Origin of the sequence: Mesorhizobium sp. 2RAF21, assembly GCF_052115345.1 — a bacterium.
Classification (GTDB): domain Bacteria; phylum Pseudomonadota; class Alphaproteobacteria; order Rhizobiales; family Rhizobiaceae; genus Mesorhizobium; species Mesorhizobium terrae.
Genome location: NZ_JBFRGM010000033.1, coordinates 1 through 48,484 on the forward strand (window position 1 = coordinate 1; position 48,484 = coordinate 48,484).

44 protein-coding genes and 1 tRNA gene are annotated in these 48,484 nt (G+C 64.0%); 29 read left to right on the forward strand and 16 right to left on the reverse strand.

Annotated elements, in window-relative coordinates:
* Positions 1–356: 356 nt before the first annotated feature.
* The 6 genes from gndA to AB4136_RS31485 form a co-directional block, all read right to left on the reverse strand.
* A complete protein-coding gene (gndA, locus tag AB4136_RS31460) occupies positions 357–1,766 on the reverse strand; it encodes an NADP-dependent phosphogluconate dehydrogenase (RefSeq protein WP_036255317.1) in 1,410 nt (469 codons plus the stop codon).
* Between the two features lie 245 nt (positions 1,767–2,011).
* The gene (locus AB4136_RS31465) at positions 2,012–3,634 is read right to left on the reverse strand and encodes a copper resistance CopC/CopD family protein (RefSeq protein ID WP_081766966.1); all 1,623 of its coding nucleotides are present in this window, start codon (positions 3,632–3,634) and stop codon (positions 2,012–2,014) included.
* A 56-nt stretch (positions 3,635–3,690) separates the two neighbouring features.
* The gene (locus AB4136_RS31470; protein WP_024926359.1) at positions 3,691–4,212 is read right to left on the reverse strand and encodes a YcnI family copper-binding membrane protein; all 522 of its coding nucleotides are present in this window, start codon (positions 4,210–4,212) and stop codon (positions 3,691–3,693) included.
* A gap of 37 nt (positions 4,213–4,249) precedes the next feature.
* Positions 4,250–4,807 carry a copper chaperone PCu(A)C gene (locus AB4136_RS31475; protein WP_024926360.1) on the reverse strand — a complete coding sequence of 186 codons (558 nt, stop codon included), beginning with the start codon at positions 4,805–4,807 and terminating at the stop codon, positions 4,250–4,252.
* Positions 4,808–4,911: 104 nt separating this feature from the next.
* Complete coding sequence (locus AB4136_RS31480; RefSeq protein WP_024926361.1) at positions 4,912–5,268, reverse strand: DUF2946 family protein; 357 nt, start codon at positions 5,266–5,268, stop codon at positions 4,912–4,914.
* Positions 5,269–5,404: 136 nt separating this feature from the next.
* The gene (locus AB4136_RS31485; protein ID WP_024926362.1) at positions 5,405–6,304 is read right to left on the reverse strand and encodes a GntR family transcriptional regulator; all 900 of its coding nucleotides are present in this window, start codon (positions 6,302–6,304) and stop codon (positions 5,405–5,407) included.
* A gap of 227 nt (positions 6,305–6,531) precedes the next feature.
* Here AB4136_RS31485 and AB4136_RS31490 point away from each other — a divergent pair, with 227 nt between their 5' ends.
* From AB4136_RS31490 to AB4136_RS31515, 6 genes are all read left to right on the forward strand, one after another.
* Complete coding sequence (locus tag AB4136_RS31490; RefSeq protein WP_024926363.1) at positions 6,532–8,037, forward strand: UxaA family hydrolase; 1,506 nt, start codon at positions 6,532–6,534, stop codon at positions 8,035–8,037.
* A 52-nt stretch (positions 8,038–8,089) separates the two neighbouring features.
* Positions 8,090–9,106: an aldo/keto reductase gene (locus AB4136_RS31495; RefSeq protein WP_024926364.1), complete on the forward strand. Its 1,017-nt coding sequence runs from the start codon at positions 8,090–8,092 to the stop codon at positions 9,104–9,106.
* 91 nt (positions 9,107–9,197) lie between these two features.
* Positions 9,198–9,635, forward strand: coding sequence for an RbsD/FucU domain-containing protein (locus AB4136_RS31500; protein ID WP_137900690.1), 438 nt, complete (start codon positions 9,198–9,200; stop codon positions 9,633–9,635).
* Positions 9,636–9,889: 254 nt separating this feature from the next.
* Positions 9,890–10,885 carry an ABC transporter substrate-binding protein gene (locus tag AB4136_RS31505; RefSeq protein ID WP_024926366.1) on the forward strand — a complete coding sequence of 332 codons (996 nt, stop codon included), beginning with the start codon at positions 9,890–9,892 and terminating at the stop codon, positions 10,883–10,885.
* A gap of 213 nt (positions 10,886–11,098) precedes the next feature.
* Positions 11,099–12,652, forward strand: coding sequence for a sugar ABC transporter ATP-binding protein (locus AB4136_RS31510; protein WP_024926367.1), 1,554 nt, complete (start codon positions 11,099–11,101; stop codon positions 12,650–12,652).
* Entirely contained in the window at positions 12,649–13,617 is a 969-nt protein-coding gene (locus AB4136_RS31515) for an ABC transporter permease (RefSeq protein WP_024926368.1), read from the forward strand. The genes AB4136_RS31510 and AB4136_RS31515 overlap by 4 nt, the downstream gene beginning before the upstream one ends.
* Positions 13,618–13,684: 67 nt before the next feature.
* On the opposite strand, the gene AB4136_RS31520 is transcribed toward AB4136_RS31515, so the two are convergent.
* A complete protein-coding gene (locus AB4136_RS31520; protein WP_024926369.1) occupies positions 13,685–14,980 on the reverse strand; it encodes an amidase in 1,296 nt (431 codons plus the stop codon).
* 254 nt (positions 14,981–15,234) lie between these two features.
* Here AB4136_RS31520 and AB4136_RS31525 point away from each other — a divergent pair, with 254 nt between their 5' ends.
* The 6 genes from AB4136_RS31525 to AB4136_RS31550 all read left to right on the forward strand — a co-directional run bounded on the left by AB4136_RS31525 (position 15,235) and on the right by AB4136_RS31550 (position 20,808).
* Positions 15,235–16,845, forward strand: coding sequence for an ABC transporter substrate-binding protein (locus AB4136_RS31525; RefSeq protein ID WP_024926370.1), 1,611 nt, complete (start codon positions 15,235–15,237; stop codon positions 16,843–16,845).
* Between the two features lie 74 nt (positions 16,846–16,919).
* Positions 16,920–17,906: an ABC transporter permease gene (locus AB4136_RS31530; protein ID WP_024926371.1), complete on the forward strand. Its 987-nt coding sequence runs from the start codon at positions 16,920–16,922 to the stop codon at positions 17,904–17,906.
* Positions 17,903–18,724 carry an ABC transporter permease gene (locus AB4136_RS31535; RefSeq protein ID WP_024926372.1) on the forward strand — a complete coding sequence of 274 codons (822 nt, stop codon included), beginning with the start codon at positions 17,903–17,905 and terminating at the stop codon, positions 18,722–18,724. Before AB4136_RS31530 ends, AB4136_RS31535 begins: the two co-directional genes overlap by 4 nt.
* On the forward strand, positions 18,721–19,518 hold the full coding sequence (locus AB4136_RS31540; RefSeq protein ID WP_024926373.1) for an ABC transporter ATP-binding protein: 798 nt from the start codon (positions 18,721–18,723) through the stop codon (positions 19,516–19,518). The genes AB4136_RS31535 and AB4136_RS31540 overlap by 4 nt, the downstream gene beginning before the upstream one ends.
* Positions 19,511–20,305, forward strand: coding sequence for an ABC transporter ATP-binding protein (locus AB4136_RS31545; RefSeq protein ID WP_024926374.1), 795 nt, complete (start codon positions 19,511–19,513; stop codon positions 20,303–20,305). The genes AB4136_RS31540 and AB4136_RS31545 overlap by 8 nt, the downstream gene beginning before the upstream one ends.
* A complete protein-coding gene (locus AB4136_RS31550; RefSeq protein ID WP_024926375.1) occupies positions 20,302–20,808 on the forward strand; it encodes an L-2-amino-thiazoline-4-carboxylic acid hydrolase in 507 nt (168 codons plus the stop codon). Before AB4136_RS31545 ends, AB4136_RS31550 begins: the two co-directional genes overlap by 4 nt.
* Positions 20,809–20,822: 14 nt before the next feature.
* On the opposite strand, the gene AB4136_RS31555 is transcribed toward AB4136_RS31550, so the two are convergent.
* The 5 genes from AB4136_RS31555 to AB4136_RS31575 all read right to left on the reverse strand — a co-directional run bounded on the left by AB4136_RS31555 (position 20,823) and on the right by AB4136_RS31575 (position 27,404).
* On the reverse strand, positions 20,823–22,460 hold the full coding sequence (locus AB4136_RS31555) for an acyl-CoA synthetase (RefSeq protein WP_024926376.1): 1,638 nt from the start codon (positions 22,458–22,460) through the stop codon (positions 20,823–20,825).
* A gap of 90 nt (positions 22,461–22,550) precedes the next feature.
* A complete protein-coding gene (locus AB4136_RS31560; RefSeq protein WP_065997006.1) occupies positions 22,551–23,126 on the reverse strand; it encodes a 2'-5' RNA ligase family protein in 576 nt (191 codons plus the stop codon).
* 98 nt (positions 23,127–23,224) lie between these two features.
* Positions 23,225–24,712: an aldehyde dehydrogenase gene (locus AB4136_RS31565; RefSeq protein WP_171020934.1), complete on the reverse strand. Its 1,488-nt coding sequence runs from the start codon at positions 24,710–24,712 to the stop codon at positions 23,225–23,227.
* Positions 24,712–25,902 carry a cytochrome P450 gene (locus tag AB4136_RS31570; RefSeq protein ID WP_137900691.1) on the reverse strand — a complete coding sequence of 397 codons (1,191 nt, stop codon included), beginning with the start codon at positions 25,900–25,902 and terminating at the stop codon, positions 24,712–24,714. The genes AB4136_RS31565 and AB4136_RS31570 overlap by 1 nt, the downstream gene beginning before the upstream one ends.
* Positions 25,903–25,955: 53 nt before the next feature.
* Positions 25,956–27,404, reverse strand: a complete 1,449-nt coding sequence (locus AB4136_RS31575; RefSeq protein ID WP_024926380.1) for an APC family permease — start codon at positions 27,402–27,404, stop codon at positions 25,956–25,958.
* A gap of 178 nt (positions 27,405–27,582) precedes the next feature.
* Here AB4136_RS31575 and AB4136_RS31580 point away from each other — a divergent pair, with 178 nt between their 5' ends.
* From AB4136_RS31580 to AB4136_RS31595, 4 genes are read left to right on the forward strand one after another with little or no spacing between them, the layout of a single operon-like run.
* Complete coding sequence (locus AB4136_RS31580) at positions 27,583–28,347, forward strand: IclR family transcriptional regulator (protein ID WP_024926381.1); 765 nt, start codon at positions 27,583–27,585, stop codon at positions 28,345–28,347.
* A gap of 20 nt (positions 28,348–28,367) precedes the next feature.
* Positions 28,368–29,633 carry a Tm-1-like ATP-binding domain-containing protein gene (locus tag AB4136_RS31585; protein ID WP_024926382.1) on the forward strand — a complete coding sequence of 422 codons (1,266 nt, stop codon included), beginning with the start codon at positions 28,368–28,370 and terminating at the stop codon, positions 29,631–29,633.
* A gap of 5 nt (positions 29,634–29,638) precedes the next feature.
* Entirely contained in the window at positions 29,639–30,292 is a 654-nt protein-coding gene (locus AB4136_RS31590; RefSeq protein WP_171020936.1) for an HAD family hydrolase, read from the forward strand.
* A gap of 15 nt (positions 30,293–30,307) precedes the next feature.
* Entirely contained in the window at positions 30,308–31,669 is a 1,362-nt protein-coding gene (locus AB4136_RS31595; protein ID WP_137900692.1) for an aminotransferase class III-fold pyridoxal phosphate-dependent enzyme, read from the forward strand.
* A gap of 68 nt (positions 31,670–31,737) precedes the next feature.
* Here the strand turns inward: AB4136_RS31595 and AB4136_RS31600 are convergent, their stop codons facing one another.
* Both AB4136_RS31600 and AB4136_RS31605 read right to left on the reverse strand, forming a co-directional pair.
* Entirely contained in the window at positions 31,738–32,502 is a 765-nt protein-coding gene (locus tag AB4136_RS31600) for a hypothetical protein (protein WP_137900693.1), read from the reverse strand.
* Positions 32,503–32,645: 143 nt separating this feature from the next.
* A complete protein-coding gene (locus tag AB4136_RS31605; RefSeq protein WP_137900694.1) occupies positions 32,646–33,515 on the reverse strand; it encodes a helix-turn-helix domain-containing protein in 870 nt (289 codons plus the stop codon).
* A gap of 91 nt (positions 33,516–33,606) precedes the next feature.
* Between AB4136_RS31605 and AB4136_RS31610 the strand changes: the two genes are divergently transcribed.
* Positions 33,607–35,151 carry a 4-hydroxyphenylacetate 3-hydroxylase family protein gene (locus AB4136_RS31610; protein ID WP_137900695.1) on the forward strand — a complete coding sequence of 515 codons (1,545 nt, stop codon included), beginning with the start codon at positions 33,607–33,609 and terminating at the stop codon, positions 35,149–35,151.
* Positions 35,152–35,160: 9 nt separating this feature from the next.
* Positions 35,161–35,670 (forward strand): flavin reductase, encoded by a 510-nt coding sequence (locus AB4136_RS31615; RefSeq protein WP_137900696.1) that lies wholly within the window; start codon positions 35,161–35,163, stop codon positions 35,668–35,670.
* A gap of 181 nt (positions 35,671–35,851) precedes the next feature.
* Here the strand turns inward: AB4136_RS31615 and hpaR are convergent, their stop codons facing one another.
* Positions 35,852–36,256 (reverse strand): homoprotocatechuate degradation operon regulator HpaR, encoded by a 405-nt coding sequence (gene hpaR, locus AB4136_RS31620; protein WP_441932187.1) that lies wholly within the window; start codon positions 36,254–36,256, stop codon positions 35,852–35,854.
* 242 nt (positions 36,257–36,498) lie between these two features.
* Between hpaR and AB4136_RS31625 the strand changes: the two genes are divergently transcribed.
* From AB4136_RS31625 to AB4136_RS31675, 11 genes are all read left to right on the forward strand, one after another.
* Positions 36,499–36,885: a 5-carboxymethyl-2-hydroxymuconate Delta-isomerase gene (locus AB4136_RS31625; protein WP_137900697.1), complete on the forward strand. Its 387-nt coding sequence runs from the start codon at positions 36,499–36,501 to the stop codon at positions 36,883–36,885.
* 13 nt (positions 36,886–36,898) lie between these two features.
* On the forward strand, positions 36,899–38,416 hold the full coding sequence (gene hpaE / locus AB4136_RS31630) for a 5-carboxymethyl-2-hydroxymuconate semialdehyde dehydrogenase (protein WP_137900698.1): 1,518 nt from the start codon (positions 36,899–36,901) through the stop codon (positions 38,414–38,416).
* 50 nt (positions 38,417–38,466) lie between these two features.
* Entirely contained in the window at positions 38,467–39,447 is a 981-nt protein-coding gene (hpaD, locus tag AB4136_RS31635) for a 3,4-dihydroxyphenylacetate 2,3-dioxygenase (protein WP_024926392.1), read from the forward strand.
* A 40-nt stretch (positions 39,448–39,487) separates the two neighbouring features.
* Positions 39,488–40,357, forward strand: a complete 870-nt coding sequence (locus AB4136_RS31640) for a fumarylacetoacetate hydrolase family protein (RefSeq protein ID WP_036255315.1) — start codon at positions 39,488–39,490, stop codon at positions 40,355–40,357.
* Between the two features lie 11 nt (positions 40,358–40,368).
* Positions 40,369–41,169, forward strand: a complete 801-nt coding sequence (hpaH, locus tag AB4136_RS31645) for a 2-oxo-hept-4-ene-1,7-dioate hydratase (protein WP_024926394.1) — start codon at positions 40,369–40,371, stop codon at positions 41,167–41,169.
* 298 nt (positions 41,170–41,467) lie between these two features.
* Positions 41,468–42,568, forward strand: a complete 1,101-nt coding sequence (locus AB4136_RS31650) for a hypothetical protein (protein WP_024926395.1) — start codon at positions 41,468–41,470, stop codon at positions 42,566–42,568.
* 10 nt (positions 42,569–42,578) lie between these two features.
* Entirely contained in the window at positions 42,579–44,489 is a 1,911-nt protein-coding gene (asnB, locus tag AB4136_RS31655; protein ID WP_137900699.1) for an asparagine synthase (glutamine-hydrolyzing), read from the forward strand.
* 29 nt (positions 44,490–44,518) lie between these two features.
* The gene (locus AB4136_RS31660) at positions 44,519–44,773 is read left to right on the forward strand and encodes an acyl carrier protein (RefSeq protein WP_024926397.1); all 255 of its coding nucleotides are present in this window, start codon (positions 44,519–44,521) and stop codon (positions 44,771–44,773) included.
* 14 nt (positions 44,774–44,787) lie between these two features.
* On the forward strand, positions 44,788–46,344 hold the full coding sequence (locus tag AB4136_RS31665) for a class I adenylate-forming enzyme family protein (protein ID WP_024926398.1): 1,557 nt from the start codon (positions 44,788–44,790) through the stop codon (positions 46,342–46,344).
* A complete protein-coding gene (gene nadE, locus AB4136_RS31670) occupies positions 46,341–47,312 on the forward strand; it encodes an NAD(+) synthase (protein ID WP_024926399.1) in 972 nt (323 codons plus the stop codon). Before AB4136_RS31665 ends, nadE begins: the two co-directional genes overlap by 4 nt.
* A gap of 225 nt (positions 47,313–47,537) precedes the next feature.
* Positions 47,538–48,155, forward strand: a complete 618-nt coding sequence (locus tag AB4136_RS31675) for a glutathione S-transferase family protein (RefSeq protein ID WP_024926400.1) — start codon at positions 47,538–47,540, stop codon at positions 48,153–48,155.
* Between the two features lie 217 nt (positions 48,156–48,372).
* On the opposite strand, the gene AB4136_RS31680 is transcribed toward AB4136_RS31675, so the two are convergent.
* Positions 48,373–48,449, reverse strand: a tRNA-Met gene (locus AB4136_RS31680).
* Positions 48,450–48,484 lie beyond the last annotated feature (35 nt).

Genomic DNA, 48,484 nt, shown 5'->3' on the forward strand with positions numbered 1-48,484 from the left:
TTGCACGACAATCGGCGCATCGCCCTCACGGGAACCTGGTGCGCACCGGGTATCAGGGAGGGCGCCGGTGCCGGACTGGCAGCGCTAACGGTGGCGCTGTCTGGTGACGAGCCCTAAGTCCGGGCCCTGGAAAAACCCGGCCGCCGAAAATGGCGGCTTTGAGGCCCGAAGTCTGCCGTCGCGAAGGACGGCGAGGTCGGTCCGGGGCAAGAACACTGGCGGGGCGCCCGGAAGGCGCCACGTACTATTACAGAGAGGCACCGACCCGGCGCCCCGCTTCCCGCCTCCCGCAAGGGGAGTGTTTTTTGACAATGGCCAGACTGCGAAAGCAGGGCGTGGCGGCGACGCGGCGCGCCTCAGCCCCACGGCCCGTGGAAAGCACCCGCCTCGTCGATGCGCTCGAAACCATGCGCGCCGAAGAAATCGCGCTGCGCCTGGATCAGGTTGGACGTGCCCCTGCCCTGGCGGTAGCTGTCGAAATAGGCGAGCGCCGACGACAGCGCCGGCACCGGCGCACCGGCCTCGACAGCGCGGGCCACGACGCGGCGCAAGGCGGGATGCGCCTGCTGCATCATCGTCACGAAGGCCGGCGCCATCAGAAGGTTTGTCGCCGCGTCGCCCGATCCGAAGGCTTCGGCCATGGTGTCCAGCATCTGCGAGCGGATGATGCAGCCCGCCCGCCAGATCTTGGCGATGGTCGGCATCGGCAGGTTCCAGCCGAATTCCTTCGAGGCGCCAGCCATCACCGCGAAACCCTGCGCATAGGCGGCGATCTTGCCGGCGAACAGCGCCAGTTCCAGATCCTTGAGCAGTTCATCGCGCGGTGCCGCGATCCTGGCGACGCCGCCGCCATAGACCTTTTCCGCCGCCAGCCGCTCGTTCTTGATCGACGACAGAACGCGCGCCGCCACCGCTGCCTCGATCGCGGTTGCCGGAATGCCGAGCTGCTGCGCCTCGATGACCGACCATTTGCCGGTGCCCTTCTGGCCGGCGCGGTCGAGGATGATGTCCACAACCGGCTTGCCGGTCTTCGCATCGTCGGCCTTCAGCACCTCGGCGGTGATCTCGATCAGGTAGGAATTGAGCCTGCCCTTGTTCCATTCGGCGAACACCGGCGCGATCTCCTTGGCCGCCATGCCCAGCCCGTCGCGCAGGATGCCGTAGATCTCGGCGATCATCTGCATGTCGGCATATTCAATGCCGTTGTGGATCGTCTTGACGAAATGGCCGGCGCCGTCCGGGCCGAGCCAGGCCGCGCAGGGCTCGCCCTTGAACTTGGCGGAAATGGCGGTGAGCACGCCTTCGACGCGGCGCCAGGATTCTTCCTTGCCGCCGACCATGATCGACGGCCCGTGGCGCGCGCCTTCCTCGCCGCCGGACACGCCCATGCCGATGAAGGTCAGGCCCGAGCCTTCCAGCTCCTTGAAGCGGCGCATGGTGTCGCGGAAATTGGCGTTGCCGGCGTCGATGATGATGTCGTTGGCGGCAAGTTCGCCGCGCAAGGCCGCGATCTGCTCGTCGACAGGGCTGCCGGCCAGCACCATGATGATGATCGGCCGTGGCGGGCGGATGGCGGCGGCGAGATCGGCCAGGCTCTCGCAGGGCACGATACGGCCGGCGAGATCGCCCGCCTTGGCGATGAAATCGTCGGTGCGCGACGGGGTACGGTTGTAGACCGCGATGCGGTGGCCTTTCTCGGCGATGTTGAGGGCGAGGTTGGAGCCCATCGTACCGAGGCCGATCAGGCCGATTTCGGCTTTTTCCATACTGTCCGTTCCTGTCTGCGAATTTCAATCATGCCGTCTTGGGTCAGGTATGATTGGCCTTCCGGGCCGGCTTCGTCAACAAGCCTGCCGTCGTAGTCCGCCGATACTTCAATCGATTAGGGTCACGGACACGTCGGTTAGAGCATCGTGCTTACCGAAAATCGGGAATCGATTTTCGGTAAGCACGATGCGCAGCTTCAAAGTGCTAGAGCGTCCTTTGCGCGTCCGTTCGGACGCGCGGCGCTCTAGGGACGGATATCGATCGGCCCTTCCAGTTTCACCATCTCGAAATCGGAAACCAGGATGTCGATACGCACGGTCCAGCGGCCGGCGAACGGCACGACGAGGCCGTCGACCCGCCAGGTTCCGTCGCCGGGCTTCATCGCGGCGCGCTTGATCGGCTCGATGCCGGCCTCGGGCCGCGACAGCACCAGCGTCACCTCCTTGGCGTCGAGCGGTCCGAAATCGCCGGTCATGACCATGATGCTGATCGAGACGGGGCCGGCATGGCCGGGAGTGACGGTGACGTCGGCCATCGCCTGCAGCGTCATCATATGGGTGGCGACCGGCTCGGCGGCGGCAATCGCCAGCGCGCGCGGCGGCGGCGTGAAGCGCCAGCCGGCGGCAACGCCGAAGATCGCCACCACGATCATGGTCTCGATCACGACCGAGCGGGCGAGCGCCTTGGCGGCACCGCCCTCGCCGGCCATTGCCAGCGCCGTCCACCGCCAGCGGTTCGCGCCAGCCAGAGCGAACAAAACGGCCAGCAGCGCCAGCTTGATCAGCAGGAGCCTGCCATAGGCGGTATCGACCAGCGCCGACGGCGTCCGCACCTGGACCACGGCGAGCACGACGCCCGCCGCCGCCAGCACCGCCACCACCGGCACAATCACGCGGGAAAAGCGCAACAGGAACGGCTTTGCATTGAGACGGTCCCGCCAAAGTGCAACCGCGAGCGGCACCAGCGCGCCGGCCCAGCCCGCAATGCCGACGCCGTGCAGGAAGACCATGGGACGTGTCAGCCATTGCGGTGCCGCGGCACTGGCGTGACCGCTCGCCGCCAGGGCAACGCCGACCGCGATGAGTGCGGCCGCCGAGAACGGCTTGTCGTCGCCGCGCGGCAGGGCGAGCGACAGAAGCCCGAGCCCGAGCGCGATGATACCGATGAGCACCGCCCAGGCGAAGCTGGTGCCGAAAGCGGTGCGCCAGACGATTGTCTGCGCGATCTGTTCGAGCGGAGCGCCGAGCGCGTCGAGCCCCTGCAGGCCGAGCGACAGTGGCGCGGCCGCCAGCCCAACGAGCAGCATCACCGCAACGAAGCGCTCGCCGTTGCGGCTGCCGCCCGCCAGCCAGGAGATGGCGAAGGCGCCGCCGATGCCGAGAAACAGGCCGAGATAGAGTACGACCTTGGCGGCCCAGATGGCTGGGTGCAGCCGGGCATCGACGATATCGGCGACCACGGGCGCCGCGCTGACCGCGCCGACGGAAAACAACAACGAGCCGCCGACCGGATGGCCGTCGGCCGAGATCACCCGCCAGCTCAGCACATGCGTTCCTTGCGCAAGCGTCTGCGGATTGTCGATCTCGATGGTCTGGCCGTTGCCACGGAACGAAGTCAGCCGCACCGGCGTCCCGTCGGAACGCACCAGCGTCAGGACCAGCGGCGAGACCGGCTCGCTGAAACTGAGCGAGAAGCTGGCCGGGCTTTGCGCCAGCATGGCGCCGTCCGCCGGCTCGGCCTTGACCAGCGAGGCATGCGCCAGCGCGGGGCTGACGCCCTGCCCGATCAGCCAGCCAGCCAGCATGGCGACCGCCGCAAGCATGCGGATGATGCTGGCGAAGCCTCGCGGAAAAACCAACCGTGTCATCGTCCCGACCCCATTGGGCTGGAAGCGGCGCGCCGTTGCCAGCGCGCCGCCCGCCGTCACTTTTTCGGCAACAGCTTGATGCCGGGAGCGGGATGCTCAAGCGCGTCCTCGTCCTGACCGACGGCCGGAATCTCGATCCAGCGCGCGGCAGCACCACCCTCGCATTCCTGCACGACCGGGAAACGCAACGTCTCGCCCACCGGCAGGTCGCCCGTCAGCCGCAGCCTCAGCACGAATTCGTCGTAGAATTCGTCCGGCAGGTTGCCGCCGCTCCAGTTGACCTCGAGCACGCCTTCGGAGACCGCTTCGCCCCACAGCGTGTAGGACTTGGTGTATTTGCCTTTCACCGTTTCCAGTTTCCAGCCGGCCTTCGGCATCGGCTTGGCGTCGATCGCCCCTTCGGGGATCTTGATGCGGACGGCCGTGGTCGCCTTGCCGTCGCAGCCATGCGGCACGCGGAAGACCGCCTTATAGGTGGAATCGACCGGTGCTTCCTTGGTCTCCAGCGAGACATGGGCGAAGGCAGCGACCGTGCCGAAGCCGGCGAAAAAACCGGCGAGTGTTATGGTTCTGAACATGGATATTCCTCTCGAAGAATGGCGATCACCCAACCGGTCAGTTGGCGTGCTCTTCCATCTTCATCCCATTGGCGCCCATCGCCTCGACGGCGAATTCGACCGCAACCGGACCGGCCTTTTCGAAGGTCAGCGTGGCAGCGAACTTTTCGCCCTGTTTCGGCTGCTTCTTCAGGCCGATGAACATCAGGTGGTAGCCGCCGGGGGCAAGCTTCAGCGTGCCGTTGGCCGGAATTTCCACGCCGCCATCCACCTTGCGCATGGTCATGACGCCGTCCTTGACCGTCATTTCATGCAGCTCGGACTTTTCGGAAATGTCGGAAGAAATCGAGACCAGCCTGTCCGGCTGGCTGCCGCTGTTGGTTACGGTGAAATAGCCACCGGCCACCTTGGCGCCGGCGGGTGTGGCGCGCGACCACGGATGTTCGATCTCGAGGCTGCCCGCCTTGAACTCATGCGCCGCCGCCATGTGGACACCGGCAAACAGCAGGGCGAAGGCGAAGATGGCGATGCCGAGGCGATCCCCAAAGGAATGCAAGAGCGAGGCCGACTGGCGATGAGACAGGGTGCGCGCGCGGGCGCGGTCGAAAATACGCATGGGAATGCTCCATGAAGGAAACTCGCACCGTTGCCGGATACGAAAAATAACTATTGCAGGGGAAGCGTGGCGGCGGCTGTCATGCCGTGGTGCCACGATAGCGATCAGGCCACGACCGGGGGCGCGCGCGGATTGCCGGGCGACCAATCGCGGTCGAAACCGAAGACGACGGCCGTCGGAAACACGACGGCGCTGGCCACCAGGGCAAGATCGTTGAACAGCGCGACGGTTTCGGGCGGAGCACCGAAGGCCGTCGAGAACATGGTGCAGCCAAGCACGCAGCAGGATTGCTGATGCTGTTGCGGCTGGTCGCCCGGCGGCAGCTGGGCCGTGCCGTCATGCGTACAGATGACATTGCCGAAAGCGTCGAGCTGGGCTGGATTGGGGCCGGCGCCGGCGGCGAAAGCACCGAGCAGCGATTGCAGGACAAGCACCCACGCGACGGCAAAGGCCGTCGGCATGCTCCATCTGCTGCGCCTGGCGATCACGCTGATGCGCCCTCCCTGTCCGATGCTCAAAGACCTATCATGGGCCGGAGATCGGGAAAATCTCCAAATTGCTGCTGCGGCAACAAGCCCGCACCGCGCAACAAGGCCTTCAGCCTCCGCTTTGGCGGCCCTCCGGCGTGGAATCCAGCAAGGTCTGGCGCGCCGATTTCAAATGCTGGCGGCAGGCGGCCGCGACCTTGACCGGATCGCGCGATTTCAGCGCCGCGATATAGGTCAGGTGTTCGCCCACCGCCGCCTCGTTGCGGCTGCGCTGGCCGGCCTTGTTCCACTGATAGTGGTAGTGGAAGATCATGGCGATGACGTCGTAGAAATCGACGATGAAACGGTTGCGCGACGCGCTGTGGATCAGCCGGTGGAAGCGCTCGTCCAGCTCGGAAAATTCCGGGTAGCGCACGGCGATGTCGCGCTCCAGCGCATGGTGCTCGATTTCCAGTTGCTCAAGATCACTCCAGACGGGGTTGTCGTCAGGCAGAGCGACGAAGGCAGCGGCCGAGCGCAGTTCGAACATCTCGCGGATATCGGCCAGCTCCAGCGCGAAGGCGCGGGTGAACCCCTTCAGCACCCAATGGCTGTTGGGGCGCTTCTCGATCAGGCCGAAGCGGCTGAAACGGATCAGGAATTCGCGCACGCTGGAAGTGCCGACGCCGATGTCGCGGGCGAGTTCCAATTCGTTGATCTGCATGCCGGCCTCGGCGTCCTCGGCCAGCAGGCGCCGCATGAAGGAACGCTCGATGATCTGCGACAGCGAGTCGGTTTCCTGCTCGGGAAAGAAGTCGTCCGGCCGAGGGCTGCGCAGCACCTTCTTGGCGCGCTTGTCCCAGGCGATCAACCCGTTTTCGGCCATGCGGGCGAGGATGCCGCGCACCGTGGTGCGGCTGACGCTGAGCGTGGCACCAAGCTCCGGCTCCGACGGCAGGTTGCTGTTCTCCTCAAGGAGCCGAAGGCAGCGGTTATACGCATCCTTGTAGACGTTGTTGTTCTTCGACATCCTGCCTCACCGCCTGTCTGGCAAGCGCTCCAGCGCATGACCCCGAAAACCGGAAGCGATTTTCGGAAAGGATCATGTGCCGAGTCAAACTGTTGGAACGTCCTTTGCGCGCTCCAATCGAAAATGCCAATTGACGCTCAAATGTTTTTTTACGATAAAAGACATTAGCTGCGGGATTGCCGCTGTCAATCCGGCTGCGACCCAGGACAACCCCAGGAACCGATGCCTTGACCGCCGCCAACTTGATCGTGCTCTCGCCTTCCGACAATGTCGTCGTCGCCAATGGCCGGCTGGAGAAGGATACGCCGCTGCCGGGTGGTGGCGTCACCGCGGACGCGATCGAATCCGGCCACAAGGTTGCGATCCGGCCGATCCCGGCCGGTGCCGCCGTCGTCAAATACGCCCAGGCCATTGGCCGCGCGACGCGCGACATCGCGGCGGGCGAGCATGTGCATTCGCACAATCTGGTGTTCGAGTCCGGCCGCATGCCGGTGGTGCCGCCTTCGGCCCCGCTGGAGGCTACCGACGCCGACAAGACCCGCACCTTCATGGGCTATCGCCGCGCCGACGGCCGGGCCGGAACCCGTAACTTCGTCGGCATCGTCGCCAGCGTCAATTGTTCGGCCACCGTCTGCCACGCCATCGCCGACCAAGCCAACCGCCGCCTGCTGCCGCTCTATCCCGGCATCGACGGTTTCGTGCCGATCGTGCACGGCCAGGGCTGCGGCATGAGCGCCACCGGCGACGGTATGATGGTTCTGCACCGCACGCTGGCCGGCTATGCGCGGCATCCCAATTTCGGCGGCGTGCTGATGGTCGGGCTCGGCTGCGAGGTCAACCAGCTGACTCTCTACGGCCAGAAAGGCGTCGCCGCCGGCAAGCGCCATTTCAACATCCAGGACGCCGGCGGCTCGCGCAAGTCGGTCGAGAAGGCGATGGGTGTGCTGACCGAGATCGCCGAGGAAGTCGGCAAGCTGAAACGCGAGCCCATCCCTGTCTCCGAGATCGTCGTCGGCCTGCAATGCGGCGGCTCGGACGGCATGTCCGGCATCACCGCCAATCCGGCGCTGGGCGCGGCTGTCGATCTGCTTGCCGGTGTCGGCGGCATCGGCATCCTTTCCGAAACCACCGAGATTTATGGTGCCGAGCATCTGCTTGCCTATCGCGCGGCGACGCCCGAGATCGCCACCAAGCTCGACGGGTTGATCAAGTGGTGGGAGAACCACACCGCCATGCATGGCGCCTCGATCGACAACAACCCCTCGCCCGGCAACAAGCGCGGCGGGCTGACCACCATTCTCGAAAAGTCTCTCGGCGCCGTCGCCAAGGGCGGCCAGACGCCGCTCAACGGCGTCTTCGCCTATGCGGAAAAGGTCACCGGCAACGGCCTCGTCTTCATGGACACGCCCGGCTACGATCCGGTCTCGGCAACGGGCCAAGTGGCGGGCGGCGCCAATGTGATCGTCTTCACCACCGGGCGCGGCTCCTGCTTCGGCAGCCACCCGACACCGTCGATCAAGGTCGCCACCAACACGACGCTCTTTACGGCCATGGAAGAGGATATGGACGTCAATTGCGGCGTCATCGCCTCGGGCGACAAGACCATCGCCGCGATGGGTCGTGAAATCTTCGAGCTGATCATCGAGACAGCTTCGGGCAAGAAGACCAAGAGCGAGGAATTCGGCTACGGCGACAATGAATTCGTGCCCTGGCATCTCGGCGCGACATTGTAGGCTTCGACAAGCAGCGGATGGCCGATCAACGGCCACGAATGGGAGCTCGTGCATGAAGACCCGCCGTATCGGCAACACCAGGCTTGATGTCACCGAAATCAGTTTCGGCGGCGCCTCGTTGGGCAATCTCTACCAGGCGGTGCCGAATACGGACGCGGAGGCGGTCCTCGACACCGCGTGGTCTTATGGCATCCGCTATTACGACACCGCGCCACATTACGGTTTCGGCCTGTCGGAACGTCGCTTCGGCGACTATCTGCGCACCAAGCCACGCGACAGCTACGTGCTGTCCACCAAGGTCGGCCGGCTGCTGAAACCGGTGCCCGAGGACCAGGTGCCGAAACTGGGCTTCGTTGACCCGCTGCCCTTCAAGCTTGACTATGACTACAGCTATGACGGCATCATGCGTTCGGTCGAATTCAGCTATGCGCGGCTCGGCCTGAACCGCATCGACATCCTCTATGTCCACGACATCGGCGTCTACACGCATGGCGTCGAGCTGACCAAGGTACATCTCAGCCAGTTGCTGGGCGGCGGCATCAAGGCACTGGAGGAGCTGAAATCGGCCGGTGTCATTTCCGCCTACGGGCTTGGTGTCAACGAGGTCGAGATCTGCCTGGAAGTGATGCGCCGCGCGCCGCAGGACTGCATCCTCCTGGCCGGGCGCTATTCGCTGCTCGACCGTTCAGCCGAGGCCGAACTTCTGCCGCTGTGCCGCGAAGCCGGCACCTCGCTGGTTATCGGCGGCGTCTTCAACTCCGGCATCCTGGCAACCGGCGCCAAAGCGGGCGCGAATTTCGACTACGGCCCGGCATCGCCGGACATCCTGTCGAAGGTCTCGGCGATGGAAACGATCGCCAGCAAGGCCGGCTATCCGCTGGCGACGGCGGCGCTGCAATTTCCCCTGCATGACCCGGCGGTGGCGACAGTGCTGATCGGCACCGCCAAGGCATCCAGCCTGAAGCGCAATATGGAACTGCTCGGGATCGACGTTCCCCGGCAAGACTTCGAGGCCTACCGCCCGCATGTGACGGTGCAATCGCCGCTGACGGGAGCCGTGCGCGAATGAGACGATTTTTGCCCCGCGCCCGGATGGATGGCGTAGCATCGAAGACCCGCCGTCCCGCCATGCGGACAGGCATTGCCATGGAGATCGCCTGATGCTGCGCGGCATTCACCCGCTTCTGGGACCGGACCTGCTGCATGCATTGCGCACCATGGGTCATGGCGACGAGATCGTCATCGCCGACGGCAATTTTCCGGCAAGCACGCTGGGACCGAAGGTCGTGCGCGCCGACGGGCTTGGCGGCGAGGAACTGCTGGAGGCGATCCTCACCCACATGCCGCTCGACACCTACGCGCCGGCCGCCGCTTTCCGCATGGCGGTGGTGGAAGACCCTGACCGCCTTCCCATCATCTGCCGGTCCTACCAGGGCATCGTCGACCGGCTGGCGGGTGCCTTCGTCGTCGCGCCGCTCGAGCGTTTTGCTTTCTACGAACGCGCGGCCAAGGCCGCCTATATCGTGGCGAGCGGCGAGCGCGCCGCCTATGCCAACATCCTGCTGAAGAAGGGGGTGCTTCATTCGGACGGCGGCTGAGCATTCATGCAGAAGACCGCTGGGCCGCGGACCTGAATTGGAATAAGCATTCCGCATTGACCTTGATTTGGAATTGATGCTTCATATCAAAATGGAAGCGGTGCGGAACGGGTTAAGGGAGGCGCCATGCTTGCAAGAACAGTTCTGATCCACTAAAAACCAATTGCTGTTTTTTATCGATAAAGTCCTGATTGGACATCGCCTATCCAGCAAGGACTTCGCGTAATCGACCGGGCGACTTTGGGAGGAAGCCTATGAAATTCGTGAAAAGCATGATCAACCGCCGGACAGTCGTGGCGCTTGCCGCCGCGTCGATGCTGGCCGGTGCATTCCACACGGTGCCGGCAACCGCTGCCGAAACCACCATTCCGATCATCGTGAAGGACACCACCTCCTTCTATTGGCAGATCGTCATGGCCGGTGCCCGCAAGGCCGGTAAGGACCTCGGCGTCAACGTGCCGGAGCTCGGCGCGCAGGCCGAAACCGACGTCAACGGCCAGATTTCGATCCTCGAAAACGCCGTTGCCGGCAATCCGGCCGCCGTCGTGATCGCCCCGACCGAGGCCAAGGCGCTCGGCAAGCCGATCGACGAAGCCGCCAAGAAGGTGAAGATCATCGGCATCGACTCCTCGGCCGACTCGAAGGCCTTCACCTCGTTCCTGACCACCGACAACAAGGTCGGCGGCCAGGTGGCGGCAGACGGCCTTGCCGCGGCAATCGGCGCGGCCAATGGCGGCAAGGTCGAAGGCAAGGTGGCGATCATCACCGCACTGCCCGGCGCCGGCTCGCTTGAGCAGCGCCGCGAGGGCTTCCTCGCGCAGGTCAAGGCCAAGTATCCCGGCCTCACGGTGGTCGCCGACAAATATGCCGACGGCCAGGCAACCACCGGCCTCAACATCGCGACCGACCTGATCACCGCCAATCCGGACCTGAAGGGCATCTTCGCGTCCAACCTGATCATGGCGCAGGGCGTTGGCCAGGCGATCGCCGAGAACAAGCTTTCCGGCAAGGTCGGCCTGATCGGCTTCGACAGCGACGAGAAGCTGATCAAGTTCCTCAATGACGGCGTCATCTCCGGCCTCGTCGTGCAGGATCCGTACCGGATGGGTTATGACGGCATCAAGACCGCGCTCGCCGCCTCCAAGGGCGAGAAGGTCGAGGCTTTCGTCGACACCGGCGCCAACCTCGTCACCAAGGCGAACATGAAGGAGCCCAAGATCGACGCGCTCCTCAATCCGAAGCTGAAATAGGCTCTCGGGTCGTTTCCGGGGCCGTCGCGGCCCCGGAAACACGCGCCGGAGGTCAAGAAGACTTCGGACGCGCAACTTCCAACCGGGATTGCCCGTCGCAGAGGCCGGGCTTCGTAGCCGAGCTACAATTTTGCCAAGGGCCTGCGAAAAACCTGTTCCGGCTCAAGGTCCATGCGTTAGGCTACCCTTAGCGTGCCAATCGGGAGGATTGTCATGACGTCAGCGGCATTGCACCAGCATCCTGCCCCGGAACTGGAACCGGGCAAGGTGATCCTGGAACTGCGCGGTCTGGAAAAGCGATATCCCGGCACCCACGCGCTGAAGCCGATCGACCTGGCTTTCAGGGCGGGCGAGATTCACGCCATCGTCGGCGAGAACGGCGCCGGCAAATCGACGCTCATCAAGCTCCTGACCGGCGTTATGCCGCGCACCTCCGGAGACGTGATCTGGGAAGGCGCACCCGTGGCGCTTGCCACGCCGCATGAAGCGATGGCCCTTGGCATCAACGCCGTGCACCAGGAAGTGGTGCTGTGCCGCCATCTCACCGTCGCGGCCAACATGTTCCTTGGCGAAGAGAATGTCCGCTACGGCCTCCTGCAGCAGCGCGCGATGGTCCGCGACGCGCAGAAGATCATCAGCGATCTCGGTTTCAACCTGCCGGCCCATGTCGTGCTGGGCGGTCTTACCATCGGCCAGCAGCAGCTGATCGCCGCCGCCCGCGCCACCGTGCGTGGCACCAAATTCCTGATCTTCGACGAACCCACCGCCTACCTGACCCGCAAGGAGGCCGACCAGCTTTTCGCGCTGATCCGCCGCCTCAAGGCGGAAGGCGTGACCATCATCTATATCAGCCACCGCATGGAAGAGGTTTTCGAACTCGCCGACCGCGTATCGGTGCTGCGCGACGGCACCTATGTCGGCACCCGCGACATCAAGAAAACCGACGAAGCCGAGTTGGTGCGGATGATGATCAACCGCACCATCGAACAGATCTACCACAAGGACCAGTTCCCTGCCGGCAGGGTGATCCTCGAAACCAGACAGCTTTCCGGCAAGGGTTTCGAGAATGTCTCCATGACCGTGCGGGAGGGCGAGATCGTCGGCCTCTACGGTCTCGTCGGTGCCGGACGTAGCGAGTTCGTCACCGCCGTCTACGGTCGCCATCCGAAATCCTCCGGCACCATCCTTTGGGACGGCAAGGAGGTCAATGTCCGCTCCGAGAACGATGCGATCAAGCTCGGCATGGCGCTGGCGCCGGAAAGCCGTCGCGACCAGGGCTTGTGCCTCAACCTGCCGGTCGGCCTGAACCTCAACCTGCCGATCTACAAGCGCATCAGCAAGAACCTGCTGATCTCGGGCAGCGAGGAGGCCAAACATGCCGAGCAGCAGATCGCCGGCCTGCGCATCAAGACACCTGGGCGGCAGGCGCTCGCCTCCAGCCTGTCCGGTGGCAACCAGCAGAAGATCGTCATCGGCAAGTGGCTGAACCACGGCGCCAAGCTGTTCATCTTCGACGAGCCGACGGTCGGCGTCGATGTCGGCACCAAGGCGGAGATCTACCGGCTGTTCTCGACGCTGTTGTCGAAAGGCGCCGGCATCATCCTGATCTCGTCCTATCTGCCCGAAGTATATGAATTGGCCGACACGCTGCACGTTTTCCGCCGTGGCAAGCTGGTCGGCACGCACGGATTCCACACGGCCAGCCATGAGGACATCCTGACCGAGGCATTGGCCGAGAAACAAGAAAAACCGGGAGGACAAATATGAGCACCGAGGCGATCCCCGCTGAAAAGCCGAAACGCAACTACAATGCGTTGTTTGGCCTGACGCTGCTGGCGCTGCTGGTGCTGTTGTGGGTTCTGCTGTCCTTCTCGACATCGAGCTTCGCCACTGCCAACAACATCTCCAACCTGCTGCGCCAGGGCTCGATGATCGCCATCCTGGCGGTCGGCCAGACCTTCGTCATCATCACCGGCGGCATCGATCTTTCCGTCGGCGCGGTGGTGGGTTTCGCCACGGTGACGACGGCGATGCTGATCAATTCCGGGCTGCCGGTGTTCCTCGCCATCCTGATCACGCTGCTCATCGGCGTGGCCATCGGCCTCTTCCACGGTTTCGGCATCGTCAAGATGGGCCTGCCGCCCTTCATCATCACGCTGGCCACGCTCACGTCACTACGCGGCATCGGCCTCTTGATGACCAATGGCAATTCGATCTCGATCAACAACGACGCCTTCCAGGAATTCTCGCGCGGCTCCTTTGTCGGCATCCCCAATTTGTTCTGGATGGTGATCCTGGTCGGCGTGCCGGCCTATGTCTTCCTGCACCACACCAGATGGGGCCGCTACCTGTTCTCGGTCGGCTCCAATGCCGAGGCAGCGCGGCTTTCCGGCGTCAATGTCCAGCGCACCATCTATATGGCCTACACGCTGTCGGGCCTGTGCGCGGCCTTTGTCGGCGTGCTGCTGGCTTCCCGCATCGGCATCGGCAATCCGACCCAGGCCGAAGGCTGGGAGCTGCAGGCCATCGCGTCGTCGGTGATCGGCGGCACCTCGCTGTTCGGCGCCATCGGCTCGGTGCACGGGCCGCTGCTCGGCGCTTTCATCCTCGCCACCATCAACAACGGCGCCAACCTGCTCAACGTCAACGCCTTCTGGCAGCGCGTCATCACCGGCGCGCTGATCATCGTCATCGTCTATTTCGACGGCTTGAGACGCCGCGGCGGCAAGTAGCCATGAAAAAGGCCCGCGCCATATGAGGCGCGGGCCTTTCCAACAATTGGCTTTCGTCTCGTCCTGTTCAGGCTTTGAGCAAAGCCTCCACCGAGGCTGCGATCGCCAGGAGACGGCGGTCATCCCCATTGCGGGCGACCAGCATCAGGCCGGACGGCAGCCCCGTGCCCGGCATGGGCAGTGAGATTGCGCACTGGTCGAAATAGTTGAAGACCTCGGTGTTGCGCAGCAAAAGCCCTTCCATGCGATCGTCGAACTTTGGATCGGCCATCACCGCTTCGATCAAGGGTGCCGCGACCGGCACGGTCGGCAGCGCCAGCACATCGAAATCCTCGGCCCTGCGATCCATCTCGACAATGTGTTCGGCGCGGCTGCGCATGGTGCGGATATAGATCGGCACGGGTGCCTTGGCGTAGCGCGCCAACGGCAAGCTGACATGCGGATCGACTGGAACGTCGGTGCCGGCCGCCAGCCAGTCGGCATGAATGGCGGCACCTTCCATGCCGGCGATGGAGCCATATTGGGTCGCCTCGTTCATCGCATCGATGAGGTCGTCGATGGCAATGTCGAAGATCCGCGCGCCGGATCGCTCCAACTTGCCGACAGTCGCCTCGAACGCCTGCGCGATCGGCTCTTCGGTGTCACGGAAGAGATGCCCGCGCGGAATGCCGACGCGCAGGCCGTCAAGCCGGGCGGGAACGAGCGGCGTTGGCTCCTCGCCAGCCATAATTGCGTCGGCAGCCGCGCAATCGGCAACCGTGCGCGCCAGCGGCCCGAGCGAATCCAGCGCGAAGGACAGCGGAAAGGCACCTTCCAAGGGTACGCGGCGCGCGGTCGGCTTGAAGCCGACGACGCCATTCAGAGCGGCGGGAATGCGGATCGAGCCGCCGGTGTCGGAACCGATGGAAATGACACTGGTGCCTTCGCCCACCGACACGCCGGCGCCGGAGGAAGACCCGCCGGGAACACGCGCCGGGTCAGCGGCATTGCCCGGCGTGCCGTAATGCGGGTTCAGCCCGAGCGCGGTGAAGGCGAACTCGGTCATGTTGGTCTTGCCGATGATGACCGCGCCGGCCTGACGCAGGCGCTGCACGACGGACGCATCGCGTTCGGCGGCGGCGGCAGTGCGCCGGAGCAGCGAGCCGGCCAGCGTCGGCTCGCCAGCGACATCGAGCAAATCCTTGATCGAGACGATCGTGCCGTCGAGCGGGCCGAGCGATACACCAGCCTTGCGCCGAGCATCCGCCGCATCGGCGGCCGCGCGCGCGGCCTCGGGATAAAGCCTGGTGAATACGCGCTCGTCGGCGGCGCGGGCGGCCAAACGCGAAAGAACGGCTTCAAGACGGTCGCGGACGGAAGACATCGACACGGCACCTCGTTTTGACGAATTGGCTGGGTCTGCTGTCTCACGCAGCCCACCAAACCGCAACGTCCCTTGCCGACATCCACGCTGGTCCAGCGGATGGAAATTTCAACGCCAGGGCCGTTTGCGCCAATTCCTTCTCTGGCGAAACGCCGGACAAAGTCCATAATCCGCGCCGTTGGGATGGGCGGATCGGGAGCTCGTCCGGAATTTGCAAGCTCACGGCAGTGGGCGGTTTGGCGGGGAGTTCAGTCATGTCGGATTTCAGCATCACCAGGCGTTCGGTGCTTTCAGGCGCGGCCCTGCTGCTCGCCTCCACGGCCCTGCCGACGATCGGCTGGGCGCAGGAGCCGAAGAAGGGCGGACGCCTGACGGTTGCCGCCGATTCCGAGCCGCGCAACCTGAACCCGGCGATCGTCGCCTCCAACGGCGTCTTCTTCATTTCGTCCAAGATCGTCGAGCCGCTCGCCGAAGCCGACTATGAAGGCAAGGATGGGCTAAGCCCTCGCCTCGCCGTCAGCTGGGAGGGCTCGGAAGACGGAAAATCGGCCACCTTCAAATTGCGCGAAGGCGTGACCTGGCACGACGGCAAGCCGTTCACCTCGGCCGACGTCGCCTTCTCCGCGCTGCAGATATGGAAACCGCTGCAGAACCTCGGCCGCGTCGTCTTCAAGGATCTGGAAGCTGTCGAAACGCCGGACGAACACACCGCCGTCTTCAAATTCGCCAAACCGACGCCGTTCCAGCTGATCCGCAACGCGCTGCCGGCGCTGACCAGCGTCGTGCCCAAGCACATCTATGAGAACGGCAAGATCGAGGAGAACCCGGCCAATGCCGCGCCGGTCGGCACCGGCCCGTTCAAATTCGCCGAATACAAGGCCGGCCAATACTACCGGCTGACCAGGAACGACAGCTATTGGGGCAAGAGCGAGCCTTATCTGGACGAGATCGTCTATCTAGTGCTGCCGGACCGCTCGGCGGCCGCCAACGCGCTGGAAGCCGAGCAGATCCAGCTCGCCGCCTTCTCGGCAGTGCCGCTGGCCGATCTTGCCCGCATTGCCAAGGTGCCGGGCCTCAAGGTCGTCACCAAGGGCTACGAGGGGCTGACCTATCAGTTGGTGGTGGAAATCAACCATCGCCGCAAGGAACTGGCCGACCTCAAGGTACGACAGGCCATCGCGCACGCCATCGACAAGGACTTCGTCGTCAAGACGGTTTTCCTCGGCTATGCCGAGACCGCCAGCGGGCCGGTGCCGAAGAACGATAAGCAGTTCTACACCGCCGAAGTGCCGGCCTACGCCTTCGATGTCGCCAAGGCCAACGCGCTGCTCGACGAGGCCGGCTACAAGCGCGGCGCCGACGGCACCCGCTTCAAGCTGAAGCTTCTGCCAGCACCCTATTTCAACGAGACCAAGCAATTCGGCGACTATCTGCGCCAGGCACTCGCCGCCATCGGCATTGACGCGGAACTGGTCAACAACGATTCCGCCGCGCATATCAAGGCGGTCTACACCGACCACGCCTTCGATCTCGCGGTGGGCCCGCCGGTGTTCCGCGGCGACCCGGCGATCTCCACCACCATCCTGGCGCAGAGCGGCATTCCCGACGGCGTGCCCTTCTCCAACCAGGGCGGCTACAAGAATGCCGGGATCGACGCGCTTATCGCCAAGGCGGCCGGAACACTGGACACCAAGGCGCGTACCGACCTCTACAAGGAATTCCAGAAGAAGGTGGCCGAGGATCTGCCCTTCATCAACGTTGCCGACTGGACCTTCATCTCGGTCGCCAATGAAAGTGTCGGCAACATCGCCGACAATCCGCGCTGGGCTGTGTCCAACTGGGCGGACGCCTGGGTGGCGAAGTAGGTCCCATCGGCGCTTGAGGTCGGCAGCCGCTCGCGGATAAGCTCGGCGGCTGTGACCTCGGTGTCTTTGCACCCATGAACCGTGCCCTGCTTCTCTTGCGCCGACGCCTCGTCGGCTCCGTCTTCGTGCTTCTGATCGTTGTTGTCGGCACCTTCCTGCTGCTTGAGGCGGCTCCCGGCGACGCGGTCGATGCCTATGTCGTTTCGACCGGCGGCGACGCTGGATTGGTCGAAGCGCTGCGCCAGCAATGGGGCCTCGACCAGTCCGCTGTGACGCGGCTTGCCAGTTATCTTTGGGCGTTACTGCATTTCGACCTCGGCCACTCGGTCGCCTTCTCGCGACCGATCCGCGACGTCATTTTCGAACGTTTGCCGGTGACGTTGCTGCTGATGGGCAGCGCCACCGCCCTGTCCTTCGGCCTCGGTTCGGCGTTGGGCATCTATGCCGGCGCACGGCCCGGCAGTTTTCTAGACCGTTTTCTGTCGACCGCTTCGCTCGCCCTTTATGCGGTGCCCGGTTTCTGGCTGGCGCTGGTGCTGGTCATCGTCTTTGCCGTCGATCTGCGCTGGTTCCCGATCGCCGGCTTCGAGACGGTGGCTTCCGGCAAGACCGGTTTCGCCCGCGCCGCCGACATAACCAACCACCTCGTTCTGCCGGTGACGTCGCTCGGGCTCATCTATCTGGCGCTTTACCTGAGAATGATGCGCGCCGGCATGGCAGAGGTGTGGCGGCTGGATTTCGTGCGCGCCGCCCGCGCCAGAGGACTTTCCCGCCGGCGCATCGTGCTCGCCCATGTCGCGCGCAATGCGTTGCTGCCGCTGGTCACCATGCTCGGCCTGCAGTCCGCCCAGATGCTGGGCGGCAGCGTCGTCATCGAAAGCATCTTTTCGGTGCCCGGCCTCGGCAAGCTGGCGCAGGAGGCGGTGGCATTGCGCGACACGCCGCTGTTGCTCGGCATCATTCTGGTGAGTGCCGTTCTGGTCATTCTCATCAACCTTCTGGTCGACATCGCCTATGCCTTCCTCGATCCGCGCGTCGGTGCCAGCGAGGCTGGTGCATGAGGCGGCTGGCGAACACACCGGAAGCGTTGGTTGGGCTCGGCATCCTGGCGCTGCTGGCAACGATGGCGCTGACGGCGCCGCTGCTGTTTCCGGGCGATCCGCTGGCCATCAAGGGCGCACCGTTGCTGCCGCCTTTCCAGGATTGGGCGCTGCCGCTCGGCACCGACAGGCTGGGGCGAGACGTGATGGCGGAACTCTTCCACGGCGCTCGCACGTCGCTGGCCGTCGGGCTTGCCGCGGCGGCGGCGGCGATTGCCGTCGGCGCGGTGATCGGCACCTTGGCCGGCTTTGCCGGCGGTATCGTCGACGAAGCGCTGATGCGCATCACCGACGCCTTCCAGACCGTGCCTTCCTTCCTGCTGGCCCTGGCCTTCGTCAGCGTCGTCGGGCCGTCGCTGGCCGTCGTCGTCATCGCCATCGCGCTGTCGGCCTGGACCGGCCCGGCGCGCGTCGCCCGCGCCGAGGTTCTGTCGATCCGCGAACGCGATTTCGTCGCCGGCGCGCGTGTCATCGGCATGCGCCCGCTGGAGATCGCGCTGCGCGAAGTCCTTCCCAATGCCCTGCCGCCGGTGCTGGCGCTGTCGTCGGTGATCGTCGCGTCGGCAATCCTCATCGAGGCTGCCTTGTCCTTCCTCGGCCTAGGCGACCCCAACCGCGTCACCTGGGGCGGCATGATCGCCGAGGGCCGCACGGTTCTGCGCTCGGCTCCCTTTCTGTCGATCGTCCCTGGCATCGCCTTGGTGCTGACCGTGCTTGGCGTCTACCTCGCCGGGGAAGGCATTGTCGAAGGCACGGCCGTCAGGAAGGGCCTGTCGTGACCGCCCCGCTCGTCTCGATCCGCGACCTGTCGGTCAGCTACCGGCGCGACGGTGCGCCCTCGCTTGCCGGCATCGATCTCGACATCGCCGCCGGCGAGCGGCTGGCCATCATCGGCGAAAGCGGTTCCGGCAAGAGCACGCTGGCGCTGGCCATTGCCGGGTTGTTGCCGCTCACGGCAAAAGTGGACGGTGCGATCCTGTGGTCGGGGCAGTCACGCGTGCCGACTGGCGGCCGCGACATCGGCTTCGTTTTCCAGGACGCCGCCGCCAGTCTCGACCCGGTGATGGCGATCGGCCGGCAGGTGGCGGAGGTGGCCCGCGCGCATCTTGGCCTGTCATGGGCGGATGCCGAAAACCGCGCGCTCGACCTCTTGCGCCGGGTGAAATTGCCAAACCCGGAAACGGTGCTGCACGCCTTTCCGCACCAGCTGTCCGGCGGCCAGAAGCAGCGGGTTGCGATTGCCGCAGCAATCGCCGCCAGCCCCAAATTGCTGATCGCCGACGAAGCAACCAGCGCGCTCGACACCATCGTCCAGGCCGAGATCGTTGCACTGATCCGGCAATTGGTGAGCGAGGATGGCATGGCGCTGCTGTTCGTCAGCCACGACATCGCGCTCGCCGCCGAACTGGCAGACCGGATCGCCGTCTTCAGCAATGGCAAGATGGTCGAACTGGGAAGCGCGGACGCGGTCATCCAGGCACCTGCGCATGCCTATACGAAAAAGCTGCTCGCCGCCCATATCGGGCTCGACGCGACGCCGATGATCCCGACGACGGAGCATGGCCATGTCTGAGCCGCTGCTTGTCGTCTCGGGCCTGAGCAAACGGTTCCGACGCGGGGCAGTAAGCGTCGCCGCCGCCGACGATATTTCCTTCTCGATTGCTCCGGGCGAGACGCTGGCGCTCGCCGGCCCCTCGGGCTCCGGCAAATCGACCATCGCGCGACTGATCCTGCGGCTGATCGAGCCGGATGCCGGCCAGGTAACATTCGAGGGCGAGGATTTCCTGGCCCTGCGTGGAGCGGCGCTGCGCGCGAGGCGGGCGCGGCTGCAAATGGTGTTCCAGGACCCGCTCGCCGCGCTCAACCCCCGCGCCACGGTGGCGCGCGTGCTGGATGACCCGTTGCGCATCCATGGACTTGCTGGCCGCAGCGAGCGGCCAAACCGCATCGCCGCCCTGCTCGAGCGTGTCGGCCTGTCGCCCGATCTGGCTCATCTACACATTCATGAGATTTCCGGCGGCCAGCGCCAGCGCGTGGCGATCGCGCGCGCCATAGCCACCAAACCGTCGCTGATCGTGCTGGACGAAGCCGTCTCGGCGCTGGACGTTTCAGTGCGTGGCCAGATCCTCGAATTGCTGCTCGATCTGCAACGCGAGGAACGCATCGCCTATCTGTTCGTTTCCCACGACCTTGGCGTGGTGCGTGCCTTCGCGCATCGCATCATCCTTCTGGATGGCGGGCGCATCGCCGAGCAGGGCGACGCTCGTGCCGTCATCGACAATCCGCACTCCAACATAGGCAAGGCGCTTGTTGCCGCCGCGCCGAAGTTGACCAGAAAAGCCACGCAGGACGCCTCATGACCGACCCCGACGCCAGAGCGGAGAAACTCGCGCGCGAGCTCGATTCCGCCTTCCGCAACCGTGCCGATCTCTACCGGCTGATGTTGGAAGAACTGACGGCCGAATTGGACGCCGAACAGGCCGAGGCGATCATGGTTCGCGCCATCGAAAAACGTGGCCAGGAAGTTGCAACGACAGCTTTCTCACGCTTCGGTCCCAACGATGCGCGCGCCATCGGCGAGGCCTTTCTGGCGGTCAGCCCGGATGACGGGAGGATGTATCCGACCGATATCGAGCGCGCGGCGGACCGCATCGCCTTCAAGGTGAAGCGCTGTCCGCTGAAAGACGCCTGGGTGGAAGCCGGCGTCGGCGAGGAACGGCTGGCGACGCTCTGCCGTATAGCCGGCGCCTTCGACCGCGGCCTGTTCGAGGCGACGGGCGTGCGCTTCGACAACGTCACCTGGACGCCCGGTCATGGCAGCGGCTGCTGCCACATCGCGCTGACCAATCGCGACGCGGCCTGAGCCGGCCTTGCCGCCTATTTCTTGCTGGCTTGCCTGAGCTCCACCCGGCGGATCTTGCCGGAGATAGTCTTGGGCAGCGCGTCGACGAACTCGATCTCGCGCGGATATTTGTAGGGCGCGGTGAGGTTACGGCAGAAATCCTGGATGTCGCGCGCCAACTCGTCCGACGGCGCAAAACCCTTGGCGAGGATGACATAGGCCTTGACGATCTGCCCGCGCGTCGGGTCCGGCTTGCCCACCACCGCGCTTTCGGCGACCGCCTTGTGTTCGATCAGCGCGCTTTCGACCTCGAACGGGCTGATGCGATAGCCGGCCGACGAGATCAGGTCGTCGGAACGGCCGACGAACCAGAGATAGCCATCCTTGTCTCTCCGGGCGGTGTCGCCCGTATAATACCAGCCATGGCGGAACGAGGCGGTGTCGAGTGCCTTGCCGGTGTAGTAGCCGTGGAACAGGCCGCCCGGATAAGGATCGGTGATCCTGACCGCGATATGGCCGACCTCCTCGTCGGGCAATCGTTTGCCGTCATCGTCGACGACATCGACATCGTAGCCCGGCACCGGCTTGCCCATCGAACCGAAACGCACCTCCTCGCCCGGGAAATTGGCGACGATGTTGATGGTCTCGGTCTGGCCATAACCGTCGGCGATGGTGGTGCCGGTCGCCTCCTTCCAGATGCGCATCACCTCGGGATTAAGCGGCTCGCCGGCACCCAGCGAGCGGCGCAGGCTGGAAAGATCGTAGCGTTTCAGATCCTGCTGCGCGAACAGCCGGTAGACGGTGGGCGGTGCGCAGAAGGTCGAGACCTTGAGCTTGCCGATCAGCTTCAGATGCATGTCGGCATCGAAGGCGCCGTCGCCATTGTAAAGCACGGCCGGCGTGCCGAGCATCAATTGCGGAAACAGGATGCCCCAGGCGGCCTTGGCCCAGCCCGTATCGGTGAGCGACCAGTGCACGTCGCCGGGCCTGAGATCCATCCAGAACAACCCGGTCGCCACATGCGCCAGCGCATAGCCGTGGTCGCGTGGCACCATCTTCGGCAGCGAGGTGGTGCCGGAGGTGAAATAGGCCATCATCATGTCGGTGGAACGTGTCGGCGGAAATGCCGAGCGGTCCAGTTGCGGCGACGCCTCGGCGAGCAGCTTGTCGAGCGACAGCCAGCCTTCGCGTTCGCCGTCGACGACGATGAAAGTCCGCAGCGTCGGGCATTCGGCACGGATCTGGTCGACCTTGGCGCAGTGCTCGGAGGTGACGATGACCGCCGTGGCCTTGGAATGGTTGATCCGGTAGGCGAGGTCATGCGCGGTGAGCAGGTTGGTGCCGGGCATCGAAACCACGCCCGCCTTCATGCAGCCGAACAGAACCGTGTACCAGGCCGGCACGCGGCCGATGACGACGCAGGCAAAGTCCCCGGCCACGACGCCCAGCTGGCGCAATGCATTGGCAAGGCGGTTCGAGCCTTGCGAAAGCTGCGAATAGGAAATGCGCTGGATCGCCTCGCCATCTCGCGAGACGGCGATCACCGCCGTGCGGTCGTCACGCTGGGCCCAGTCATCGATCACGTCGAAGGCGAAGTTGAAATGCTCCGGCGCGGGCAAGCGAAATTCCGCGCGCGCCTTCGCATAGCTGCGGTCGACCGTCGAAAAATCCATCCTCTCCTCCGCGATGGCAATGCAACGTCCGGCGCATCACATAGCGCGGACGAGCTTAGGAAGCCATCGAACCAAAGGCTATAGGCGGCTTCACGTCCATCGGCTGAGGATATTGTATTTCGACAACCAAAGCTCGCTATGCACAAGGAGGAAATCTTTGATGACGAAACGGACAGGCCGAACCCGCTGCAATGGCACCGCGAGGCCACTGTAGAAGAGCGTGACATGTGGGTTGAAACCCAGGTTCGCTTTCAGGCCATTGCGTATCATCGCATCACCGAGATGACGTTGTAGGTCGACAAGCTCTGGGCTGCCTCCGAGCAAGACAGTCGCGCGGTTCCCGGGCCTGCTATGGGGAAAAGTAACGACGTGGTCGAAGCAAACTTCGAAGGGCTGCAATTTTATCGAATCTGCCGCGCGCGATGCAGCAAAGATGAACTTGTCGCGCAGCCGTCTGAAGTCTCCTACCAGATGAAGTGAGATATGCAGGCGTCCATATCTCAGCAATTTCGCCTGGATACCGTATTGGTCGAGCAGCCCTGAGGCTACCCCGACAGCCGATGCGGCACTGGCGACTTCCAGAAGCAGCATGAAGATGAGTCGTTCGGGTTTTCGCGGCCGTGGCGGATAGGGTCCGCCGAGGTCGAATTCAAGCTGAGTGGTCATGATGCGCACTCCCTGAAAATCGAAAGCACGCAGACTAGAACAAATCAAGAACATTCGCAAGCGCGATCCCGAAGGACCGCGCTTGCGCCGCCAGCCCCCTACGCCAGCGAAATCCAGGCGGTCTTCAGGTCCGAATATTTGTCGAAGGCGTGCAGCGACTTGTCCCGCCCGAAACCGGACTGGCCGAAACCGCCGAGCGGCACGGTCAGGTCCGCCCCGCCATAGGTGTTGACGTGCACCACCCCGGCGCGGACGGCGCGCACCATGCGATGCGCCTTGGCGAGGTTCGACGTCCACACCGCCGAGGCGAGCCCATAGACCGTCCCATTGGCGAGCCGCACGGCTTCCGCCTCGTCCTCGAAACGCTGCACGGCAAGCACGGGGCCGAACACTTCCTCGCGGGCTACAGTCATATTGGGGCCGACGTCGCCGAAGATAGTCGGCTCCATATAGTAGCCGCCGGTCTCCTCGCGGATACGCTGGCCGCCGGCGACCAGCGTCGCGCCATCGTCGAGCGCCGTCGCCACATGGCCAAGGTTCTTCTTGAGTTGTTCGATGCTGGAGACCGCGCCGATGTCCGACTTCACGTCGAGCGGATCGCCCACCTTCATCTTGGCGGTCGCGGCGACCAGCTTTTCGACGAAGGCGTCGTAGATCGAGGATTGCACCAGCAGGCGCGAGCCCGCCACGCAGACCTGGCCGGCATTGCGGAAAATACCGTTGGCCGAAACCTTGGCTGCGACGTCGAGGTCCGGCGCGTCCGCAAAGACAATGTTGGGCGATTTGCCGCCGAGCTCGAGATGAACTCGCTTGAGATTGGAACGGGCCGAATAATCAAGCAGCCGCCGGCCGACCGGACCGGAGCCGGTGAAGGCGATGGCGTCGACATCCATGTGCAGGCCGAGCGCCTCGCCGGTGACCGTGCCGCGGCCGGTGACGACATTGAGCACGCCTTCCGGCAGACCCGCCTCGGCGGCGAGTTCACCCATACGCAGGAGCGTCAGCGATGCCACCTCGGCCGGCTTCAGCACCACGCAATTGCCGGCGGCGAGTGCCGGCGCCACTTTCCAGGCGCCGATCATCATCGGGAAATTCCACGGCACGATGGCGGCAACAACGCCGAGCGGCTCACGGTGGATGAGGCCCAGCACATCTGGCGCCGTCGGCGCGATCTCGCCATAGACCTTGTCGATGGCCTCCGCATAGTAGCGGAACGTTGCCGCTGCCGACAAAGGCTCGGCCTTGTAGGCCATGCCGATCTCGGTACCGTTGTCGCGCACGCCGAGCACGGCCAGTTCCAGAGCATGTTTTTCGATCAGATCGGCCAGGCGCAACAGCACCTTCTTGCGCACGGCGGGAGCAGCGCGCGACCAGCTTCCCTTTTCGAAGGCGGCGCGCGCGGCGGCCACCGCGCGATCGACATCGTGGGCTCCCGCGTCGGCGATCGACGTCAGTACCGTTCCGTCGATCGGCGAGATGACGGGCAGGGTCGCCCCGTCCCGGCTATCGGCGAAATCGCCGCCAATGAAGAGCCTTTGCGCTGCGACGGGCTTGTGCCGCAGCGTGTCGATCGTGGCCTGGTCCATCAGGTCTTGTCTCCGAGTGTCACATGAAGCGCCGTCGGCGCGCGGAATTCCCAACCCCGGAACACGGGGCCTTCATCCATCGCCAGCCGAATATTCGGGAACCGGGCGAGCAGCAATGCCAGCGCCAGGCACATCTGCTCGCGCGCGAAGAAACGGCCCGAACAGAAATGATGGCCGAAACCGAAGGCGGCGTGGTTGCCCTGGTCGCGATGGATGTCGAAACGGTCCGGATCGGGAAAACGGCTTTCGTCGCGGCTGGCCGAAGAAACCAGGGCCGCGACAGGCGCGCCGGCCGGGATCGTCGCGCCGCCAAGCTCGACCGCGCGTGTCGTCTGCTTGGTCTGCGTGCCGATCGGAGCCACCCACCGCAGGCCTTCGTCGACCGCCTTCGGCACCAGCGTTTCCGGATCGGCCAACACGGCCCGCATCTGGTCTGGATGCGTCAGAAGGCCGGCCAACACCGACCCGGCGCCATGTCCCGGTTCCTGCATGCCACCCAGCAGGATGACCTTGATGGTCGGCATCAGGAAATCGATCGACCGTGTCTCTCCAGCCGGCATGCCGTCATGCAGCATGTGCGAAAACGCCGATCCGTCCGGCTCGCGCGCCAGCCGCTCCAGCGTCGGCCGCACGGCCGCGCCAACTTCAGCACTGATGGCGTCGGCGATGGCCTGTCGTTTGGGATCGTTCTCGAAATTGATGGCCCCTTGCGCCAGTCCGTAGAACCAACGGCGCAAAGTAGCGGCGTCGACGTCATACAAACCCAGCGAATGGGCAAGGGCCAGCGTCGAGACCGGTTCGAAATAGTCGGCCATCAGTTCGGCCGAACCCTGCCCGGCCAGTTCATCCAGAATGGGGTCGGCGATGTTGCGCACGAGATCGCCGGCATAGCCGGCGACGGTGCGTGGACGATATTTGGGATCGACGCCGGTCCGCAGATCCCTGTGGACTTCTCCGTCGGTGGTGAGAATGGTCGGCTTGCCGAAGGAGCGTTCGACCGGCGAGGTGCCGACGACATTGGAGAAGATGTCGGGGGTCTTGCCGACCGTCTCGACATCTTTCCAGCGCGTGACGAACCAGAGATTGACCGCCGGCACGAAGGCAACCGGCTGATTGCGGCGCAGCTCCGCATAGATCGGATAAGGATCGGCTTCGAGCGCCTCGACGGTTATGCTGTCTGCATAGGTCATGACGTGCCCCTGGAACAGGGAGAGGCAGCGTATCGCCGCCTCTCCGGATGCCGTTAATCCTTCACCTCATTGCCAAGCTGGGCGAACGCTGCCGGATCCTTGCTTTTCAGCGACAATGCCAGGGCAATGCCGATCACGGCGGCGATCAGCACCAGCGACGGCAGGAACCAGGAGAGCGTGCCGGAAGCGCCCGACAGGTTGCCGAAGTTGAGCACGATCTGGACGATGATGTAGGCAAGCACCAGGCCGGCAACGATCGGCGCAACCTTTGCCTTGAACACATTGCCCTCCAGCGAAGGATTGCGGCCGAAGAAGGCGAAGACCGAGAACGAGGTCAGCGCCATCAGCGTAATCACGCCAAGCGTGCCGACATTGGTGAGCCAGGAAAACAGCGCGAGCACGGGATCCTGACCGGTCGCGGCGAACAGGGCGATAACCGCGAAGGCCAGTGCCGTCTGGATCAGCGAGCCGACATGCGGGCTCTTGAACAGCGGATGGGTGACGCCGAGGCTTTCCGGCAACAGCTTCTCGCGGCCGGCGACATAGAAATAGCGGGCGACGCCGTTGTGGAAGGCGACGACCCCGGCAAACAGGCTCGACACGAACAGGATGCTCATCAACTGGGTCAGCCCGGAGCCGACGTAACGGTCCGAAAGGCCGAACAGGAAGGTGGTCGGATCGCTGAGCGCCTTCAGCGACGGCACCAGCTTGTCGACGCCTTCGCCATTCACCATCAGCCAGCTGGTGAACATGTAGAAGAGGCCGATGACGAGGATGGAGATGTAGGTGGCGCGCGGAACGGTGCGGTGCGGCTCGCGCGCTTCCTCGGAATAGATGGTCGTCGCCTCGACGCCGATGAAGGCAGCGAAGCAGAACAGGAGGCCGATGGCCGGTGCGCCGCTGAGGACCTGGGTCGGCGTGAACGAGGCCATGCTGAGCCCGGCATCGCCGCCCTTGAACAGGATCGCGAGGTCAACCACAAGCACGACCAGATATTCGAGCAGGACCAGCACCGTCAGGATCTTGGCCGACAGATCGACCCGGCGATAGCCGAGTATGCCGACGAGCCCGACGCCGATAAAACACCAGACCCACCAGGGCAGGTTGATGCCCCAGCCGGCGAACAGGCCGGCGGTCGCCGCGCCGAACATGCCGAAGACGCCGATCTGCATGGCGTTGTAGCTGAGGATGGCGATGAGCGCCGCGGCGCCGCCGAGCGCACCGCCCAGGCCTTTGGCCGTGTAGGCGTAGAAGGCACCGGCATTGGCGACATGGCGGGCCATGGCGACATAACCCACCGCGAAGATGAGCAGTACGGCGGTGACGATCAGGAAGGTGCCGGGAATGCCGGCGCCATTGCCCATCATCATCGAAAGCGGCACGCCACCGGCAACCGCGGTGAGCGGCGCGGCGGCGGAAACTACTAGAAATGTCACGGCGCCGACGCCGAGACTGTTCTTCCTCAGCCGGTTTACTTCACCGGTCTCCACTGCAGTCGTCATAGGTTCCTCCTCCATTCCCGCCAAGCGGGTGACAACTTCTCGGAAATGCCGGAGCGCCGAGGCGGCTTTATTTCGTTTCATTATTCAAAACGGCATTTCGATAATAGACTTGCAAAGTCGCGTGCTACCTGTCAAGTTAATTCGCGCGTTAAGTATCTGTTGGAGGAGCAGGCACGCAATGAGCACAGTGGCCAAGGCCGTGGCATTGCTCGATGTGTTGGGGAGAGGCGAGCCGGAGCGCGCCCTTGCCGACCTCGCCCGCGTGGCTGGGTTCGACAAGGCGACGACACGGCGCCTGCTTGTCGCCCTCATCGAGCAGGGATTGGTGGAGCAGGATGCCGAAAGCCGGCTCTACCGGCTCGGCGTCGGCATCGCTCGCCTGGCGCTGCTGCGCGAAACACAATTCCCGTTCCTGCGCACGGCGACGCCGATCGCCGAGGAACTGGCCGCCAGGACAGGCGAAACCGTTCACTTCTCGGAACATTCGAGCCGGGGCCTGGTTTCGATCTATGTGGTCGAATCGCCCAAGGCCAACCGCATCGCGGTGCCGCTTGGCGAAATCCTGCCACTGCACGCCACGGCTTCCGGCATTGCCTTCCTGGCTTTCTCACAAGCGAAGACCGTGGCCGCCGCTCTGTCGGGCGAGCTCGAGAGCTACACGCCGCACACGGTGACCGATGCGGCTTCGGTTCGCGACCTGATCACGGCAGCGCGGGCACGCGGCTATTCGATCGGCGCGCAGGGTTACGAGGACGGCGTCACCAGCGTCGCCGCCCCCATCCTCGGCGCGCGTGGCCTCGCCATCGGCGCCATCGCGATTGCCGCGCCGCGCACCCGCGTTCAGCCCGGCGATGTCGAAACCCTTGGTCTCGCCGTGATGCGGGCCGCGGCCGAAATCAGCGAACGCCTGACCGGGCGCCGGGCCAAAGCGGCCAACGAATAAGAACAACCAGAGCGGAACGAATGACCTCCAAGCGACCCCCGAAGATCCTTCTGTGCGGAACAGGCGACACGAAGGCGGACGAACTGCAATACATGGCCTCACGCATTCGCGCGGCCGGTGGCGATCCCGTCATGCTCGATGTCAGTGTGCTCGGCGACCCGCCCTACCGGCCCGAATACGACAAGCATGCCGTGGCCGCGGCCATCGGCACCACGATCGAGGCAATCGCGCAGTCGGGCGACGAAAACAGCGCCATGGAGCTGATGGCAAGAGGGGCTTCGACCCTAGCGCGCAACTTGAACGACAGCGGTGAAATCGACGGGTTCATCGCCATCGGCGGCACGATGGGCACGGACCTCGCCCTCGACATCGCGCTTGCCCTGCCGATCGGCGTTCCGAAATTCATCGTCTCGACCATCGCCTTCTCTCACCTCATCCCGCCAGAGCGGGTTGCTCCCGACCTGATGATGATCCTGTGGGCCGGTGGCCTCTACGGGCTGAACGACACCTGCAAGGCCGTGCTGTCACAGGCTTCGGGCGCGGTGGTCGGCGCCGCTCTCGCCAGCGAAAGACCACGCAAGGGCCTGCCGACGGTGGCAATCTCGTCGCTCGGCACAACCTGCCTCTCCTACATGAAGACATTGCGGCCCGAACTCGAGAAGCGCGGCTACGAAACCGTCATCTTCCACACCACCGGCATGGGCGGCCGTGCCATGGAATCGCTCGCCGCTGGCAAGCAGTTCGTCGCGGTCCTCGATTTCAGCCTGCAGGAAGTGGCCAACCATCTGAGCGACAGCGTCGTGTCGTCCGGGGTCGACCGGCTGGAGAACGCCGGCCGCGCGGCCATCCCGCAGATCGTTGCGCCCGGCGCCATCGACATGATCGATTTTCCGGCGTGGAAGCCGGTGCCAGACACGCTCGCCGAACGGCCCTATCACGCGCACAACCGGCTGCTGGCATCGGTAACGTCCGGCGGCGAGGCAAGACGGGCGATCGCCCGGGCTATCGGCGCAAAGCTCGCGACGGCGACAGCGCCGGTCGCCTTCATCCTGCCGGCCGGCGGCATCCAGCAATGGGACCGCGACGGCGAGCCGCTGCATGAACCCGAAGCGCTGGCAGCCTTCACCGACGAGATGCGCCATGCCGTATCCGCGCCGGTCGAGCTTCATGAAATCCAGGGCCATATCAACGATCCGGAATTTGCCAGCACGGCGCTCGCCATCTTCGACCGCTGGGTAGCCGAGGGCATCATCGCTCCCGGCCTGAGCCAGAGGCAGGCGTCGTGACCGCCATGCGCCCGCAGGCGCTGGTGCTCGATTTCGGTGGCGTCGTCACGAGGACACTGTTCGAGACACACGAACTCACGGAGCGGGCGCTCGGCCTCCGGTCCGGCACGCTCACCTGGCAGGGGCCGTTCGATCTCGCCTCCGATCCGCTCTGGCGCTCGATGCAGGCGGACGAGATCAGCGAACGCGACTATTGGAAGACCCGCACGCGCGAGGTTGGCCAACTCGTCGGCGAGGAATGGGACACGATGGAAACCTTCGTGCGCCGCGCGCGCGGCGCCGATCCCGAAGCGGTGGTGCGGCCCGAAGCCGATCGCGCCATCCGCAAGGCCCATGCCGCCGGCGTGAGGCTGGCCATTCTCTCCAACGAACTCGACCTGTTCTACGGCGCCGATTTCCGCGGCCGGCTGCCGCTGCTGTCGCTGTTCGAGACCATCGTCGACGCAACCTATACGAAGATCCTGAAACCGGATCTTCGCGCCTACCAATCAGTCGCCGAAGCGCTTGGCCTGCCCACCAGTGCCTGCGTTTTCGTCGACGACCAGAAACGCAACGTCGATGGCGCGGTCGTCGCCGGCATGCGCCCCGTTCATTTCGACGTGGCCAGCCCGGCCCGATCTTATGCCGAAGCGCTCGGCCATTTCGGCCTCACCCTTTAGAATCGGAGACTTCAGATGCGCGACACCAATTTCTTCGCCGAGAACAACGCCAAGCCGATCTGGCACCCGATGGCTCATCCCGCCGAGATGCGGGCATCGCCGCCCAAGGTGATCATGAAGGGCGAAGGCGTGCATGTGACCGACATCGAGGGCCGCACCGTGCTCGACGCCGTTGGTGGCCTGTGGAACGTCAACCTTGGCTACAATTGCGACCCGATCAAGCAGGCGATCGCTGCCCAGCTTGACGCCCTGCCCTACTATTCCGGCTTCCGTGGCACCTCGACCGGCCCGTCGATCGAACTGGCCTATGAATTGTCGCAATGGTTCGCGCCGGAAGGCATGGTGCGCACCTTCTTCACCTCGGGCGGATCGGATTCCGTCGAGACGGCGCTGCGGCTTGCCCGCCAGCACTGGAAGATCCGTGGCCAGGGCGATCGCACCAAGTTCCTGGCATTGAAGAAAGGGTATCACGGCACGCATTTTGGCGGCGCCTCGGTCAATGGCAATGCCAATTTCCGCCGCAACTACGAGCCGCTGCTGCCGGGCTGCTTCCACACGCCGGCACCTTGGGCCTATCGCAACCCGTATGACGAAACCGATCCGGTCAGGCTGGCGAAACTCTGCGCCCGCGCCATCGAGGACGAGATTGCCTTCCAGGGCGCCGACACCATCGCTGCCTTCATCATGGAACCGGTGCTTGGCGCGGGCGGCGTCATCGTGCCGCCGGAGACCTTCATGCCGCTGGTACGCGAGATCTGCGACCGGCACGATATCCTGCTGATCGCCGACGAAGTGGTGACGGCTTTCGGACGCACCGGCGCCTGGTCGGGTTCGCGGCTGTGGAACGTGAAGCCGGACTTCATGACCATCGCCAAGGCGATCACCTGTGGCTACTTCCCGCTCGGCGCCACGCTCATCGGCCAGAAAGTGGCCGACGTGTTCGAGGCCGACAAGACCAGCTTCGGCGCCATCGGCCATGGCTACACCTATTCGGGTCATCCTGTCGGTTGCGCCGCAGGCCTCGCCGCCCTTGCCGAAACCAAGCGCCTTGGCGTCAACGAGAACGCGGCGGCACGCGGCATCGAACTTAGCAAGGCGCTGGAAGCGCTGAAGACCAAGCATGCGCTGGTCGGCGACGTGCGCGGCAAAGGCCTGATGGCTGCGCTAGAGCTGGTGTCCGATCGCGGCACCAAGAAGCCGGTCGACAAGAAGACGATGGCAAAGGTCGCCGACGGCGCCTACGAAGCCGGCGTCATGCTGCGCGTGTCGGGCAACATGATCATCCTGTCGCCGCCGCTCGTCATCACCGCCGCCGATGTCGCCAAGATCGCCGAAGGCCTGGATGCCGGCCTGACCGCCGCCAGTGCTGCCGGATAGGCATGGAAAAGGGGCGCTGCCGCCTGTCGGCACCGCCTCGACTTCCTGTTCCCGAGGCATCCGCGCCGTCACGAACTGTCGCGCCGCTCCAGCGCGCGGAAGGCGAAATATTGCAGATCGGCGAGAACTTCGTGGACCTGGTGCGCCGGGCCGCGGCAACTGCCGGGCGGGCGACCGGGGCGCAACGGCCAGACGCGGCGGACCTTTCCCGCCGCGCCGGATTCCAGATTTTGCGCAGCTGCGGCAGCGCGGCAGCGCCAGCGGGCGAAGCGCCGAGCCTCCCGTGGCAGATCGTCCAGCGCGCGTCCGACCGCCTGGAGACGCAGCACAAGACGCGTCGCGTCGATGCGGCCATCGGGCGAAAGCCGACGGCGACCCGGGATGAGACGCGGCTCGCTGCCGCCGGGCGCCAGGATACGCGGCACGCCGCCGACCTGCCGATGCCGGCCACCGGGCCATTTGGGCAGTGGATCGAGCAGCGGAAGAGCGACCGGGCGGGGCGCCGCACGCCGCGGGACAAGGTTTGGCAGGATGGCCGACGGCTTGACGCCGTAGGGCAGGACGATGCCGGTGCCCTTGCCGTTCCGGACGAAGACCGTGTCAGGCTCAGGCTTCACCTTGCGCGGACGCGGCAACACGACCAAGTCTCGCGCAACCACAATGACCAGCCGGCGCGCGGCCGCCTCGACCGGACGCAGCAAAGCGAGAATGGCGCGGTGGGAACGGCGCGGCAGGGTCGTTTCGCCATCGGCCAGTCCCACCATCGCAACAAGCATCGCGAGGATGCGCTTCAACGCCTCCCGGTTTCGCTCGAGTGCAACATCCCAGTCCATCGCCGCTCCTTCAAGGGCAGCAAATTATCGCGCCGGTGGCGCAGCCGTGGACAAACGGCGCGAAGAAAAATTTCGGGCACGTGTTTATCGAGACGCCGGACGGCCGTCCTGAGGCCGGCGCTCCAGCACTTTGATTTCGCGCATCACCCGCCGCCCATGCGCCCTTTGCGCCACGCAGCCGGCGACACACCGGTGGCATGGCGGAAGAAACGCGAGAAGTAGGCCGGATCGTTGAACCCGGCTTCGAACGCGATGTCCTCGACCGAGCGGACCGTAAAAGCGAGCAGCCTCTTGGCTTCCACCAGGCGCCGCTCGCTGATTGCCCGGCGCACGCCCGTGCCCACGACCTGCCGGGCAGCCTTGTCGAGGAGATGCCGCGTGGTGCCGAGCGCCTCCACATAGCGCTCCACGGGCCAATCTTCCCGGAAGCTGCGATCGATCAGCCGGCGCAGTTTGCCTGCGAGCGCCGCCACGGCTGGCAGCTCGATCGGCTGCGGTTCGGTGCCGAGCCGCGCGATGCCGGACAACGCCACCGCTACCAAGGGCGGCAGAATTTTGTCCATCCCGGGCAAGGCTTCGACATATTCGGTCTGAACGGCCTGGATTGCGTCTCGCAGTCTCCGCCAGAGCACCTCTTCGCCGCGACCGCAGATCAGCACCGGCGTGTCCAAAGGCAGCAGCGTGTGTTCGGCGAGCACCGCCAAAGCGTCGTCCGCCATCGATATGACGACGGCATCCGTGCCGGGCTCGATCTCGAAACCGTGAACCACGCCGCTCGGCACGAAACTCACGGTTGGAGCGGAAAAGCTCCATATCTCGTCTTCGATCCGGTAGGTGCCGCGCCCGCTCGTCCAGTAGGTGATCTGGCCCAGTTGGGGATGCTTGTGCGGCTGCACCCGGCCGTGATGCACCCCCTCGCGCGCCCGGACGGTTTCGACGTGACAGAAGCCGACATCGAGGGCATGCGTCGGTTCGCCATAGACAAAAAATTCCGGAATGGATGCGTGGCTCATGTCGCCCGAAAAAGTCCAAGCGGTTTTCGGCTTTTATCCATAAACCATCGCCGCACGCACGGCTACTCTCATCACATTCAGGGAGGAATACATGCGAGCGGAAGATTACCGGGCCGACAAGAGACGGCCCTTCACGGGTGCCGAATATCTGGAAAGCCTGCGCGACGGCCGCGAGGTCTATATCAACGGCGAGCGTATCGCCGACGTGACCACGCATCCGGCGATGCGCAACTCCGCCCGCTCGCTCGCCCGGCTCTACGATGCGCTGCACGATCCCGCCCAGCAGCGCACACTCACATCGCCGACCGACACCGGCTCGGGCGGCTACACCCACAAATATTTCCGTGTTGCCCATTCGCCGGCCGATCTCGTCGAACAACAAGACGCGATCGCCCATTGGGCCCGCATGACCTATGGCTGGATGGGCCGCACCGCCGACTACAAGGCGGCGCTCATGAACACGCTCGGCGCCAATGCGGATTGGTACGGTCCGTTCAAGGACAATGCGCGCAGCTGGCACAAACGCGCGCAGGAAGCCGTGCTGTTCATGAACCACGCCATCGTCAACCCGCCGATAGACCGCCACAAGCCGGCCGAGCAGGTGAAGGACGTGTTCGTCCACATCACCAAGGAAACCGATGCCGGCATCTGGGTGTCAGGCGCCAAGGTGGTGGCGACCTCGTCGGCGCTCACCCACTATAATTTCCTGGCGCAGAGCTCCGCCACGGTCACGGAGGACCCGTCGCTGTCGGTGATGTTCATCGTGCCGATGAATGCGCCCGGCGTAAAAATGTTCTGCCGCGTTTCCTATGAGCAGACCGGAAACACGGTCGGTCACCCCTTCGACTATCCGCTGTCATCCCGCTTCGACGAGAACGACGCCATCCTGGTCCTCGACAACGTCTTCATTCCCTGGGAGGACGTTCTGGTTCTGCGCGACGCGCAGAAAATACTCTCCTTCCACCCGGCCTCCGGCTTCATGCATGGCTACTGTTTCCAGGGCTGCACGCGCTTTGCCGTGAAACTCGATTTTCTTGCCGGCCTGCTCGCCAAGGCGCTGCGTGCCACCGGCGGCGACGCCTTCCGCGGCAACCAGGCCGCACTTGGCGAAGTCATCGCGCTGCGGCACATGTTCTGGAGTTTCTCCAACGCGATGGCCTACAACCCTATCCCCTGGGCGGGCGGCGCCGTGTTGCCGAACATGGAGGCGGCCCTCGCCTACCGCACCTTCATGTCGGAGGCCTATCCGCGCGTCATCGAGACGGTGCGCAAGGTCGTGGCATCCGGGCTGATCTATCTGCCGTCGTCCGCCAAGGATTTCGACAATCCCGAGATCGACCGCTATCTGGCGCAATATGTGCGTGGTTCCAACGACATGGGCCATATCGAGCGCATCAAGATCATGAAGCTGTTGTGGGACGCGACGGGCACCGAATTCGGCGGCCGCCACGCGCTCTACGAGCTGAACTACGCCGGCGCGCAGGAAGAGGTGCGGCTACAGGTGCTGAAAGGGGCCGAACGCGGCGGCCGGCTGAGGGCGATGGAAGAACTGGTCGACACCTGCATGGCCGACTATGACGAAAAAGGCTGGACCGGAAACACCTGGCTGCCGCCACTCTCCAACGGCGAAAGATGAGGCCCGGCCATGCAGCCTCAGGTCTCCAGGCTCGAATTTCGCGACGCGATGGCGCGTGTGTGCGCACCCGTCAACATCATCACCACGGACGGACCGGCGGGACGCGGCGGCTTTACCGCGACCGCCATGTGCAGCGTTTCCGACGATCCGCCCACCTTGCTCGTCTGCATGAACGAGCGGTCGGCGCAGACGGCAATGTTCCTCGATAACCGGCGCTTCTGCGTCAATGTGCTGACGCAGGCGCATACACATCTCGCCGGCAAATTCGCCGGCGCCATCCGCGACATGGGCGAGCGTTACCAGGCGGCAAGCTGGCAAACCATGCCTTCCGGAATGCCGGCATTGCTCGATGCCATCGTATCCTTCGATTGCGAGATCGACGGCGTGAACAAGGTCGGCACGCACAATGTCATGTTCGGCCGCGTGATCGACATCCGTCACGGCAGTGGCGAGGCGGCCCTGCTCTATGTCGACCGCAACTACACCCAGCCGGCAGCCCTTGGCAGTTTTGGTGGGTGAGAACCCGGTTCGCCGGAGGCGAATTGAAAGGTCCAGTGGACCTTTCAAAGGGTTCGAACGCCCGAGGCCCAAGCCGAGGGCTGGTATGAGACTATCGCCGTCCCGCCTCTCGCATGCTTGCCGTGTTCGAAATGCGAAAAGCCAAACAATTGGCTTTTCGTCCGCCACTGCGGGCCATTTCTCACCCCTCGCTGCTCTCCGACTGGATCAGGCTTTCCAGCATATCGAGCAGCTTCTCATGCTCCTCGCCGCCGAAACGTTTCTCGATGGCGTCGTAGATGGCGACGCGTTCGGGCGCCAAATCCTCGATCAGCGCCACACCGCTGCCGGTGATCGCCAGGAGCGCGCGCCTGCCGTCGTCCTTGACCTTGTTGCGTGTCATCAGCCGGCGTTCTTCCAGCGCCTTGATGATGCGCGTGAGGCTGGGCGGCAGGATCGAGGCGCGGTTGGCGAGTTCGGTTGCCTCGAGCGGCCCCGCCTCCGCCAGCACCCGCAGCACGCGCCATTGCTGCTCGGTAATATCGTGCCGGGCAAGCATGGGCCGGAAATGCGCCATGATGACTTCGCGGGCGCGCAACAGCGCCATGGGCAGGGAGCGTCGTGTGGAAGGCGGCAGCAAAAGCAAATCTCCGCTCGGATCCCGGTTTGTCTCACAGCCGGCGCAGGCAGTCTGCAAGCCGGCTATTGCGCTATATCCGCGATTTTGCCGCAACCGGCAATCCCGCACCATACAGACAGCGACGCCATTCAACAGCGCTTGACTTTCATTCGTCAAGATGTAATTCACATGTTAATTACAAAGAGCCGGCTGTCCGGTGGAGGAACGCCTTGCCTCACATGGCCATCGAATACTCAGCAAACCTCGACGCGGCCGTCGACATGGACGGCCTTTGCGCGCTCGTCGCCGACACGATGCTGGAAACAGGACTGTTCGAGATCGGCGCCATCCGTGTTCGCGCTTTCCGGGCGCAATCCTACGCGATTGCCGACCGACTGCCGCAAAACGGCTTCATCGACATGAACCTGCGCATCGGCAAGGGCCGCAGCGCGGAGGAAAAGAAAAGCGCCGGCGAGGCGATCTTTGCCGCCGTTTCGGAGCGGCTGGCCGAGCTTTTTGCGACCCCGCATTTCGCTTTGTCGCTGGAAATCCGCGAGATCGACGCCGAGCTGAGCTGGAAAAAGAACGCCATCCACCCGCGGCTGCGCGGCAAGTGACGAGGACAAGGGCATGAGCGCACTGGACGACAATCTGCGCAAGGCAAGCGGCTATCTTGAGCGCTTCAAGCGCGACGGCGTGCTGAACCATATCGCCGGCGAGGCCGTGCCGGCCGCCGACGGTGCGACTTTCGAGACGATTTCTCCGGTCGACCTGAAGCCGCTCGCCAAGGTGGCGCAGGGCAAGGCGGCCGACATCGATCGCGCCGCCAAGGCGGCCAAGGCAGCGTTCCGCGAATGGGCCGCGCTATCCGGCGACGCGCGCAAGAAACTCCTGCACAAAATCGCCGACGCCATCGTGGCGCGCGCCGAGGAAATCGCCTTCGTCGAGTGCATGGACACCGGCCAGTCGCTGAAATTCATGGCCAAGGCGGCACTGCGCGGCGCCGAGAACTTCCGCTTCTATGCCGACCGCGCCCCGCAGGCGCGCGACGGCAACACCATACAAGGCCCCGGCCAGGTCAACATGACCACGCGCGTGCCGATCGGCCCGGTGGGTATCATCACACCCTGGAATACCCCCTTCATGCTGTCGACATGGAAGATCGCGCCGGCGCTCGCCGCCGGCTGCACGATCGTCCACAAGCCGGCCGAGTTCTCGCCGCTGAGCGCGCGGTTGCTGGTCGAGATCGCCGAGGAAGCAGGCCTGCCCAAGGGTGTCTGGAACCTCGTCAATGGCTTCGGCGAGGAAGCCGGCAAGGCGCTGACGGAACATCCCGATATCAAGGCGATCGGCTTCGTCGGCGAAAGCCGCACCGGCTCCATGATCATGAAGCAGGGCGCCGACACGCTGAAACGCGTGCATTTCGAACTGGGTGGCAAGAACCCTGTCATCGTCTTCGCCGACGCCGATCTCGAACGCGCCGCCGACGCCGCCGTCTTCATGATCTATTCGCTGAACGGCGAGCGCTGCACGTCGTCCTCGCGCCTGCTGGTCGAGGCCTCGATCCACGACAAGTTCACGGCCCTCGTTGCCGAGAAGGCGAAACGCATCAAGATTGGCCACCCGCTCGATCCCGAGACCGTGGTCGGCCCGCTGATCCATCCGGTGCACGAAAAGAAGGTGCTGTCCTATATCGAGATCGCCAAGTCGGAGGGCGTCACCGTCGCCGCCGGCGGCACCAAGTTCGATGGCCCGGGTGGCGGTTGTTATGTTGCCCCCACCCTCTTCACCGGCGCCAACAACACCATGCGCATTGCACGCGAGGAGGTTTTCGGACCGGTGCTGACCGCCATCCCGTTCAAGGACGAGGCGGAGGCGCTGGAGATCGCCAACGACACGCAGTACGGTCTCACCGGCTATCTGTGGACGTCGGATGTGACGCGCGCCTTCCGCTTCACCGAAGCGCTGGAAGCCGGCATGATTTGGGTGAATTCGGAAAATGTGCGTCACTTGCCGACGCCGTTCGGCGGTGTGAAGAATTCCGGCATCGGCCGCGACGGCGGCGACTGGTCGTTCGATTTCTACATGGAAACCAAGAACATCGCTTTCGCGACCAAGCCGCACGCCATCCAGAAGCTTGGCGGCTGACGCCGTGCAGCGCGGTGAAAACCGCGCCGCGACATATGAGGAGGAACCTGATGTCTTTGCCGCAACCCAATCTCTATCCCGCCTTCAACATCGTGCGGCTGAGCCATGTCGAACTCGCAGTCACGGATCTGGCGAAATCGCGCGCGTTCTATGTCGATACGCTCGGCCTGCAGGTGACCGACGAAAGCAAGGACGCAATCTACCTGCGCGCGCTGGAAGAGCGCGGCCATCACTGCATCGTTTTGAGGAGGGCCGACAAGGCGGAGGCCCGCGACCTCGGCTTCAAGCTTTATAGCGAGGAAGACCTCGACAAGGCGGAACACTTCTTCAAGGGCAAGGGCCTGCCGGTGGAATGGGTCGAGCGCCCATACCAGTCACGCACTTTCCGCACACGCGATCCGCACGGCATTCCGCTCGAATTCTATTCCAAGATGGACCGCCTGCCGCCGATCCACCAGAAATACGCGCTCTACAAGGGTGTGAAGCCGCTGCGCATCGACCACTTCAACTGCTATTCGCCGAATGTCGATGAATCGGTGGCCTTCTACAACGAGCTCGGCTTCCGCGTGACCGAATACACGGAAGATGCCGAGACCGGCAAATTGTGGGCGGCCTGGACGCATCGCAAGGGCGGCGTGCACGACATCGCCTTCACCAACGGTCGCGGCCCGCGCCTGCACCACGTCGCCTTCTGGGTGCCGACGCCGCTCAACATCATCGACCTGCTCGACCTGATGGCCACCACCGGCTGGCTGGCCAATATCGAGCGCGGCCCGGGCCGGCATGGCATTTCCAATGCCTTTTTCCTCTACGTCCGCGACCCCGACAACCACCGTATCGAGATCTATTGCTCGGACTACCAGACGGTCGACCCGGATCTCGAGCCGATCAAATGGGATTTGAAGGACCCGCAGCGACAGACGCTGTGGGGCGCGCCGGCACCACGTTCCTGGTTCGAGGAAGGCAGCGTTTTCGCCGGCGTCGAGCCGCGCGAGCCCGATCTCGCCGCTTCGCCCATCATCGCTCCGTGACCGGCCTGCGGCCGATACTGATATCCACGAGGAACCGGGCATGAGCGCATTGGCACGCATCGCCACCTTCACCGCCGGCGGCAAGACACGCTACGGCGCCATCACCGATACCGGCGCCATCGATCTTTCCGGTCGCCATGGCGGCCAATGGCCGACCCTGCGGGAGGTCATCGAGGCCGGCGCCCTGCGGCGGCTGGCGGAAGAAGCAGCGGGATTGCCGGTCGATTTCGGCCTGTCCGACATCGCCTATGAAATCCCGGTACCAATGCCGGAGAAAATCATCTGCGTCGGCGTCAATTTTCCCGACCGCAACGAGGAGTACAAGGACGGCCAGGCCGCACCTTCGAACCCTTCGCTGTTCATCCGCTTTCCGCGTTCCTTCGTCGGCCACGGCGCCAATCTGGTGCGGCCACCGGAATCGCCGCAGCTCGACTATGAGGGCGAAATCGTCATCGTCATCGGCAAGGGCGGCCGCCGCATTTCTGAAGCCGCCGCGCTCGACCATATCGCGGCACTTTCGCTGTGCAACGAAGGCACCATTCGCGACTGGGTGAGACACGCCAAGTTCAACGTCACCCAGGGCAAGAACTTCGACCGCACCGGCTCGATCGGCCCCTGGCTCGTGCCCTTCACCGGCGAGGCGCAGATCGCCGACATCAAGCTGCAGACCCGCGTCAATGGCGAGGTCCGCCAGAGCGATCGCACCAGCCGCATGATCTTCTCCTTTCGCAAGATCATCGCCTATATTTCGACCTTCACGACGCTGGTGCCCGGCGATGTCATCGTCACCGGCACGCCGACCGGCGCCGGCGCCCGTTTCGATCCGCCGATCTGGCTGAAGCCGGGCGACGTGATCGAAGTCGAGGCCGACGGCATCGGCATCCTGCGCAACGGAGTTGTTGACGAGTGAGCGCGACGACCATGACCCCCGCCGAAATCGAGGATGCCGCGCAGCGCCTGTTCGCGGCCGAGCGCAACCGGCGCCAGATCCGCCTGCTCAGCCTCGATTTCCCGAAGGCGACGATGGACGACGCCTATAAGGTGCAGGCGGCGCTGGTGAAGAAGAAGCGCGATGCCGGCGCCATTGCGAAGGGCTGGAAGATCGGCCTGACCTCCAAGGCCATGCAATCGGCGCTCAACATCGACATCCCGGATTCCGGCATTCTCTTCGACGACATGTTCTTCGCCGACGGCGGCACGGTACCGGCCAATCGCTTCATCCAGCCGCGCATCGAGGCCGAGATCGCCTTCGTCATGAAGGCGCCGCTGCGCGGCCCGAACGCCACCATCTTCGATGTGTTGAACGCCACCGACTACATCACGCCGGCGCTCGAAATCCTCGATACGCGCATCGAGCGCGTCAACAAGGAGACCGGCAAGGTCCGTACCTTCTTCGATACCATTTCCGACAATGCCGCCAATGCCGGCATCGTGCTGGGTGGAAGGCCGATCCGCCCGCAGGAGGCCGACATGCGCTGGATCGGCGCCATCGTCTCGCGCAATGCCGAGGTGGAGGAAACCGGCCTGGGCGCCGGCGTGCTGAACCATCCGGCCATGGGCATCGTCTGGCTGGCCAACCGCCTTCATGCCTATGGAATGGAGATCGCCGCCGGCGAGGTCGTTCTCTCCGGTTCCTTCGTCCGCCCGGTGGAGGCACGCCATGGCGACACCATCGTCGCCGATTTCGGTGCTTACGGCACGATCAGCGTCTTCTTCGAATAGAACCCGCCAAAGGCCCGATCTGCAAGGCCGGCCCGTGCAAACAGATGCCGGTCGGCCGAACGACCCCTGTTCACGGCAATTCCGGTTCGATGTCATAGGGGCTAACCGGCCCTGTCCGGCGAAACGCTTCCGGCGTTAAGCATCCATTCGCCAAGCTTTGCATCAGCATGCCTTGGACAGCCGGAACCCCCATATCACCAATAATTTGGTTAGATGTGCCTGCTATCACCCGCTCGTGCCCAAACGGCGTTCGAGAGTGGAAGCGTAGACGTGTTCAAGATTGGCCGAGGCAAGCATCATGCCTGAGATCAGGCCGGTCACGGCCCAGGATCTGCCGGCTGTTGCCTCGCTGTTCCAGCGCCTGTTGCGCCGGAACGGCGTGGAGCCAAACGCGCTCGCCGATTATCTCAGGACACTCTTCCTGGAAGGCCCCAACTACGATCCGGAACTGGCTTCGAAGGTGCATGTGCGCGACGATGGCACCGTCAGCGGGTTCCTGGGTGTCTTTCCGCTTGCCATGGAACATGCGGGCAAACCGCTGCGTGCCGCCGTCTGCGGAACGTTCATGGTCGACGCGCATGGTGACGACCCCTTCGCCGGCGCCCGGCTGTTGAGAGACGTGCTTTCCGGCCCTCAGGATCTTTCCTTCACCGAGACCTCCAACGATCTTTCCACCGCGCTCTGGCAGACGGTGGACGGAAACATCCTGCCGGCCTACAGCCTTGAATGGCTGCGCATCCTGCGGCCGGCATCCTTCGTTTCGGAACTCGCCGGCGAGCAATTGCCGGTGGCTCGGCTCGTTTCCCCGCTGATGCGCCCTTTCGATGCGCTGGCGCGCCGTGGCAAGGCCAGTTGGGCCGGCTATGTGCCGCTGGCCAGCCGCGCCGACTCTTTTAGCGATGCCGATGCGAGCGAAGATGAGGCGGCGGAACTCATTCCAGGTTTCCTGCGCCAGTTCGCGCTGCGTCCAAACTGGAACGCCGACCGCCTGCGCTACATGCTGGCGCAGGCACGCGACAAGGCGCTGCATGGCGAGCGGGTTCTGCGTGTCGTCCGTTCCCGCACAGGCGCGCCCGTCGGCCTGTTCCTCTACTACGGCGACAAGGGTCGTATCGGCAGGGTCGTGCAGATCATGTCGCTTCCCGGCCGCGAGGCGATCGTCATCGACCGCATGCTGCGCCACGCCGATTCCCGCGACATGGCTGCGCTGCGTGGCCGTGCCCAGCCTCAGCTCCTGACGGCCATGATGGGGCGCAAGATCGCTTTCGTTCACGCGGCCTCCACCATCGTCCACTCGCGGCATCCGGAACTGGTCGACGCGTTCAATGGCGGACGCGCCTTCATCAACGGGCTTGCCGGCGAAGGCTGGACACGCCTGATCGGCGATCGTTTCGCATGACGGCGGTTCCATGTGCGGTATAGCGGGCTATTTCGGTGATGGCGTGGCGCCGGCGGACGCGGTGCCGCTTCTGTCCGGCATGGCCGACGCCCTGGCGCATCGGGGCCCGGACGACAGCGGCATTTATACCGACCGCGACATCGGATTGACGCATCGCCGCCTGTCGATCGTCGGCCTGGCGGACGGCCATCAGCCGATGCTGGACGGGTCCGACAATCTGGTCATTTCCTACAATGGCGAGATCTTCAACTATGTCGAATTGCGCGCCCGGCTGATCGCCGGCGGGCGGCGCTTCCGCACCCAATCGGATACCGAGGTGATCCTGCACCTCTACGACGAAATGGGGCTCGACTGCCTGCACGAGCTCAACGGCGATTTCGCCTTCGCGCTCTGGGATACGAAACTCCGGCGCATGGTGCTGGCGCGCGACCGCATGGGTGTTCGCCCGCTCTTCCATGCCAAGCGCGGCGACACCTTGTTCTTCGCTTCCGAGATCAAGGCGCTTCTCACCGTACCCGGCATCGCGGCAGAGCTCGATCCGTACGCGCTGGATCAGATCTTCACCCTGTGGACGCCATTGGCACCACGAACGATCTTCCGCGGCATTTCCGAATTGCCGCCCGGCCATCTGATGCTGATCGAGCGCGGCCGAACGGAAATACGCCCCTGGTGGCGGCAGAGTTTCCCTGACGCGGGCGATGTCCAGCACAAGCCGGATGCCGTCGAAGAACTGCGGGCACTGCTCGACGACGCCACGCGCATTCGCCTTCGAGCCGACGTGCCTGTCGGCTCCTATTTGTCGGGCGGACTGGATTCCTCCCTGATTTCGGCGCTGGCCGCACGCGCCGTGCCCGGCAATCTCAGGACATTCTCGCTCGGCTTCGATACCCAGGAGCACGACGAAAGCCGCTGGCAGGCGATGATGGCGGCGACGCTCGGCGTTGAACACCATGCGGTTCGTTGCACCGCCAACGATATTGGACGCCTGTTCCCGGACGTGGTCAGGCATGTCGAGCGGCCGATCCTGCGCACGGCGCCGGCGCCATTGGGAAAATTGTCGGCACTGGTGCATGACCACGGTCTGAAGACCGTGCTGACTGGCGAGGGCGCCGATGAACTGTTTGCCGGCTATGATATTTTCCGCGAGGCAAAGCTGCGCCGTTTCCGCGGCAGGCAACCGCAGTCGCGTCTGCGTCCGTTGCTGTTCCAGCGCCTCTATCCCTATTTGCCAGGCTTGAAGCGGCAATCGCCGGAATATCTGGCGAAGTTCTTCGGCGCCGGCGACGACAAGATCGATGATCCGCTCTATTCGCACCGACCGCGCTTTCGCTCCACCGGATCGGCCAAGCTCTTCTTTTCCACCAGCCTCAAGGAACAGCTCGGCACCTATGATGCAACGGCGGAACTGGCGGCAATGCTGCCGGCGGACTTCCCGCGCTGGCATCCGTTGCACCAGGCGCAATATCTCGAGACCAGCTTCCTGCTGCCGGGATATATCCTTTCCGCGCAGGGCGATCGTATGATGATGGCGAACGGCGTTGAAGGCCGTTTTCCTTTCCTCGACCCGCGCCTCATCGACTTTGCTGCCGCCCTGCCCCCGGACATGAAGCTGCATGGCCTCAGGGAGAAGCATATTCTCAAACAGGCCGCGAAAGGCCTGGTGCCGGAGCCGATCATCGAGAGACCGAAGCAACCTTATCGCGCGCCCGACAGCCAGGCCTTCGCCGCAGCGCCGCCGGACTATCTGGAGGACCTTCTGTCGGAAAAGACGGTTGGAAAAGGCGGCCTGTTCAATGCCCCGGCCGTGGAAAAACTGAAGAGCAAGATGCTTCGCCAGGGAGCGAGCAGTTTTCGCGACGACACGGCCTTTATCGGGATTGTCTCGACCCAACTCTGGTTGGATACATTTCTCACACGCTAAGACGAGCAGATAACAGCGGAACCAAGAACATGGCGGACGACATCAAGGCAACGATACGGGCCTTCATCTTCGAGAACTTCCTGTTCGGCGACGAAAGCCAGCCGCTTCCGGACGAAATGTCCCTGATCGACAACGATCTTGTCGATTCGACCGGCATTCTCGAACTGGTCGGCTTCATCGAGAAGCGGTTCGAAATGAAGGTCGAAGACCGGGAAATCGTACCGGCCAACCTCGATTCCGTCGCCCGCATCGTCGGCTATGTCGGCCGAAAGCAGGCAAGCTAGGCGGCGGGATTGCAATGCGCCTCGAAGAGCATCTTCACGCAAGATCGGCTGATCGAGGCCAGCATACGGCGCTTGTTTGCAACGACAGCAGGCTGAGCTACGCCGAACTCTGGCAGTCGGCGCGTCGCCTGGCGTCGTCGCTCCACGCCGCGCACGTCTGCAAGGGCGACCGCGTCATCGTGTTCATGGACAACAGCCAGGAGGCCGTGATCGCGGCTTTCGCGATATGGACGGCAGGCGCCGTACTCGTGCCTGTCCATCCGACGGCAAAGGCCGCCCGCATTGCCTTCGTCGCCAATCATTGCCGGGCCTCCGTCATTCTGGCACAGGGGCGACTGGCTCCCGTCGTGGCGGAATCTACGCCACTCATCGTCAACTCCGCGCACATCGTGCTGACGACGCCGCACGCGGCTCTGCCAGACGCGACCCCGCTGTCTGACTGCCTGCTTGCCGAACCGTTGCCTGACGGGAGCGAGCATCGAGCGGACAAGGATCTAGCAGCAATCCTCTACACCTCGGGCTCCACTGGCGAGCCCAAGGGTGTGATGATGACGCATGTCAATCTCGACGCCGCAACTGGCTCGATCGTTTCCTATCTGGAAAACACGCAAGACGACGTCATCCTCAGCGTATTGCCGCTGTCGTTCGGTTATGGCCTGACGCAATTGATGACGGCTGTTGTCTGCGGCGGAACGCTTGTCCTCGAAAAATCCTTCGCGTTCCCTTACGCGGTTTTTGAACGCCTGCAGGCAGAACGCGCAACCGGTTTCCCGCTGGTGCCGTCGATGGTCGCGATGATGCTGCAGATGCGCGAGCTTGATCCTGTATTGTTTTCGAGCCTGCGTTATGTGACCAGCGCGGCGGCTCCGCTGCCGGTCGATCATATTCACCGGCTAAGGACAATTCTGCCCGACGCGCGCTTTTATTCGATGTACGGCCAGACGGAATGCATTCGCGCTTCTTTCCTGCCACCTAGTCAGTTGGAACAACGGCCAGGTTCCGTGGGGATCGCCATCCCCGGAGCAAAGGCCTATGTGGTCGATGACACCGGCAGGCGAACCGCACCCGGCGCTGTCGGTGAGTTGGTGATCAGCGGACCGAACGTCATGCAAGGTTATTGGGAGGCGCCGCAGGCGACAGCCGCAGCTTTGCGCCCCGACCCGGAGACCGGAGGCCTGAGGCTTCACACCGGCGACCTCTTCACCGCCGATGCGCAAGGGTTCCTGACCTTTGTGTCCCGACGCGACGACATCATCAAATCGCGCGGCGAAAAAGTATCGCCCAAGGAAGTCGAAGCGGTCCTTCATACCTTGCCGGGTATCGTCGAAGCGCTTGTTGTCGGGGTTCCGGACCCCGTTCTAGGCCAGGCGATCAAGGCACTGGTCGTGCCGGCCGAACCCGGTTCGATCAGCGAACGCGACGTGTTGCGCCACTGCGCTAGCCTTCTCGAGGACTACATGGTTCCCAAATCCGTCGAATTCGTCGTCGAACTGCCAAAGACCGAAACCGGAAAGCTTAGCCGGCGTCTCGCCGCGACGATGCCGACCGCCAGCGAGGGCCTACCTGAGTGACCAAGCACTTCTCCGCAGCCGTTCTCGACTTCGATCCGGCAGCCGAAACGGAACGTATCGCCAAGGCAATGCGTGAAAGCCTACGCAAGGGTATGCGCCGACGCGGTCTTGTCATCGGCCTGTCGGGCGGCATCGATTCCAGCGTCTGCGCCGGCCTTGCCGCGAGGGCGCTTGGAGCTTCGAACGTCTTTGCCGTGCTGATGCCGGAAAGCGATTCTGACCCGGAGAGCCTGCGGCTTGGCTCCCAGGTGGCCGATACATTCGGCATCGATCGCACCGTCGAGGACATGGCGCCGATGCTGAGCGCCATGGGCTGTTATGCGCGTCGCGATGCCTTCATCCGCGAAGTGGAGCCGAATTACGGCCCGGGCTGGGCCTCCAAAGTCGTGTTCGACAATGGACTGACCACCGGCGGCTACAATCTGTCGTCTCTGGTCGTGCGGGCGCCCGACGGCACCGAACGCAAGCTGCGCCTGCCGGTGGAGGTCTATCTCGGCATCGTCGCGGCGACCAATATGAAGCAGCGCACGCGCAAGCAGCTCGAATATTACCACGCCGACCGGCTGAACTATGCGGTGCTCGGCACCCCGAACCTCTTGGAATACGACCAGGGCTTCTTCGTCAAGAATGGCGACGGCGCCGCCGACATCAAGCCGATCGCGCATCTTTACAAGACACAGGTCTACCGGCTCGCCGAATATCTCGGCGTTCCGGCCGAGATACGCGCCCGGCCGCCGACCACCGACACCTATTCCCTGCCGCAGACGCAGGAGGAGTTCTATTTCGTCCTGCCTTACGACAAGATGGATCTTTGCCTCTATGGTCTCGACCATCAGGTGCCCGCGGCCGAAGTCGCCCAGGCTATAGGCTTGGATGCCGATCAGGTCGAACTCGTCTGGAAGGATATAGCAGCCAAGCGCAAGGCCGCGCGCTATCTGCACATGCCGCCCCAACTCGTCATCGCGTAAGGCGCGACCGCTTTTTTGCCAGCAAGAAACAGAAACGCGGGCGGCCAGCTTCCAGCGCAAGTTTCGCTCGCCCGGGCTCTAGAAATGTAGCCGCTTACTCTGCGTCGAAGCACTATCATTGCGCCAATGCGATGGAAGCGAGCGCCATGAAATTTTGCCGGCAGAAACCGGCAGATGGCCGTCCGCGCCCGCACCAGTCTGTTCAAACACGAAATTGGGCCAACGATGGATCTTCTTTATCAGACCCACTCCCCTTACGCGCGCAAGGTCCTGGTCTTTGCCCATGAAGCCGGTCTTGCCGGGCGGCTGCGTGTCATCCACCATGAAACCAGTCCGACCAATCGCAACGATGCGGTCTTTGCCGTCAACCCGTTGGGCAAGGTTCCGGTTCTCGTACTGGAGGACAGCGAGGCAATCTTCGATTCGGTCGTGATCTGCGACTATCTGAACACGCTCGCCGGGCAGCGCCAGCTGATACCCGCCGACGGACCGAGGCGCTGGGTCGCCTTGCGTATGCAGGCGATCGCCCAGGGACTATGCGAAGCGGGTATCGCGCTGCGCTGGGAAACGACACGGCGGCCGGAACATTTGCGCTACCCGCCCTTAGCCGAAGGCATGACAACGAAGCTGGTCGAATCCTACGATTATCTCGAGCGGGATGGCGTGCTCGATGAGCCGCTCCATATCGGACATATCGCAATCGCCACCGCTCTCGACTGGCTGGCATTCCGCAAACTGCCGGATTTCGAGACAGGAAGGCCTCGGCTTTCGAAATGGTACCGCGCATTCCTGCAGCGACCTTCAATGCAGGCTACTGTCTACGACGGAGAAACACACGATTGATTTATGGGTGAGGAGCGGTCGGCGGAGCCGCTCGCTCGACCATTGCCTGTCGATTGAAGCCGACGAACGATTTGAAGCTGGGACCATCAGCCTGCTGTCAGTCTGCGTAGGATGTGACGGGGCCGGCTTGGGGCCTCGCGGCGGCCGTTTGCCTGCTGCCGGCAGCGTTGGCACGCCCTGAACGCAAAAAACCCGGCTGATCGCCGGGTTTTTGATTTGGTTGCGGGAGTAGGATTTGAACCTACGACCTTCAGGTTATGAGCCTGACGAGCTACCGGGCTGCTCCATCCCGCGTCAACCGAGTTTATGTAAGCATTTGCCTACATAAA

What these genes read in the sequence shown, in the direction of transcription:
- AB4136_RS31575 (WP_024926380.1), bottom strand. Translation starts at nt 27,404, where the DNA reads ATGACGACTGCAGTGGAGACCGGTGAAGTAAACCGGCTGAGGAAGAAC.
- AB4136_RS31530 (WP_024926371.1), top strand. Translation starts at nt 16,920, where the DNA reads ATGAACCGTGCCCTGCTTCTCTTGCGCCGACGCCTCGTCGGCTCCGTC.
- hpaR (WP_441932187.1), bottom strand. Translation starts at nt 36,256, where the DNA reads ATGGCGCTGTTGCGCGCCCGCGAAGTCATCATGGCGCATTTCCGGCCC.
- AB4136_RS31675 (WP_024926400.1), top strand. Translation starts at nt 47,538, where the DNA reads ATGGATCTTCTTTATCAGACCCACTCCCCTTACGCGCGCAAGGTCCTG.
- AB4136_RS31580 (WP_024926381.1), top strand. Translation starts at nt 27,583, where the DNA reads ATGAGCACAGTGGCCAAGGCCGTGGCATTGCTCGATGTGTTGGGGAGA.
- AB4136_RS31480 (WP_024926361.1), bottom strand. Translation starts at nt 5,268, where the DNA reads ATGCCGACGGCCTTTGCCGTCGCGTGGGTGCTTGTCCTGCAATCGCTG.
- AB4136_RS31595 (WP_137900692.1), top strand. Translation starts at nt 30,308, where the DNA reads ATGCGCGACACCAATTTCTTCGCCGAGAACAACGCCAAGCCGATCTGG.
- gndA (WP_036255317.1), bottom strand. Translation starts at nt 1,766, where the DNA reads ATGGAAAAAGCCGAAATCGGCCTGATCGGCCTCGGTACGATGGGCTCC.
- AB4136_RS31515 (WP_024926368.1), top strand. Translation starts at nt 12,649, where the DNA reads ATGAGCACCGAGGCGATCCCCGCTGAAAAGCCGAAACGCAACTACAAT.
- AB4136_RS31545 (WP_024926374.1), top strand. Translation starts at nt 19,511, where the DNA reads ATGTCTGAGCCGCTGCTTGTCGTCTCGGGCCTGAGCAAACGGTTCCGA.
- AB4136_RS31510 (WP_024926367.1), top strand. Translation starts at nt 11,099, where the DNA reads ATGACGTCAGCGGCATTGCACCAGCATCCTGCCCCGGAACTGGAACCG.
- AB4136_RS31550 (WP_024926375.1), top strand. Translation starts at nt 20,302, where the DNA reads ATGACCGACCCCGACGCCAGAGCGGAGAAACTCGCGCGCGAGCTCGAT.
- AB4136_RS31475 (WP_024926360.1), bottom strand. Translation starts at nt 4,807, where the DNA reads ATGCGTATTTTCGACCGCGCCCGCGCGCGCACCCTGTCTCATCGCCAG.
- AB4136_RS31665 (WP_024926398.1), top strand. Translation starts at nt 44,788, where the DNA reads ATGCGCCTCGAAGAGCATCTTCACGCAAGATCGGCTGATCGAGGCCAG.
- AB4136_RS31590 (WP_171020936.1), top strand. Translation starts at nt 29,639, where the DNA reads ATGCGCCCGCAGGCGCTGGTGCTCGATTTCGGTGGCGTCGTCACGAGG.
- AB4136_RS31470 (WP_024926359.1), bottom strand. Translation starts at nt 4,212, where the DNA reads ATGTTCAGAACCATAACACTCGCCGGTTTTTTCGCCGGCTTCGGCACG.
- AB4136_RS31555 (WP_024926376.1), bottom strand. Translation starts at nt 22,460, where the DNA reads ATGGATTTTTCGACGGTCGACCGCAGCTATGCGAAGGCGCGCGCGGAA.
- AB4136_RS31660 (WP_024926397.1), top strand. Translation starts at nt 44,519, where the DNA reads ATGGCGGACGACATCAAGGCAACGATACGGGCCTTCATCTTCGAGAAC.
- AB4136_RS31640 (WP_036255315.1), top strand. Translation starts at nt 39,488, where the DNA reads ATGAGCGCATTGGCACGCATCGCCACCTTCACCGCCGGCGGCAAGACA.
- AB4136_RS31465 (WP_081766966.1), bottom strand. Translation starts at nt 3,634, where the DNA reads ATGACACGGTTGGTTTTTCCGCGAGGCTTCGCCAGCATCATCCGCATG.
- AB4136_RS31610 (WP_137900695.1), top strand. Translation starts at nt 33,607, where the DNA reads ATGCGAGCGGAAGATTACCGGGCCGACAAGAGACGGCCCTTCACGGGT.
- AB4136_RS31600 (WP_137900693.1), bottom strand. Translation starts at nt 32,502, where the DNA reads ATGGACTGGGATGTTGCACTCGAGCGAAACCGGGAGGCGTTGAAGCGC.
- AB4136_RS31570 (WP_137900691.1), bottom strand. Translation starts at nt 25,902, where the DNA reads ATGACCTATGCAGACAGCATAACCGTCGAGGCGCTCGAAGCCGATCCT.
- AB4136_RS31650 (WP_024926395.1), top strand. Translation starts at nt 41,468, where the DNA reads ATGCCTGAGATCAGGCCGGTCACGGCCCAGGATCTGCCGGCTGTTGCC.
- AB4136_RS31525 (WP_024926370.1), top strand. Translation starts at nt 15,235, where the DNA reads ATGTCGGATTTCAGCATCACCAGGCGTTCGGTGCTTTCAGGCGCGGCC.
- AB4136_RS31505 (WP_024926366.1), top strand. Translation starts at nt 9,890, where the DNA reads ATGAAATTCGTGAAAAGCATGATCAACCGCCGGACAGTCGTGGCGCTT.
- AB4136_RS31535 (WP_024926372.1), top strand. Translation starts at nt 17,903, where the DNA reads ATGAGGCGGCTGGCGAACACACCGGAAGCGTTGGTTGGGCTCGGCATC.
- hpaH (WP_024926394.1), top strand. Translation starts at nt 40,369, where the DNA reads ATGACCCCCGCCGAAATCGAGGATGCCGCGCAGCGCCTGTTCGCGGCC.
- AB4136_RS31585 (WP_024926382.1), top strand. Translation starts at nt 28,368, where the DNA reads ATGACCTCCAAGCGACCCCCGAAGATCCTTCTGTGCGGAACAGGCGAC.
- AB4136_RS31560 (WP_065997006.1), bottom strand. Translation starts at nt 23,126, where the DNA reads ATGACCACTCAGCTTGAATTCGACCTCGGCGGACCCTATCCGCCACGG.
- hpaD (WP_024926392.1), top strand. Translation starts at nt 38,467, where the DNA reads ATGTCTTTGCCGCAACCCAATCTCTATCCCGCCTTCAACATCGTGCGG.
- AB4136_RS31495 (WP_024926364.1), top strand. Translation starts at nt 8,090, where the DNA reads ATGAAGACCCGCCGTATCGGCAACACCAGGCTTGATGTCACCGAAATC.
- AB4136_RS31485 (WP_024926362.1), bottom strand. Translation starts at nt 6,304, where the DNA reads ATGTCGAAGAACAACAACGTCTACAAGGATGCGTATAACCGCTGCCTT.
- AB4136_RS31565 (WP_171020934.1), bottom strand. Translation starts at nt 24,712, where the DNA reads ATGGACCAGGCCACGATCGACACGCTGCGGCACAAGCCCGTCGCAGCG.
- AB4136_RS31520 (WP_024926369.1), bottom strand. Translation starts at nt 14,980, where the DNA reads ATGTCTTCCGTCCGCGACCGTCTTGAAGCCGTTCTTTCGCGTTTGGCC.
- asnB (WP_137900699.1), top strand. Translation starts at nt 42,579, where the DNA reads ATGTGCGGTATAGCGGGCTATTTCGGTGATGGCGTGGCGCCGGCGGAC.
- AB4136_RS31500 (WP_137900690.1), top strand. Translation starts at nt 9,198, where the DNA reads ATGCTGCGCGGCATTCACCCGCTTCTGGGACCGGACCTGCTGCATGCA.
- hpaE (WP_137900698.1), top strand. Translation starts at nt 36,899, where the DNA reads ATGAGCGCACTGGACGACAATCTGCGCAAGGCAAGCGGCTATCTTGAG.
- AB4136_RS31615 (WP_137900696.1), top strand. Translation starts at nt 35,161, where the DNA reads ATGCAGCCTCAGGTCTCCAGGCTCGAATTTCGCGACGCGATGGCGCGT.
- AB4136_RS31605 (WP_137900694.1), bottom strand. Translation starts at nt 33,515, where the DNA reads ATGAGCCACGCATCCATTCCGGAATTTTTTGTCTATGGCGAACCGACG.